Genomic DNA, 55518 nt, shown 5'->3' with positions numbered 1-55518 from the left:
AGCTGCGGCCGCGGAACTGCATGGGCTGGAAGACGCCGGGCACGGCGGCCGACGCGCGCACGGCCATGCCGGTGTCGCCGGTGCGGAAAACGACGCGCTCGCCGCTGTTGAGATCGGTGGCGACCGTGGCGAAGGGCTTGTTCAGCTTTTCCAGCGGGCGCTTGCCGAGATTCTGGTTGATGAAGTCCTGCAGGGCCTCCCCCTTGAGCAGGCCGCGGCCGCCCAGCGTCCAGTCGGCGAAGATCTTTTCGTCGAGCTGGACGGCAATCTTCTGCATGGCGAAGGCGTCGAGGCCGCTGGCGTAGAGCGAACCGACGACGGCGCCGGCGCTGGTGCCAACGACGTAGTCGGGAACGATGCCTTGCGCTTCGAGCATCTTGATCACGCCGATGTGGGCGAAGCCGCGCGCCGCGCCGCCGCCGAGGGCGAGGCCGATCTTCGGCTTGCGTAGCGCGACTGGCGCCGGCGCAGCCGGTGTCGCGGCAGGCGGGGCGGCAGGTTTCGCCGAACCGAGCGAGGGGAGCGAACCGCAGCCGGCGAGCAGGGCGATGCCGAGGACCAGCAGGCCGGCGCGGAGCACGGGCAGACGGGGCATGGTCGGGGAGTGGACGTTCACAAGATGTGCAAAGGGCCGAAGCTTAGCGACTTGCGCTTACCGGCGCTGTGACGGTCGGTAACTCTGAGGACCGAATGGGCAGGCGCTCAGACATCCGCCTCGACCAGCCCGCCGTCCTTTTCCATCCAGGCGCGGCGGCCGGCGGCTTCGCCCTTGCCCATGAGCAGCGTGAAGGTGCCGGCCATTTCGGCGATGACATCGCGGCTGGCCTGGAAGGGCACGAGGCGGCGGGTGTCCGGGCAGAGCGTGGTTTCCCAGAGCTGGTCCGGGTTCATTTCGCCGAGGCCCTTGAAGCGGGAGACGCTGATCTTGCTCTCCGCAACGCCCTCGTCGGCCAGCTTCTGCAGCGTCTGTTGCTTCTCGGCCTCGTCCAGACAATAGATCTTGCGCGTGTGGCCGCGCGCCTCGACATCGACGCGGAACAGCGGCGGCTGGGCGACGTAAATGTGGCCGCGCTCGACCAGGGCCGGGAAATGGCGGAGGAAGAGGGTGAACAGCAGCACCTGGATGTGCGAGCCATCGACGTCGGCATCGGACATGACGATGATCCGCCCGTAGCGCAGCCCGGACACGTCGACCGTGTCGATCTGCTCCAGGCCGTGCGGGTCGACGCCGATGGCCACCGAGATGTCGTGCACCTCGTTGTTCTTGAACAGCTGATCGCGCTCGACTTCCCATGTGTTGAGCACCTTGCCGCGCAGCGGCAGCACAGCCTGCGTCTCCTTGTCGCGGCCCTGCTTGGCGGAGCCACCGGCCGAGTCGCCCTCGACCAGGAAGACCTCGTTGCGGCTGGTGTCGTCCGATTCGCAGTCGGTCAGCTTGCCGGGCAGGGTGGCGATGCCGGACGATTTCTTTTTCTCGACCTTCTGGGTCGATTTCATGCGGTTCTGCGCCGCCTTGACGGCCAGTTCGGCGATCTTCTTGCCGAAATCGGCGTGGCTGTTGAGCCACAGCTCGAAGGGGTCGCGCACCATCTGCGAGACGAGCTTGTAGGCGTCGCGCGAGGTCAGCTTTTCCTTGGTCTGGCCCTGGAATTGCGGGTCGAGCACCTTGGCCGAGAGCAGCCAGGTCATGCGGCCGCAGACGTCTTCCTGCGCCAGCTTGACCTTGGCCGGCAGGATGGCGTGATGGTCGGCGAAGGTCTTGACCGCCTCGAAGACGCCGGCCTTCAGCCCGGCCTCGTGGGTGCCGCCGTCGAGCGTCGGGATCAGGTTCACGTAGGATTCCGGCTTGCCGCCGCCTTCCTCGAACCAGGCCAGCGCCCAGGTCGCACCTTCGCCGACGGCGAAGCCGTTCTCGGCCTCGACGTACTTCTCGCCGACGAAGATCGGCGCAACCGGCTGGCCGACCATCATTTCGGCGAGGTAGTCGGCCATGCCGTTGCGGTAGCACCAGCTTTTTGGCGCCTCGCCCTCGATTTCCAGCTCGACGGTGACGTTGGGCATCAGTACGGCCTTGGAACGTAGCAGGTGTTCCAGTTGCGCCAGATTGACCTTCGGCGAGTCGAAATATTTCGGGTCTGGCACGATGCGCACCGTGGTCCCGGTGTTGCGCTGGCCGCAGTCGCCGATGCGCGCCAGCGGCTCGGTGACGAAGCCGGCGCCGAAGGCGATGCGGTGCACGCCGCCACCGCGCCTGATCTCGACTTCCAGCCGCGTCGACAGCGCATTGGTCACCGAGACGCCGACGCCGTGCAGGCCACCCGAGAAGCGGTAGGCGTTGCCGGCCTCCTTCTTGTTGAACTTGCCGCCGGCGTGCAGCTTGCAGAACACCAGCTCGACCGCCGGCCGGCCTTCCTCCGGATGGATCTCGACCGGGATGCCGCGGCCGTTGTCGGACACCTCGATCAGCCCGTCGGCCTGGATGCGCACCGCGATCTTCTTCGCGAAGCCGGCCAGCGCCTCGTCGGCGGCGTTGTCGATGACTTCCTGGACGATGTGGGTCGGGCAGGTCGTCCGGGTGTACATGCCCGGGCGTTCCTTGACGGGTTCGAGGTCCTTGAGGACGCGGATGGAAGAGGCGGAATAGTCAGTCATGCGCTGTGAAAATGAGGCAATAAAGGCGGTCGACCGCAGCGATCAGCGGTTGCCGGCGGATTGTACCGGCTGTGGCGGCATTCCCAACGCGCCGATCATCGCGCGCACGGCGCGCAGCTGGGCGCCGTCGCGGGTAGGGTAGTCGGCGCCGGTGTAGCCCCACCAGTCCCAGCAGCCCTTCGGATTGAGCAGCCAGCGGAACGAGCCCCAGGCCAGGCCGTAGCGCCGCACCGTCTGCGGGTAAAGCACGACGATACGGTTGCTCGCTGCCCAGCCGTTGTAGCCGGCGCCGTCGACGAAGCGGCGGCCGATTTCGCCGGCGTTCTGCAGGCAGCCGTGAAAGGCAACGTGGATCCGGCAGCCGCCGCTGCGGCAGGCGGTGGGAACGAAGGCATAGCCCTCGTCGGCCAGGCTGGCGTCGACGGCGCGCCCGCGCACGAAGGGGCGCTGGTCGAAGACGACCATCTCGCCGGCCGGCGGCGCGGCGGGCGGCTGCAGCGGGCCGAGCAGGTGCGCCAGCAACTGGCCGGCGGCGTCGACGTCCTGGCAACGGTTGATGAACGGTGTTTCGCTGGTCGGGCAGGCGTTGGCCTGCGGGTCGGCGACCGAAAGCATGGCGTGGCCAGCCTCCGGCACCTTGACGAAGCGGATGGCGTCAGCGGGCAGGGCGGCGCGGTAGAAGGCGTCCAGCGCGTCCATCACCGGCGCCAGGACGACCTGGTCGTTGCCGCCGGCCAAGAGCCAGACGCGGTCGTCGCGCAACCTGGCGGCGGGGTCGATGCGGCCTGCCGCGGCGAACTGATTCACCACCCGCAGGGTCTCCTCGGCGGTCGGCGGCTGCGCGTCGCCGGTCGGCGCCATGCAGTTGCCCAGCGCCCGGCGCACCGAACCACGGGCACAGTCATACGGCCCGCCGGCGACGATCCCGGCGCCCCGCACGATGGACGAATAGGCGACCTGGAACTGCACCGCCATGTAGCCGCCGGAAGAGATGCCGGACACCGTCACGTCGTCGGTACTCGCGCCCAGCGCCGGCAGCGGTTGAGCAGCACTGGCACCGGCCGCAGCAAGCAGGAGAAGGATCGGGACGGCGCGGCGCAGGGAGAGGAGGTTCATGACGGCAGGTTGTGCAGGGTTGGCGGATGGCGTCGTGAAAAACGGGCAAAAATGCGGGTCGACCGCAACAGGCGGCGCCGGCGGCATTCTACCGGTTCCGGCAGCCGGGAACGGAATTGAAAAGGGCCGGCGAGGCCGGCCCTGGGGCATACTCCGCCGGAACGGGGAGCGCTACTTGCTCTTGATCGCCTTGCCGGCCGGCGTCGATCCGCCCTGGACGCCGAGCTGGCCGCCGGTGCCGAGGCCGCCTTGCACCTCCTGCGCCTTGTAGTTGCGCACCGCGCGCACCAGGTTGTTGTAGGAATCGGTGAAGGCGGCGACGATGACCTTTCCTTCGGCGGTATTCGAGTAGCCGCCGCCGATGCCGCCGGCCGCCGAGCCAAGCAGGCCGCCGATGGCGCCGAAATCCATGTTGCGTGCACTGCCCTCGGCCGCCGCCAGCTGGACGCTGGAACGGTTGTCGATCAGGGTCAGCAGGGTGCTGGCTTCCTTGACGTTCATGCTGCCGCCGAGCAGCGCGCCGACCGAGCCCAGGCGGCCGCCGATCGCCGCACCGGCGCCGCCGGCATTCTGGTTGCTGAAAGTGATCGACGGGCTCATCGAGTAGTCGGCGGCAACCATCTGGCCCTTGCCGAAATTGGAGCCCTTGCGCATCTCGCCCGACTGTTCCAGCGCGCGCTCGCCCATGATGTTGCCCATGGCGCGGCCGCGCTCGACGACGACGAAGCAGTTCGATTGCTGGACCAGCAGCTTGAGCACCGGCACCGTCGACCCGAGCCGCCATTGGCCGGTGAGGATGCCGTACCACGAGGCATGGGTGTCCTCGACGATCGCCACCGTCCCCATCGTCGCCGCGCACTTTTCGAGCTGCGAGTTGGCGCCCTGGACATTGCTGCCGGCCGCGGAGCCGGTTGCCGTCGTCTTCGCCTCGGGGGAACCCATCTGCATGTTGGAACAAGCGGCCAGCGTCGCGCACAGCATCCCGCCCAGCAGGACGCGACATTTGGAAAGTTGGGGTGCTTTCATGATGACCTCCTAGATTGTTCGTGACTGTTCTTGATCGTTCTGCGGCATGTCGGCGCAGGCCTTCCACTATACCGAAACTGCATGCGAACGTTTGACCGCGGCAGACGAAAATGGCTCACTGAAATCGCGCTTTTTTCAGTGCTGCCCGGAAATTACGCCATTTGCGCTATGCTTCGCCGGTCGCCCGCAGGCAATCCACATCGCGTAGCGGACGGCGTTTGTCATATCACACGGAACGGAAGACCACGATGGCCGGAGCCAGCCTGCTCGCATTGCTCGACGATATCGCGACGATTCTCGACGACGTCGGCGTCATGACCAAGGTCGCCGCCAAGAAGACCGCCGGCGTCCTCGGCGACGATCTGGCCCTGAACGCGCAACAGGTTTCCGGCGTGCGCGCCGAGCGCGAGCTGCCGGTGGTCTGGGCGGTGGCGGTCGGTTCGCTGAAGAACAAGGTGATCCTGGTGCCGGCGGCGCTGGCGATCAGCGCCTTCATCCCTGGCGCGGTGACGCCGTTGCTGATGCTGGGCGGCTTCTACCTGTGCCTCGAAGGCGTCGAGAAGCTGGCGCACAAGTGGCTGCATACCGCGGAAGAGGACGCCGCGCATCACGCCGAGGAACTCGCCGCGGTAGCCGATGCGAGCGTCGATCTGGCGGCGTATGAGCAGGAGAAGATCAAGGGTGCCATCCGCACCGATTTCGTGCTTTCAGCCGAGATCATCGTCATCGCGCTCGGCACCGTCGCCGGCCAGCCGTTCGCCACCCAGGTCGCGGTGCTCGCCGGCATCGGCCTGCTGATGACGGTCGGCGTGTACGGCATCGTCGCCGGCATCGTCAAGATGGACGACCTCGGACTCTACCTGCTGGAGCGCGGCAACGCGCCGGCGCAGCTCATCGGCAAATGGTTGCTGGCGGCGGCGCCGAAGTTGATGAAGGCGCTGACGGTGATCGGCACCGCCGCGATGTTCCTGGTCGGTGGCGGCATCCTGGTGCATGGCATTGCGCCGGTACATCATGCCATCGAAGCCGTCGCGGCCAACGTCGGGGTGCTCGGGGGCGTCGTTGCGCTGCTGCTCAACGTGGCGGTCGGCATCGTCGGCGGCGCGCTGGCCATGCTGGTGGTCGGCCTGGCGGGCCGGGCGGTGAAAATGTTCAAGGGGGACAAGTCATGAGCAAGGCGCTGCGCCTTTCGGAAAAGTGGTTCCGCTTCGGCCTGTGGGTCGTCGCCTTCGTCTTCGCCAGCTTCCTGATCGGGCTGGGCGGCACCGTCGTCCGCAACCTGCCCAAGGTCGAGCACAACTACACGCTGGAAGACTTCATCGACCAGCCGGCGGCATCGCAGGCCCGCGGCACCATCAAGACGACCCAGAAGACCCGCCAGGACGCGCAGGAGCGGCTGGAGCAGGCGCGCCTGAAGCACAGCACGGCGCGCGCCAATTCCGTCGCGGCGCGCGAAACCTTCAACAACTGGCTGGCCACCCGCCAGGCCACGCGGCGCGCCGACCAGGACCCGGAACTGATCGCCCGCACCCAGGAACTGGATGACCTCAAGAGTGCCGAACGCAAGGCGCTGGGCGACGTCGAGGCGCAGCAGCAGACGCTGCTCGACGCCCAGCAGGCCGAGGCGCGGGCGCAGGGTCAACTGCGCGAACTGGAACAGACCGCCGCGGAAAAGCTGGCGACCGAACTGCGCAGCCAGGAGCTGCGGGTCTTCCTCTACCGCCTGACGCTGACCCTACCACTGCTCGGCATCGCCGGCTGGCTGTTTGCCAAAAAGCGCCAGAGCACCTGGTGGCCGTTCGTCTGGGGCTTCATCTATTTTGCGCTGTTCGCCTTCTTCGTCGAGCTCGCGCCCTACCTGCCGAGCTACGGCGGCTACGTGCGCTACGTGGTCGGCATCGTCATCACCGTGCTGGTCGGGCGCTATGCCATCGTCGCGCTGAACCGCTATCTGGAACGGCAGAAACAGGCCGAGGCGCTGCCCGACGTAGAGCGGCGCAAGGAGCTGGGCTACGACACGGCGCTGGCGCGTCTGGCCAAGAAGGTCTGCCCGGGCTGCGAACGGCCGGTCGACCTGACCAACACGGCGATCGACTATTGCCCGCATTGCGGCATCTGCCTGTTCGACCACTGCGGGAAGTGCAACGAAAGGAAGAGCGCCTTTGCGCGCTTCTGTCATGCCTGCGGCGCCGCGGCGCGGGAATCGGCAGCGGGCTGAGGTCAGCCGAGCAGGGTGACGACGATTTCGCGCTGGTGCCTCTGGGTACGGTGCTCGAAAAGATAGATGCCCTGCCAGGTGCCGAGCAGCAGGTGGCCGCCGGCGAACGGCACGCTCAGCGAAACGCCGGTCAGCAGCGAGCGGGCGTGGGCAGCCATGTCGTCTTCGCCTTCGAGGTCGTGGCGATAGCCCGGATCACCGTCCGGCGCCCAGCGTCGCATGAGCGTTTCGAGATCGCCGCGCACCGAGGGATCGGCGTTTTCGGTGATCGCCAGCCCGCAACTGGTATGGCGCACGAAAATGTGGGCTATTCCGGTGTCGACCGCGGCAGATGCCACGATGGCGGCGACTTCCCGGGAAATTTCGGTGGCGCCGCGGCCGCGCGTCGCAATGGTCAGACGATGCTGTTCGGTTGCCACGGGCGTCGCCGGAAAATCAGGATTTGTCCTTGAGCAGCCCCTGCAGGGCCGCGAACGGATTGTGGGTGGCGCCGCCGCGGCGCGCCGTACCGTCTTCAGTATACCCCCGGTCGGCCTCGATCTGCTTCTGGTGTTCGTTGTCGTGGCAATACACGCAGAGCAGTTCCCAGTTGCTTCCGTCGGGCGGATTGTTGTCGTGGTTGTGGTCGCGGTGGTGAACGGTCAATTCGCGCACGTTGGCCAGCGTGAATTCCCGCGCGCAACGGCCGCAGATCCACGGATAGATCTTCAGGGCCCGTTCGCGATAGCCCGCAGCGCGCGCCTCGGCGCTCTTGCGGGCGGCGAGAACCACATTGTCGAGGCGGTCGTGATCGATGGCTTTCATGATTTACCCAGGCTGTTCATCTGTTGTGACGTCAATCATACGCGAGGCGTTCCCACCCGGGACAGGGACGACGGCAGCCGGTAGACTGACGCTTCCTCTGTCCGTCGGCTGCAACCATATGGAACCCTGTCCCTGGTGCCTGGGCTTTGAGCTCTACCGCGAATATCACGATACGGAGTGGGGCGTACCGTTGCGCGACGACCGGGCGCTCTTCGAACTGCTGATTCTGGAAGGAGCGCAGGCCGGGCTATCGTGGTCGACGATCCTGAAGAAGAGGGAAAACTACCGGCGCCTTTTCGACGGCTTCGACCCGACCCTGATCGCCCGCTATGACGACACGAAAGTTGCCGCGCTGCTGGCCGACCCGGGTATCGTGCGCAATCGCGCCAAGGTGGCGGCGACCATCGGCAATGCCCAAGCCTACCTGGCGATGGCGAAAAGCGGCCAGTCTTTCGGCGATTTCCTGTGGCAATTCGTCGATCAGGTGCCGATCCAGAACAATTGGCATTCGCTCGCCGAAGTACCAGCGAAGACGGCGCATTCGGACGCGATGGGCAAGGCCTTGAGCCGGGCGGGATTCAAGTTCGTCGGCTCGACGATCTGCTACGCCTTCATGCAGGCCGCCGGCATGGTCAACGATCATTTGGTGAGCTGCCCGCGCCATGCCGAGCTCAGGGATCAATTCGGCGGATGATGCCGCCCGCCATCCGGGCGTTCAGGCTTGGCGGTCGTAGCTCAGTGACCGGGGCTCCGGCGCAGAAGGGCGCAGACGCAATCCGGAATCGAGCGGGGTGACTTCGGGGCATTCGCGGCATCCGTCGCTGCTGATTCGGGCCTGTCCGCCGACGTTTCCCCGGTAGGGGCGCCGGGCCGTTCGTCGATCGCCTTCCGAAGGATTGCGCCAACCCCTTTCCATTGGTCGTTGCCCACCGCTGCCTTGGCGCGAAACGCTTCCATGACGATGCTGTTCATGATCGATGCGCCTTTTTGGGTAGACATTGCCAATCCTCCTTTTTGCGTAGCCTATCGCCGGACAGGCCGCCCCGACTGTGGCGCATTTCACGGTCGCAAAAAAATGGCGGCTTGCGCAGGGCCCGCGCCGGAGGATTTCTTGCTTGAAGGATTGCTCGCCATGATCCGCATGTTCGCGGCGTGGTGCGTGATGCCAGGGCGTGTTCACAGTGTCGGCGGCCATTCATGGTCCGCGCTGTTCGCTAACTACGACCTGCGCGCGGGTCGCCTGTGGGTTCTGGAAGTGGCCTCGACCGCGGTCGGGCCTTATTTGTTGTGGCGTATCCGGGCAGTTTAGGGGCACCGAAAGGACGAATCACCGGCAGCCATCGGAAAATTCTGCTGGCATCCGCACCGCGTCCGGCATGACCGAGTGATGCATACTGTACGTGGCGGCCACCAGCGGTTGCCTGTCGCCGAATTACTTGGACCGGAGAAAACCATGGCGGGATTCGAAAATTACCGTGCCGATACCGATGAAATCGAGCGGGAAATTGAACGCAAGGGCGTCGTGCTCGGTATTGACTGGTCGGATGAGCCCCAAGTCAGGGCCTTGGCCAGGGAAGCGCTCGATCACCTGCAGGAGGATGTCAGGATCGCTGCTTCCGGTCCGGTGGACCATAGACTTCTGGCCAAGGTCGATCTTTTCGGCCTGGCCGGGATCATGCTGAGAACGATGGAGGAAAGCGCCTCGGTCGGCGTCAAGAGCCATGGCGGAAGCACCTGGAAAGTGTTTGCCAAGGCACTCTGGGAGGAAAAGGAACTCCGCACCTGAACTGCCCCAATTACTTTACAGCAAGCCGAACTTTACTAAGATGGAATGGAAACCACTGGATGGTTCCGGATTCCCGGAGCCTGGAGTCAATAAGCAATTTCAAGAGGTCGTATGATGGCCACAAAACACGTCGAACTTCGTAAGCTCTGTGACAGACGTGTGAATGACGTCGGGCCGCCCGAAGGATGGAAGGAGCGCCGGCGCAGCGTTGAACGTAGAATGCCCACGGTCAATGAAGATGAGTTCACGCGCTCGGACTGGTTCGGACAAATGGCTGCTTTCGTGGACGAGAGGGCGGCCGAAGAAGAAGCCATCCGGAAAGCCTTCGAAGCAGCCGAGTCGGACAAACGATAGCGCCGGGTAATCGTCCCTACGATCTAAATTTCGGCTGTTCTTCGCAGCTTGTTGGGGCCGACTCATCGGTCATGACGGCATTGCCGAGTGCCAGGCTGTCGCGCACCGCCACGGCAGCCAGCACCGCCAAGCTCGCGGCGACGACCAGATGCAGGGCAAGCATGCCCCATTTCCACGGCTCGAAGTTCGAACCTTCGGTCTGGCGCTCGACGAGCACACCGTTTTCGTATTTCTCGCAGATGATCCTGGGCATGATGATGGCCTTTCTGTGTCGAGCACCGGATTCGAGTTTCGGCGATCCTGAAAAGCAAAAAGCCCAGTCTTTTGAACTGGGCTAAGTGCTTGAAGCTTTTGGCTCCCCGACCTGGGCTCGAACCAGGGACCTACGGATTAACAGTCCGGCGCTCTACCGACTGAGCTATCGAGGAACAGAGGCGCGCATAATAGTCAGTAAAAGCCGTCCGGTCAAGCGAATGCGGGATATACTGGCAAAAAAATTTTATTTTCCCAATGGATCCAAAACTGATATTCGCCAAAACCCCGATCGGGGATGAGGCCGTTCGTCAAAGCACCCGTGTCGTTCAACGCAGTTTGCGCATGGTGCTCGTGCAGGTGGATGGCAAGCTGACCGTTGCCGAGTTGAGCGCCAAGATCGGTGATCCGCGTCTCGTCGAAGGTGCATTGCGCGAACTGGAAGAGGGGGGCTATATCGCGCCGACCCTGGAGGCCGTGTCGGTCTGGCAGGAGAGCAAATTGCGGGTCGAGCGCCTGAAGGCTGCCGCGGTGTCGAGCGTTGCGTTCGGCACGCGTTCGGCGCCCGGTGATTCGCGCCAGGATGCCAGCATGGCAAGCAGTTTTTCCACGTTTGGAAGATCCAGGCCACCGGCTGGCGGCCCTGATGCAAACGGCAACGAGCCGGCAACGGAAAGGAATGAGCGCGGCGCCCGGCGTTCTCCGCTGACGATCGTCGCAATCGCCCTGGTGTCGGTGCTGCTGATTGCCGTGGCGATTCTGCTGTTTTTCCCTTACGAGCGCTTCAAGCCCGGCATCGAAAGCGAACTCGTGCGGACCTGGCAAACGCCTGTTCGCGTTGGCAACGTCCAGCTGAAACTGCTACCCAAGCCGGGCTTGCTGCTTTCCGACATACGCATCGGGGAACGTGGCGATTCGGTGATCGAGCAGGTGCGCATCTATTCCCTTTTTTCGATGCTCGGTTCCGGTGCGCACATTCTCGAGCGCGTCGAAATCGCGGGCGGTAGGGTTCTCGCCGATCACCTTGCCGGGTTGTCGATCCTCGCCCCCGAAGCGGGCCGTGCGCCGGCACAAGCGCTGATCAGGCATGCCACCATCGAGCGCATGACGGTCGTTGCCGGCCCGCTGGCGCTTGGCGAACTGAATGGCGACATCAAATTCCACGGCAACGGCCAGGTTGAAAAAGCGGCCCTGCAGACCGTCGACCGCACCTTGCGCATGGAAGTCGAGCCAGGCGGCCAGGGACCGCTAATGAAGGTCGAGGGATTGGGCTGGCGCCCGACCGACGAGTTTCCGCTGACTTTCGATTCCCTGCAGGCGCAAGCCGTCCTGCAGAAAGGCAAACTGACGGTTCAAAGCTTCGATTCACGAACGCTGGGCGGCGTGCTGCGAGGCAGCTGGCTGCTGGACTGGAGCAGGGGCCTGACGATGGCAGGCGACGCTAAGCTGGAACGGCTCGACTGCCGCAAGGTAACCGCCCTTTTTGCCCCGTCGCTTGCGCTGGAAGGGGATTTGATGGGCAGCCTTCGCCTGCGCGGCGCCGGCAGCAACTGGCAGGCGATGTGGGGGAGCGCCGAGGCGGTGCTGGATGCGGTCGTCGTGCGCGGCGTACTGAACGGCGTCGATCTGGGCGAGGCGGCGCGGCGCGGCAATGGCTCGCTGGTGCGGGCCGGCAGCACCAAGTTTGATCGCCTGGCGGTACGGGTGAGCATCGACCCGCGCCAGGTGATCGGACGAGACCTGACGTTGAACGCCGGCATGTTTACCGCGGCCGGCCAATTTGTCGCCAACCGCGAGCGCCAGGTGGACAGCAATCTGCTGGTCACCATGCAGACCTCGGTGTCCTCGCTCACCCTGCCGATCCGGGTCAGCGGGACGCTGCCCAACCTGCAGGCGGCCAGCACCCGCTGATCGGCCGGACAAAAAAATGGCGAGGCCGCAGCCTCGCCATCCGTTTTCGTCGAAAGGAACTCAGCCCTTGGTCACGGTGGCAATCGCCTTCGCAACATAATCGACGTTCTTCGTATTCAGCGCCGCCAGGCAGATGCGGCCGGTCGACACGGCGTAGATGCCGAATTCTTCCTTCATGCGTTCGACCTGCGCGGCGGTCAGGCCGGTGTAGGAGAACATCCCGCGCTGCTGGGCGACGAAGGAGAAGTCCTGGGCGCAACCGGTCGCCTTGATGGCGTCGACCAGCCCGGTGCGCATGGCGCGGATGCGGTCGCGCATGCCGGCCAGTTCGGCTTCCCACTGGGCGCGCAGTTCGGCCGAGGCGAGGACGCCGGCGACTAGGGCGCCGCCGTGGGTCGGCGGATTGGAATAGTTGGTGCGGATGACGCGCTTGACTTGCGACATCACACGGGCAGCCTCTTCCTTGCCGGCGGTGACGATGGACAGCGCGCCGACACGCTCGCCGTACAGCGAGAAGTTCTTGGAGAACGAGCTGGAAGCGAAGAACTGCAGGCCGGACTTCGAAAAGGCGCGCACGGCCACGGCGTCGGCATCGATACCGTCGGCAAAGCCCTGGTAGGCCATGTCTAGGAAGGGCACCAGACCGCGCTCCTGGCAAACGGCGACCACTTCGGCCCACTGGGCGTCGGAGAGATCGGCGCCGGTCGGGTTGTGGCAGCAGGCATGCAGGACGATGACGGAGCCGGCGGGCAGGCCCTGCAGGCAGGCTTTCATGCCGGCGAAGTTCACGCCGCGGGTGGCGGCGTCGTAGTAGGGGTAGTTCTCGACCACGAAGCCGGCGGACTCGAACAGCGCGCGGTGGTTTTCCCACGATGGGTCGCTGATATAGACCTTGGCGTCCGGGTTCAGGCGCTTCAGGTAATCGGCGCCGACCTTCAGGGCGCCGGTGCCGCCAAGCGCCTGGGCGGTGATGACCTGGCCGTTGGCCAGCAGCTCGGAATCCTTGCCGAACAAGAGGTTCTGAACGGCGGTGTTGTAGGCCGGGTTGCCTTCGATCGGCTGGTAGCCGCGCGGCAGGGCGGCCTTGACCCGGGCGTCCTCGGCGGCCTTGACGGCGGCGAGCAGCGGAATCTTGCCGTTGTCGTCGAAATAGACGCCGACACCGAGGTTGACCTTGGTGCTGCGGGCATCCGCGTTGAATGCTTCGTTCAGGCCGAGGATGGGGTCGCGCGGGGCCATTTCCACCGCAGCGAAGATCGAAGAGGACATAAAGACTCCGTGGAATAATACGAACAATGCGCGCAGCACCCTTGCCACACGCGAAAAACCGAAGAATTTTAACATGAGCGAAACCAAGACCAGCATCCCGGTTGTCTGCTTCGAGGGCAGCCCGTATCGGCTGCATCAGCCCTTTCCGCCGGCCGGCGACCAGCCCGAGGCGATTCGCCAGCTGGTCGAAGGCCTGGAGGACGGTCTTTCCTTCCAGACCCTGCTCGGCGTGACCGGTTCCGGCAAGACCTACACGATGGCCAACGTCATCGCGCGCACCGGACGCCCGGCGCTGGTGCTGGCACCGAACAAGACGCTGGCGGCGCAGCTCTACGCCGAATTCAAGGAATTCCTTCCGGAGAACGCCGTCGAGTATTTCGTTTCCTACTACGATTACTACCAGCCCGAGGCCTATGTGCCGTCGCGCGACCTGTTCATCGAAAAGGACAGCTCGATCAACGATCATATCGAACAGATGCGCCTGTCGGCGACCAAGAGCCTGATCGAGCGGCGCGATGTCGTCATCGTCGCCACCGTTTCCTGCATCTACGGCATCGGTGACCGCGACGAATATCACAACATGATCCTGACCATGCGGGTCGGCGACAAGCTCGACCAGCGCGCCATGATCAAGCGCCTGAGCGACATGCAGTACGAGCGCAACGAGATGGATTTTCACCGCGGCATCTTCCGGGTGCGCGGCGACATCATCGACATCTTTCCGGCCGAACACGCCGAGCATGCCATCCGCGTCTCGCTGTTCGACGACGAAATCGAAAGCCTGCAGTTCTTCGACCCGCTGACCGGCCATCTGCTGCACAAGACGCTGCGTTTCACCGTTTTCCCCGCGTCGCACTACGTCACCCCGCGCAGCACCGTGCTGCGCGCGATCGAAGCGATCAAGGACGAGTTGCGCGAGCGGATCGACTTCTTCACCCGCAGCAACAAGCTGGTCGAAGCCCAGCGCATCGAACAGCGAACCCGTTTCGACCTTGAACTGCTCGACCAGATCGGCTTCTGCAAGGGCATCGAGAACTATTCGCGGCACCTTTCCGGGCGCCGGGCCGGCGAGGCACCGCCGACGCTGATCGACTACCTGGCGCCGGATGCCCTGATCTTCATCGACGAGTCGCACGTCACCATCGGCCAGGTCGGCGGCATGTTCAAGGGCGACCGTTCGCGCAAGGAAAACCTGGTCGACTACGGTTTTCGGCTGCCTTCGGCGCTCGACAACCGGCCGTTGCAGTTCAACGAGTTCGAGGCCCACCTGCGGCAGACGATCTTCGTCTCGGCAACCCCCGCGGAGTACGAAAACCAGCACGCCGGACAGGTCGTCGAGCAGGTCGTCCGGCCGACCGGCCTGATCGACCCGAAGGTCTGCGTGCGCCCGGCGTCGACCCAGGTCGACGACTTGCTCGGCGAGATCCGGACGCGCGTCGATGCCGGCGAGCGCGTACTGGTCACCACGCTGACCAAGCGCATGGCCGAGGACCTGACCGACTTTCTTGCCGAGAACGGCATCAAGGTGCGCTACCTGCACTCGGACATCGATACCGTCGAGCGCGTCGACATCATCCGCGACCTGCGCCTTGGCGAATTCGACGTGCTGGTCGGCATCAACCTGCTGCGCGAAGGGCTGGACATCCCCGAGGTGTCGCTGGTCGCCATCCTCGATGCCGACAAGGAAGGCTTCCTGCGCTCCGAGCGTTCGCTGATCCAGACCATCGGCCGCGCAGCGCGCCATATCAATGGCACAGCCATCCTCTATGCTGATACGATTACGCAATCCATGCAGCGGGCGATCGCCGAAACGGAGCGGCGGCGCGAAAAGCAGATCGGCTTCAACACCGAACGCGGCATCACACCGCGCGGGGTGTCCAAGAAAATCAAGGACATCATCGACGGGGTCTACGATGTCGAGTCGGCCAGGGGCGAGCTCAAGGCAGCGCAGCAACAGGCGGCTTACGAGGCCATGGATGAGAAGACGGTGGCAAGGGAAATCAAGCGCCTCGAAAAGCAGATGCTCGAGTGCGCAAGAAACCTGGAATTCGAAAAAGCGGCAGCCGCCCGCGACGATTTGTTCCGCCTGCGGGAGCGGGTGTTCGGCGCGGCGCAGCATGACCGGGATGGAGACGAGACAAGATGAGCTATCGCGTGCTGCTGGTCTGCATGGGGAATATCTGTCGTTCCCCGACGGCCGAAGTCGTGTTAAGACAACTTATAAAAAACAATAACCTGGGAAGCATTGTTGAAGTTGACTCTGCGGGAACCCATGGTTATCACGTCGGCGAGGCGCCGGACTCGCGGACCCAGCGGGCAGCGGCGGCGCGTGGCTACAACCTGTCGCAACTGCGCGCGCGCAAGGTCGCCCGCCAGGATATCGACTACTTCGACCTGATCCTGGCCATGGACAAGACCAATCTCGACAACCTGCGCCGCATGGCGCCGCCCGAGGCGCACGAGCGCATCAAGCTGTTTATGGATTACGCCAGGAATTTCGACGACGACGAGGTACCCGATCCCTACTACGGGCTCGGGCACGGCTTCGACCTGGTGCTCGACATGGTCGAGGATGCCGCGCGCGGGCTGGTCGACGATATCAAGAAGAAAATAGCCGCTGAATGAACCGGCTGTCCGGACAGGCAATGAAAAAGGGCACCCGCGGGTGCCCTTTCTGTTGATCGCCTGAGCTTATTTCTGCGTTTCGACGATCACCAGCGGCTCGTCGCTGCCCGCCTCGACGACCTTCGGCTTGCGCGCACGGCCGAGCTTGGGCGGCGCTTCCGGCTGGGCGACCACGGCCGGCGCGGTCGTCTGCACCAGCACCAGGCCACTTTCGGCCAGCGTCTTGTCGAGGTCGACCGCCACCGGCGCTGCGATGACGACCGGCGGAACCACGATTTCCGGGCTTTCCTGGACGTCGACCGCAACAGCCGGCGGAATCACCGCCTCGACGACCGGCGCGGCCACGACTTCGGGAATCGCCGGTGCGACAGCCTCGACGACCGGCTGGACTACCGGTTGCGCCACTACTTCGGGCGCCGGCGCCTCCGGCTGAACTGCCGCGGCGACGGAAACCTCGGCAACAGGGGCGGGAACGACCACTGTTTCTTCGGAAATAACTGCAGGCGCGGCTTCCGTGGCGACTGCGACTGCAGCGGCGACGGGCGTCGCTGCGCCGACATCGCCTTCGTTGCGACGCTCGCCGCGTCCGCGGCCGCCACGACGACCACGGCGACGGTTGCCCTGATCCTCGGCACCGACGCCCTCGGGCGCGTTCTCACCGCTGCCGATGGCGGCCGAAACCTCGGCCGCGAGCAGTTCCGGCGCCTGCTTGTTCTCCACCGCTTCCGGCTGCTGGCGCTCGCGCCGCTCCTTGCGTTCGCCGCGCGGCTTGCGTTCCTGACGCTCGCCGCTTGCTGCGGTCGACTCCTCGCGCGGGGCCTTTTCCACGTTGCGCTCGCCGCGTTCGCTGCGCTCGTTGCGGTTTCCGCGATCCTGGCGCTCGCTCCGCTCGCCGCGCTCTTCGTCCCGGCGCCCGCCGTTGCGGCCGCCGCGACGGTTGTCGTTGCGCTCGCGCCGGCCGTCACCACGGCCTTCGCGCGGCTTCCTGGCCGGCTCTGGTGCCGGAGTTGCCTCGACCGGCTTCGGCGAACTGCGGAACCACGACATGATCTTCGTGAACAGGCCGGTTTCGGGCGGTGCAGCCACCGGCGCCGGGGCCGGGGCGACCGTCTTTTCCGGCAGGTTGGGCGCCGGCTGCTCGGGGGAGATGCTCTTGATGACGGCCTCCTGGCGCGGCTTCGCCGCTTCGTCCTTGCTGCCGCCGGGGCGAGCGGTTTCCTCGACCGGCGTATCGACCATCTTGTAGGAGGGCGCGCGCACGTCGTCGTTGTTCAGATCGTCGTGGCGCAGACGGGTGATCGTGTGCGCCGGCGTCTCGAGATGAACGTTCGGAATCAGCAGGATGGTGACCTTGTGGCGCAGTTCGATGGCCTGGATGTCCGGACGCTTCTCGTTGAGCAGGAAGGTAGCGACATCGACCGGCACCTGGACATGCACGGCGCCGGTGTTTTCCTTCATCGCTTCCTCTTCGAGGATGCGCAGAATGTGCAGCGCGGCGGATTCGGCCGAGCGGATGTGGCCGGTGCCGGTGCAGCGCGGGCAGGGGATGTAGCTGGTTTCGGCGAGGGCCGGGCGCAGGCGCTGGCGCGACAGTTCCATCAGGCCGAAGCGGCTGATCTTGCCCATCTGGACGCGGGCGCGGTCGAAGCGTAGCGCGTCGCGCAGGCGGTTCTCGACTTCGCGCTGGTTGCGCTGGTTTTCCATGTCGATGAAGTCGATGACGATCAGGCCGCCGAGGTCGCGCAGGCGTAGCTGGCGTGCCAGTTCTTCGGCCGCTTCGATGTTGGTCTTGAACGCCGTTTCCTCGATGTCGGCGCCCTTGGTGGCGCGCCCGGAGTTCACGTCGACCGCCACCAGCGCCTCGGTATGGTCGATGACGATGGCGCCGCCGGAGGGCAGGTTGACCTGGCGGGCGAAGGCGGTTTCGATCTGGTGCTCGATCTGGAAGCGAGAGAACAGCGGCACGTCGTCGTGATAGCGCTTGACGCGGTTGACGTTGCCCGGCATGACCGTGCCCATGAATGCCTTCGCCTGCTCGTAGACCTCGTCGGTGTCGATCAGGATTTCGCCGATGTCCGGCTGGAAGTAGTCGCGGATGGCGCGGATGACCAGGCTGCCTTCGAGGTAGATCAGGAAGGCGCCCGATTGCTGCTGGGCGGCGCCTTCGATGGCGCTCCACAGCTGCAGCAGGTAGTTCAGGTCCCACTGCAGTTCCTCGGCCTGACGGCCGATGGCGGCAGTGCGGGCGATCAGGCTCATGCCGTTGGGCACTTCGAGCTGATCCATGATTTCGCGCAGTTCGGCACGCTCGTCGCCGTCGACACGGCGCGATACGCCGCCGCCGCGCGGGTTGTTCGGCATCAGCACAAGATAGCGGCCGGCCAGCGACACGTAGGTGGTCAGGGCGGCGCCCTTGTTGCCGCGCTCGTCCTTGTCGACCTGGACGATCAGTTCCTGGCCTTCCTTGAGTGCTTCATTGATCTTGGCGCGGCCGACTTCGACGCCGGGCTGGAAATACGATCGGGAGATTTCCTTGAACGGCAGAAAACCGTGCCGCTCGGCGCCATAATCGACGAAGCAGGCTTCGAGGCTGGGCTCGATGCGGGTGATGACACCCTTGTAGATGTTGCTCTTGCGTTGCTCTTTGGCGGCCGATTCAATGTCGAGATCGATCAGTTTCTGACCATCGACAATGGCGACACGTAGTTCTTCGGCCTGTGTCGCATTGAAAAGCATGCGTTTCATTGTTTTTGGGCTCCGGCGCGCTTGGGCACGCGGCAACGAAACGCCCGTTCAGGCAGCGACAGTTTCTTTATCGGGTTGCGTCATTGTGGATGAGGGCAAGAGCGACGATGAATGTGCTGATCAACAAACGGTTGCGTGTTTTTTATTGAAATGCGCAACCTGAAATTCCTGCAACGGGCGATCCGTGCGTGCTTACGGCGGGCTAATCCATTAACATCACTACTTTTGGTGAGTGAACTTAACCAGTCGTTTTGCGTTGGTCTGGCTTGCGCAGGTCGCGCAAGTGAGACTTCGAGCCTGCCGCGTGACGGTCGCGCCTTGAGCGCGGGGCAAACGGTCTGACGGTTCGGCATCTCTTGCAAACCGAGACGCAAAACGTGGGCAGTATATTAGAAAATGAACAGCGCTGGTAACAATTCGGTCACCCACCTGGTGATCGGCGACGAAGAGCAGGGCCAGCGCCTCGACAACTTCCTGATCCGCGTCTGCAAGGGCGTGCCCAAAAGCCACCTCTACCGCATTCTGCGCAGCGGCGAGGTGCGAGTGAACAGCGGGCGGGTCGATGCGACGTATCGCCTGCGCGCCGGCGACAAGTTGCGCATTCCCCCGATCAGGGTCGCCGAGCGGGCGCAGGACGAGGTCGACGAAGCGGCCAAGCAGCGCGTGGAGCTGCCCGTCCTCTATGAAGACGAGGCGCTGCTGGTCGTCGACAAGCCGGAAGGCATCGCCGTGCATGGCGGCAGCGGCGTCAGCTTCGGGGTCATCGAGGCCCTGCGCCGGCAGCGGCCGCAGGCGAAATTTCTCGAACTGGCGCATCGGCTTGACCGCGAAACCTCCGGCATCCTGCTGGTCGGCAAGAAGCGGCTGGCCCTGACGGCGTTGCACGACATGTTCCGCGAACACGGCGCCGGGGCCGACAAGCGCTACCTGGTGCTGGTCAAGGGACGATGGATGAACGCCACCCAGCACGTCCGGTTGCCGTTGCACAAATATCTGACCGACGGCGGCGAGCGGCGGGTGGCGGTCGATGCGCAGGGCAAGGCGTCGCATACGGTCTTCCGCCTGCTGGCACGCTGGCCGGGAATGAGCCTGCTCGAGGCGCAGCTGAAGACCGGGCGGACGCACCAGATTCGCGTCCATCTGGCGCATCTCGGCTTTCCGATTCTCGGCGACGAGAAATACGGCGATTTCGCCGTCAACAAGGAACTCCGCCGCCACGGACTCAAGCGCATGGCGCTGCACGCCTGGCGCATGGCCTTCCGGCATCCGCTGACGGCGGCGCCACTGGAGTTCATCGCGCCGCTGCCGGACGGTATCGGCAGCCACATCGCTGCGGTCGACGCCCAAAATACGCGGGAATTCACGGCCGACAATCTGGAACAATTTCTCGGGAAAATCCTCTGAAGCGCATGAAATACGAACTGATCGTCTTCGACTGGGATGGCACCCTGCTCGATTCCGCGGGTGCCATCGTGCGCGCCATCCAGGCGGCCTGCCGCGATCTCGAACTACCGGAACCCGACGACGCCCAGGCGCGCCACGTGATCGGCCTCGGCCTGGTGGATGCCATGCGCCAGGCGGTGCCTGACCTGAAGCCGGAACGCTACCAGGCGATGTCCGAACGCTACCGCTTCCATTACCTGTCCGGCGACCATGAACTGACGCTGTTCGAGGGCATTCCCGAACTGCTCGCCGACTTGCAGGCCGCCGGCCATCTGCTGGCCATCGCCACCGGCAAGAGCCGCGTCGGCCTCGACCGTGCGTTGGACCATTCCGGCCTGCGTCCGCTGTTCCATGCCTCGCGTTGCGCCGACGAATGCCATTCCAAGCCGCACCCGCAGATGCTCGACGAACTGATGGCCGAATTCGGCGTTTCCGCCGCGTCGACCGTGATGATCGGCGACACCTCGCACGACCTGCTGATGGCCCGGAACGCCGGCGTCGACGGTCTGGCCGTCACCTATGGCGCCCATCCGCACGACCATCTGGCCGAGCAGGGGCCGCTAGCCTGCCTCCATACCGTCGCGGAACTCGAATCTTGGCTGAAATCCAACGCCTGATCTGCGCCAGCGCCGAGCTTGCCGATGCCGGCAAGGGCGTCTGCTTTACCGTCAACTGGCGGCAGCGGGAAGCGGCGGCCTTCGTCATCCGCTTTCGGGGGCAGGTCCGTGGCTATCTCAACGAATGCGGCCATGTTCCGGCGCAACTCGACTGGCAACCGGGAGAGTTCTTCGACGATTCCAAGCTATACTTGATCTGCTCGGTCCATGGCGCGCTTTATGCTCCGGATTCGGGCCAGTGTCTGGGCGGCCGCTGCCATGGCAGGGGGCTGGTCGCGTTGCCGGTCGCTGAAGCGAATGGTCAGGTCTTTCTAACAGAAGAAGTTGCACATGGATAATCCCCAACCCCCCAACAATTCCTCGGACTGGGAACGGCGCACGCTCGAAAAACTGGTCTTTTCGGCGCTTCAGGAACAGAAGGCCGGCCGGCGCTGGGGCATCTTCTTCAAGATGCTGGGCTTCGTCTACCTGACACTGGTGCTCGCTGCACTGGTCGACTGGGGCACCGAAACGTCGCATCAGGAGCGCCACACGGCGCTGATCGACATTGCCGGCACCATCGAGTCGAAAGGCGCGGCCAATGCCGAAAAGATGCTCGAGTCGCTGCAGAGCGCCTTCAAGGAAAAGAACGTCGCCGGCGTCGTCCTGCGCATCAACAGCCCCGGCGGCAGCCCGGTCCAGGCCGGCATCATCAATGACGAAATCCGCCGCCTGCGCGCCGCACATCCGCAGACGCCGCTCTACGTCGTGGTCGAAGACATCTGCGCCTCGGGCGGCTACTACGTCGCCGCGGCCGCCGACCGGATCTACGTCAACAAGGCGAGCATCGTCGGTTCGATCGGGGTCTTGATGGACGGCTTCGGGTTTACCGGAACGATGGAAAAACTCGGCGTCGACCGGCGCCTGCTGACCTCGGGAGCCAACAAGGGCTTCCTCGATCCCTTCTCGCCGCCGAACCCCGGCCAGGAGGCGCACGCCCGCGCCATGATCGACGAAATTCACCGGCAGTTCATCGAGGTGGTCAAGGCCGGCCGCGGCGAGCGCCTGAAGGAAACGCCTGACATGTTCTCGGGGCTGATGTGGACCGGCGAGCAGAGCATCAAGCTGGGGCTCGCCGATGATTACGGCACCGTCGATTCGGTCGCCCGCGACGTGATCAAGGCAGAAAAGGTGCTCGACTACACCGTCAAGGAGAATATCGCCGAGCGTTTTGCCAAGCGTCTCGGGGCAGGTGCGGTCAACAGCTTCTGGAACGGCATTTTCGAGAGCGCCGCTGCGGTCCGCCTGCGCTGATATCGCTCAGGCGAGGAGCAGAAACACCGTCGGACGCCGCTCGATTTCGGGCGGCGTCTGTTTTTTCCACTGCTGAACCGTTCGCGTCAGCACCGATTCGCCGGGCAGGCTGAGATCGGTTGCCAGCGTCAGCCGGGTGCCCGGCTGGCACGCCTTAAGGATACCGTCGAGCAGTTGCCGGTTGCGGTAGGGCGTTTCGATGAAAATCTGCGTCTGGCGGCGCTTGCGCGATTCGCTTTCCAGTTCGCGCAGGGTTTTGTCCCGCTCCGCCTCCTTGGCCGGCAGGTAGCCGTGAAACGCGAAGCGCTGGCCGTTGAGGCCGGAAGCCATCAAAGCCAGCAGCAGCGACGACGGGCCGATCAGTGGCACGATGCGGATCGCCTCGCGCTGCGCCAGCGCCACCAGGTCGGCGCCCGGGTCGGCGACCGCCGGGCAGCCGGCTTCGGAAATCAGGCCGACATCGTGTCCGGCGCGCAGCGGAGCGAGCAGGCGATCCAGCGCCTCGGGCCGGGTATGTTCGTTGAGTTCTTCAAGTTGCAGCGCTTGCAACGGCGCATCGGTTCCTACGGCCTTGAGAAAGGCACGCGCCGACTTGGCGTTCTCGACAACGAACTGCGTCAGCGGCCGTACCTGCTCAAGGACCGTCGCCGGCAGACACAGTTCGGGCGCAACGGCGCCAAGCGGCACGGGAATCAGATAAAGCGTGCCGCTCGTCACAGTACGGTCATTCCATGCTTGCGCAGCAAGTCGCAGAGCGTGATCAGCGGCAGCCCGACCAACGCATTCGGATCGTCGCCCTGAATGCGGCTCAGCAGCGCGATCCCCAGACCCTCGGATTTGGCCGACCCGGCGCAGTTGTAGGCCGGTTCGCGGCGCAGGTAGTTCTCGATTTCCGCGTCGCTCAGCTCGCGAAAGCCGACCAGCGTGGGGACGCCACGCACCTCGGCTTCCCCGGTCTGCGCATCGAGGACGCAAAGACCGGTGAAGAAATTGACGGTCCTGCCCGAAAGCTCCCGCAGTTGCGCAACCGCCCGTGCGTGCGTCCCCGGCTTACCGAACACGCGGCCATCCATTTCGGCGACCTGGTCGCTGCCGATGATCAATGCCTTGGGAAACTGCTGCGCCACGGCACGCGCCTTGGCCTCGGACAGACGCAGCGCCGTCGTGATCGGTGATTCGCCGGGCAGCGGGGTTTCATCGGTTTCCGGGCTGGCGACCGCGAAGGGCAGGCCGAGTTTGGCAAGGAGTTCGCGCCGGTAGGGCGAGGTGGACGCAAGTACGAGTTGTTTCGGGGACATAAATGTGTTGTTGCGACAAGTGCTTGCAAAAGACTCTTGAGGCAGCACTTAGTTTTGACTTGGAATGCTAAAAATACTATTATCTCGCGTTTAAGTCGGAACCGCTCAGGATTGAAGAAGATTTCGGATAGTTTCGCATTTGCCCGTGATGGTCGTGTTCTGGAAGGAGCGCTGGCCGTCACCAGCCTGGAGCGCCTGCACGATCTGCTGGCGGAGGTTTCCGGAGAGGTCACTTTCCGGCTTCAGGGGTACAAGGGAGAGCGCGGACAATCCATGCTGCGTCTGCAGGTGAACGGGGTGCTCCCGTTGGCTTGCCAGCGTTGCCTGGAGGCTATCCATTTCGAACTCGATGTCGACAGCCAGCTGGAATTGATTTCCGAAGATAGCGAACTGTCGCAGGATGAGCTGGAAGACGACACCCGGGATTTCCTGCCGGTGGCGGGCGAACTGGATGTGGCCGAGTTGGTGGAGGATGAAATCCTTCTGGCCCTTCCGGTCGCGCCGCGGCACGAAAGATGTGGTTTGCCCGGCGCCGCCGATGTCGGCGAACGGATCAATCCGTTCGCGGCACTGGCGGAGCTGAAAGGTAAGCCGAACTGATTTTTTTGGAGTAACAACATGGCCGTTCAACAGAACAAAAAATCCCCGTCCAAGCGTGGCATGCATCGCGCCCACGACTTCCTGACCAACCCGCCGCTGGCCGTCGAGCCGACCACCGGCGAAACGCATCTGCGCCACCATATTTCGCCCAACGGTTTCTACCGCGGCAAGAAGGTTCTCAAGGCCAAGGGCGAGTAATCGTTAATTGAAGGGCAGGCGGTCCGTCGCGGGCCGCCTGCCTTTTCTTTTGCCATGACAGCCCGCATTGCCATCGATTGCATGGGGGGAGACCACGGACCGTCGGTGACGGTGCCGGCGGCGCTCCGCTTCCTGGAAGATCACCCCGGCGCCAGTCTGATCCTTGTCGGGCGCGAGGAAATCGTGCGGCCCCTGCTGGCCGGCCAGGATGCGAACCCGCGCCTGCGCGTGGTGCACGCCTCCGAAGTCGTCGGCATGGATGAATCGCCCGCGCTTGCACTGCGCGGCAAAAAGGATTCGTCGATGCGGGTGGCGATCAACCTCGTCAAGAACGGCGAGGCGGATGCCTGCGTTTCGGCCGGCAACACCGGCGCCCTGATGGCGATCTCGCGTTTCGTCCTCAAGATGCTGCCGGGCATCGAGCGCCCGGCCATCTGCGCGCCGCTGCCGACCTCCAGTGGGCACACCCACATGCTCGATCTTGGCGCCAACGTCGACTGCGGGCCGGAACACCTGCTGCAGTTCGGCATCATGGGTGCCATGCTGGTCTCGGCGATGGAGCACAAGGAACGTCCGACCGTCGGCATCCTCAACATCGGCGAGGAAGAAATCAAGGGCAACGAGGCGGTCAAGGCGGCCGCCGAACTGCTACGCAACTCGGGCCTCAATTTCATCGGCAACGTCGAGGGCGATGGCATCTACAAGGGCGACGCCGACGTCGTCGTCTGCGACGGCTTCGTCGGCAACGTGGCGCTGAAGACTTCGGAAGGCCTGGCCCAGATGCTGGGCTCCGCGCTGCGTGCCGAGTTCAAGCGCAACTGGCTGACCAAACTGGCGGCGATGATCGCCATTTCGGTCCTCAACAATTTCAAGCAACGCTTCGACCATCGCCGCTACAACGGCGCGATCCTGCTCGGACTGCGCGGGATTTCGGTCAAGAGCCACGGCTCGGCCGATGCCTTTTCCTTCGGTTTCGCCATCGGTCGCGCCTACGATGCCGCGGAGAATCGCGTGCTCGAGCGCATCGCCACGCGCATTACCGAAATGGCCGAACCGGAAGCAATCAGCGCGGAGGAGAGCACCTGAATGTTTGCACGCCTGATCGGCACCGGCAGTTGTCTGCCCGGCCTTCCCGTCACCAATGACGATCTGGCGGCGCGGGGCATCGACACCAACGACGAATGGATCGTCACCCGCACCGGCATCCGTAGCCGCTACCTGGCCGAACCCGGCACGACGTCGAGCGAACTCGGCCTGATCGCCGCCCAGCGTGCAATTGAAATGGCCGGCGTGACGCCTGGCGAGATCGACCTGATCATCGTTGCCACCTCGACGCCTGATTTCATCTTCCCGAGCACTGCCTGCCTGATCCAGGGCAAGCTGGGCAACAAAGGGGCCGCGGCCTTCGACGTACAGGCGGTGTGCAGCGGCTTCGCCTATGCACTGGGCATCGCCGAGAAATTCATCCGCTCCGGCAGCCACAAGAGGGCGTTGGTCATCGGCGCCGAGGTGTTTTCGCGCATTCTCGACTGGAACGATCGCGGTACCTGCGTGCTGTTCGGCGACGGGGCCGGTGCCGTCGTCCTTGAAGCGTCGGACAAGCCCGGCATCCTGGCCACCGCGATGCATGCCGACGGCAGCCAGAACGGCATCCTGAACGTACCTGGCCAGATCTGCGGCGGCCAGGTTACCGGCGACCCGTTCCTGCGCATGGACGGCCAGGCGGTCTTCAAGTTCGCCGTGCGCGTCCTCGCCGACATCGCCGAGGAAGTCTGCCAGGCTGCAGGAATGCAGACGAACGAGGTCGACTGGCTGATTCCGCACCAGGCCAACATCCGCATCATCGAGGCGACTGGCAAGAAGCTCGGCGTCGACCGCAGCAAGGTCATCGTGACCGTCGATCGCCATGGCAATACCTCGGCGGCTTCGGTGCCGCTGGCGCTCGACGAGGCGGTCCGCGACGGACGCATCCGGCGCGGCCAGAAAGTGCTGCTGGAAGGCGTCGGCGGCGGCTTTACGTGGGGCGCGGCCCTGCTCGAATTCTGATCCAGGAGACTCCGGACATGTCTTTTGCATTCGTTTTTCCCGGCCAGGGCTCGCAGAGCGTTGGCATGATGGCCGCCTACGGCGACGCCGCCGTGGTTCGCACCACCTTCGACGAGGCGTCCGCCGCGCTCGGTGACGACCTGTGGGCCATGGTCGCCGAAGGCCCCGCCGAAACCCTGACCCAAACGGTCAACACGCAGCCGGTCATGCTGACCGCCGGCATCGCGGCCTGGCGCCTGTGGTGCGAAAAGGGCGGCCGGAAGCCGGCCGTCGTCGCCGGCCACAGCCTCGGCGAATATTCCGCGCTGGTCGCCGCCGGCGTCATCGATTTCAAGGATGCCGTGCCGCTGGTTCGCCTGCGCGCCGCCGCCATGCAGGAAGCCGTGCCGCTCGGCACCGGCGCCATGGCCGCCGTACTCGGCCTCGACAATGCCGGCATCGTCGCCGCCTGCACCGAGGCGGCGCAGGGTGAAGTCGTCGAACCGGTCAATTTCAACGCCAACGGCCAGACCGTGATCGCCGGCCACAAGGCCGCCGTCGAACGCGCGATGGAAGCCTGCAAGGCGCGCGGGGCCAAGATGGCCAAGGCATTGCCGGTTTCCGCGCCGTTCCATTCGTCGCTGATCCGTCCGGCGGCCGACAAACTGGGCGCCCGCCTGGCCGAACTGACGCTGAAGGCGCCGGCCATCCCGGTAATCAACAACGTCGATGTCGCCATCGAAAACGACCCGGCCCGCATCAAGGATGCGCTGGTCCGCCAGGCCTACAATCCGGTGCGCTGGGTCGAGACCGTCCAGAAAATGGCTGCCATGGGCGTGTCGACCGTGGCAGAGTGCGGCCCCGGCAAGGTGCTGGCCGGTCTCACCAAACGCTGCGCCGACGGCATCGCCGGCGTCGCGCTGGCCGATGCCGCGGCCATCGACGCCAACATTGGCCTGGAGTAAGCGATGCTGAACGACAAGATCGCCCTGGTGACCGGCGCCACCCGCGGCATTGGCCGCGCCATCGCGCTCGAACTGGGCCGGCAGGGCGCCACCGTGATCGGCACTGCGACCAGCGAAGAGGGTGCCGGGACAATTTCCGCCTACCTGGCCGAAGCCGGCATCAAGGGCCGCGGCATCGCGCTTAACGTCACGGACGCCGCCCGGACCGACGCCGTGCTGGCCGACCTGGCCAAGGAATTCGGCGCCATCACCGTGCTCGTCAATAACGCCGGCATCACGCGCGACAACCTGACCATGCGCATGGGCGACGACGAGTGGGATGCCGTCATCGACACCAACCTGAAGGCGGTCTTCCGCCTCTCGCGCGGCGTCATGCGCGGCATGATGAAGGCGCGCTTCGGCCGCATCGTTAATATCACTTCGGTCGTCGGCTATTCGGGCAACCCCGGGCAGGCCAACTACTGCGCCGCCAAGGCCGGTGTTGCCGGCATGAGCCGCTCGCTGGCCCGTGAACTCGGCAGCCGCAACATCACGGTCAACTGTGTCGCCCCGGGCTTCATCGCCACCGACATGACGCATGCCTTGACCGATGAGCAGAAGGCGGCCATGCTGGCATCCATTCCGCTGGCCCGTGCCGGTACGCCGGAAGATATCGCCGGTGCCGTCGGATTCCTGGTTTCACCTGCCGCCGCGTATGTCACGGGCACGACTGTGCACGTGAATGGCGGCATGTTCATGGATTGATTTCCCCAAGCCCCGGCTTTTGGTAGAATCACAACGTTTTTTTCGTACCCCTGAGGGGAAGGAGTTTTTCGAATGGATAACATCGTAGAGCGCGTCAAGAAAATCGTCGCCGAACAACTGGGTGTGAACGAAGCGGACATCAAGAACGAGTCCTCTTTTGTGGACGATCTGGGCGCGGATTCCCTGGACACCGTCGAACTGGTCATGGCACTGGAAGAAGAATTCGAGTGCGAGATCCCCGACGAACAAGCTGAGAAGATCACCACGGTCCAGCAGGCGGTCGATTTCATCCTCGCCAACAAGAAGTAATCCATTTCGGTTGATCCTGGCAAGGCCGGCCCGCATGGCCGGCCTTGCTACATTTGCTTGCGGAGCTCACCTTGGCACGTCGTAGAGTCGTAGTTACTGGTCTCGGCCTCATTTCCCCGGTCGGCAATAGTGTCGAAGAAGGTTGGCAGAACATCATTGCCGGCCGTTCCGGCATTGCGCCCGTCACCCGATTCGATACCTCCGCCTTCCCGGTACAGTTCGCCGGCGAGGTCAGGAATTTCGATGTCACGCAGTACATTTCGGCCAAGGACGCCCGCCGCATGGACAAGTTCATCCATTTCGGCCTGGCGGCGGGCATCCAGGCCGTGCGCGACGCCGGTCTGGACAAGGAAGGTGCGGCTGACCCCGAGCGCGTCGGCGTCTCCATCGGGTCCGGCATCGGCGGCCTGCCGCTGATCGAGGAAACCAAGGACGAATACAATGCTGCCGGCGTGCGCAAGGTTTCCCCGTTCTTCGTTCCCGGTTCGATCATTAACATGATCTCCGGCAACCTGTCGATCGAGTTCGGCTTCAAGGGCCCGAACCTCTCCATCGTCACGGCCTGCACAACGGGTACGCACTCCATCGGGGAAGCCGCCCGCATCATCGAATACGGCGACGCCGACGTGATGATCGCCGGTGGCGCCGAATCGACGGTCTCGCCGCTCGGCCTCGGCGGCTTCTGTGCCGCCCGCGCCCTGTCCACCCGCAACGACGACCCGGCGACCGCCAGCCGTCCGTGGGACAAGGACCGCGACGGCTTCGTGCTGGGCGAAGGCGCCGGCGTCCTGGTGCTCGAGGAATACGAGCACGCCAAGGCGCGCGGCGCCAGGATCTACGCCGAAGTGGCCGGCTACGGCATGAGCGCCGACGCTTACCACATCACCGCGCCGAACATGGACGGCCCGCGCCGCTCAATGGTCAATGCGCTGAAGAACGCCGGCGTGACGCCGTCCGACGTGCAGTACGTCAATGCCCACGGCACCTCGACGCCGCTCGGCGACAAGAACGAGTCGGATGCGATCAAGGCCGCCTTCGGCGATGCAGCGTACAAGATCGTTGTCAATTCGACCAAGTCGATGACCGGCCACCTGCTGGGCGGCGCCGGTGGCGTCGAGTCGCTGTTCACCGTGCTGGCCCTCCATCACCAGATTTCGCCGCCGACCATCAACATCTTCAACCAGGATCCGGAATGCGACCTGGACTACTGCGCCAACGCGGCGCGGCCGATGAAGATCGAGTTCGCGCTGAAGAACAACTTCGGCTTTGGCGGGACCAACGGCTCGCTGGTCTTCAAGCGCGTCTAGACCACCGCGTTTCCGCCAGGAATTGAACGGTGCAGTTGCCGATCGAGATCGGACTGCACCGTTCGCGCTTTCTGGGTGTTGCGCTCGTTTCGATCGCCTTGCTGGCCGGCCTGGTGATACTTTTTTTGCCCTGGCCGGCGCTTACCCGCAGCGGCGCTCTGTTCTTCATCGCAGTCGCCGCCGGTCTTGCCTGGCGGCGTCTTGAGCCGGCGCTGCAGGCGCTCAGGCTGGAGCAGACGGGACATATTCTCGTTGCGCCGGCCGGCCATGCCGAGTTCATCGAGGCCGCGCCACTGCCGGGCGCAACGGTCCATCCCTGGCTGACGGTGGTTCGCCTAAAAACGCAGGATGGGCGAACGCATCCGCTGATCGTTGCGGTCGACTCGATGAAACCTGAAGATTTCCGGCGCCTGCGTGTCTTCCTGCGCTGGCGGGCGGATTTCAGCGTACCGGCCGGCGACGCCTGAGGACGGTGTTGCGCGGCTTGTCCGCCATCTCCGGGAAATCGCGGGAAAAATGAAGGCCGCGACTTTCCTTGCGTTGCATGGCGCAGCGGACGATGAGATCGGCCGTGACAACCAGGTTACGCAGTTCGATCAGGTCGTGACTGACGCGGAAGTTGGCGTAAAACTCCTCAATTTCCCGCATCAACAGGCGAATCCGATGCTGTGCCCGCTTGAGCCGTTTGGTGGTGCGGACGATGCCGACGTAGTCCCACATGAAGCGCCGCAGTTCATCCCAGTTATGGGAAATGACGACTTCCTCGTCGGCATCGGTGACGCGGCTTTCGTCCCATTGCGGCAGGCGGGGCAGGGGAGCGGATTTGCCGCCGAGAATGTCGTTGACCGCAGCTTCCGCGAAAACCAGGCATTCGAGGAGCGAGTTGGAAGCCAGGCGGTTGGCGCCGTGCAGGCCGGTGCACGAGGCCTCGCCGGCGACGTAGAGACCGGGCACGTCGGTGCGGCCATGCAGGTCGCTGACGATGCCGCCGCAGGTGTAGTGGGCGGCCGGCACCACCGGAATCGGTTCGCTGGCGATGTCGATGCCCAGTTCCAGGCAGCGGGCATGGATGTTCGGGAAATGCTGCCGGATGAAGGCCTCGCCCTTGTGCGAGATGTCCAGGAACACGCAGTCGAGGCCGCGTTTCTTCATTTCGAAGTCGATGGCGCGGGCGACGATGTCGCGCGGCGCCAGTTCCGCCCGTTCGTCATGCTCGGGCATGAATCGCGTGCCGTCGGGCAGGCGGAGCAGGCCGCCTTCGCCGCGCACCGCTTCCGAAATCAGGAACGACTTGGCCTGCGGGTGATACAGGCAGGTCGGGTGGAACTGGATGAATTCCATGTTGGCGACCCGGCAACCAGCCCGCCAGGCCATGGCGATTCCGTCGCCGGTGGAGGTGTCGGGATTCGTCGTGTACAGATAGACCTTGCCGGCGCCGCCGGTCGCGATCAGCGTGTTGGCGGCGCCGATGGTGACGACCTCGCCGTTGCGGCTATCGAGCACGTAGGCGCCGAAACAGCGGTTCTCGCCAGTGCCCAGTTTGGCGCCGGTAATCAGGTCGATGGCGATATGGCTTTCGAATACCGCGATGTTGGGCGTCGCCCGCACCTTTTGCGTCAGGGTTTCCTGAACCGAGGCACCGGTCGCGTCGGCGACGTGGATCACGCGGCGGGCGCTGTGCCCGCCTTCGCGGGTCAGGTGGTAACCCGATTCATCCTTGGTGAAGGGAACCCCCTGCTCGATCAGCCATTCGATGGCGCGACGGCCGTTTTCGACGACGAAGCGCGTCGCCTTCTCGTCGTTGAGCCAGGCGCCGGCGACCTGCGTGTCGCGGATATGCGCCTCGATCGAATCGCGGCTGTCGAGTACGGCGGCAATGCCGCCCTGCGCCCAGCCCGAGGCGGAGTCCTCGAGGGCGCGCTTGCTGACCAGCGCCACGCGGCAGTGACGGGCGAGCCGCAGGGCAGCCGACTGGCCGGCGAGGCCGCTGCCGATGATAAGGACGTCGAAATTCTGCACGGCTGTTCTCGATCAGGGTGTTTTTTGGCGGAAATATAGCACGCGAGCGGCGTTGCGGACCGTCACACATGGTCACAATTAAGGGCAATTACGCACTACCCGGGCAAATCGGCTAGGCTATACTCCGTCTGACAACGAGACTAACGAGAGTCCCCAAGGGAGAATTCAGAGGCCATGAGCGAGCGCGAAATCGACCAGGCACTGGTCGAACGGGCGCAAGGCGGCGATCAACACGCCTTCGACCAGTTGGTGAGCAAATACCAGCGCAAACTGGGACGCCTGCTGTCGCGCTTCATCCGCGATCCGGCCGAGGTCGAGGACGTTTCGCAGGAGGCCTTCATCAAGGCCTACCGGGCATTGCCGTCATTTCGCGGCGACAGCGCGTTCTACACCTGGCTGTACCGGATCGGCATCAATACGGCCAAGAACTACCTGGTGGCGCAGGGCCGGCGGGCGCCGACATCCACCGAATTCGACAGCGAGGAGGCGGAAACCTTCGAATCCGCCGATCAGTTGCGCGACATCAACACCCCGGAAAGCCTGCTGCTGTCCAAGCAGATCGGCGAAACCGTGAATGCGGCGATGGATGCCTTGCCCGAGGAGCTGCGGACGGCGATCGTCCTGCGCGAAATCGAGGGGCTGTCCTACGAAGAAATCGCCAGCATGATGGACTGCCCGATCGGCACGGTCCGTTCCCGGATTTTTCGCGCCCGCGAGGCTGTCGCGCTGAAATTGCGCCCCTTGCTCGACATTGCGCCCGATCGCCGGTGGTGATCATGAATACTGAGCAACAAAGCACGGTTCGCGCGATCGTCCGCGAACTCGACGGCGACAGCGCGCTGGTCGAAGTCGAGCAGGGCGGTTGCGGGCGTTGCCACGAGAAGGGCGGTTGCGGCGGCCAGCAGCTCACCCAGATGTTCTGCAGCGGCCCACGGCACTATCGCGTAGCCAACGACGTCGGGGCCCGGGTCGGCGACCAGGTGACAGTCGCCGTGGCCGCGGGCAGCCTCCGGAAGAGCGCCAATCTGGCCTATATTCTGCCGTTGACCGCAACCATCGCCGGCGCCGTGCTCGGGATGCCGTTGGGCGGCGACCCGGGTGCGATGATAGGCGCCGTCGCCGGCCTCGTTATGGCGTTCCTGTACGTTCGTCGCCAGGCCGCCCGCCGGGTTGATGATCCGGCCTTCCACCCCCATATCGTGTCTCATTCGTCTTAAGCAATTCAGGAGGTAGATGCCGATGAAACGCTTTTTGGCTCTCTTTTCGTTCCTTTTTCTTTCTTCGCTGGCCGCCGCCCAGTCGCGCGGCCTGCCGGACTTCACCGAACTCGCGGAAAAGCAGGGACCGGCCGTGGTCAATATCAGCACCACCCAGGTGACCCGCAGCAATCCGGGAATGCCTTTCCCGTTCGACGAGAACGACCCGGCCTTCGAGTTCTTCAAGCGTTTCATCCCGCGTCCGCCGGGCGGCGCGGCACCCCGCGAGTTCGAGAACAAGTCGCTCGGTTCCGGTTTCATCATCAGCGGCGACGGTTACATCCTGACCAACGCCCACGTCGTGGACGGCGCCGACGAAGTCACCGTCCGCCTGACGGACAAGCGTGAATTCAAGGCAAAAATCATCGGCGCTGACAAGCGTACCGATGTGGCGCTGATCCGGATCGAGGCGACCGGGCTGCCTGTCGTCAAGCTGGGCGAACCGGCACAGCTGAAGGTCGGCGAGTGGGTGGTCGCCATCGGCTCGCCGTTCGGCTTCGACAATTCGGTCACCGCCGGCATCGTTTCCGCCAAGGGGCGCTCGCTGCCGCAGGAAAACTACGTCCCGTTCATCCAGACCGACGTCGCGATCAACCCCGGCAACTCGGGCGGGCCGCTGTTCAACATGCGCGGCGAGGTGGTCGGCATCAATTCCCAGATCTACAGCCGCAGCGGCGGCTACATGGGGGTTTCCTTCGCCATCCCGATCGACGTCGCAATGGACATCCAGAATCAGCTGCGCGCTTCCGGCAAGGTCAGTCGCGGCCGCCTCGGTGTCGTCATCCAGGAAGTCAGCAAGGAACTGGCCGAGTCGCTGGGTCTGAGCAAGCCAATGGGCGCCGTCGTCAATGCCGTGGAGAAGGGTGGTCCGGCAGAGAAAGCCGGCCTGGAACCCGGTGATGTCATCCTCAAATTCGAAGGCAAGGCGATCAACACTTCCGCCGATCTGCCGCGTCTGGTCGCCGCGACCAAGCCGGGCACCCGGTCGACGGTCCAGGTCTGGCGCAAGGGCGCGACGCGCGATATTGCCGTGACGGTGGGCGAAATGCCGGACGAGAAGACAGCGGCCAGTCGCCCCGGTCGCGGCGCCAAGCCGGCCGAGCAGCAGGCCAATCGGCTCGGGCTGGTGGTCAGCGAACTGACCGCCGAGCAGAAGAACACGCTCAAAATGTCGTCCGGGCTGCTGATCGAGGATGTCCGTGGCACCGGCGCACGCGCCGACCTGCGTCCCGGCGACATCATCATCGCCCTGATCAGCAAAGGAGCAACGACCGAAATCAGGACCGTCGATCAGTTCAACAAGCTGTTGGGCCAGTTTGAGAAGGGCAGCAATGTCACCCTGCTGATCCGGCGTGGCGAAATCCAGACCTTCGTGACCATCAAGGGGCTCAATGGCGGCAATTGAATTGACCCTGCTCAGCCGTAGCTACTGCCACCTCTGTCACGACATGGAGGTGGCGGCAGCGCCGCTGGCGGCGGAATTCGGGGTCGCGCTGCGCGTCGTCGATGTCGACGCCGACCCGGAGCTCGAGGCGAAGTACGACGAACTCGTGCCCGTACTCCTGCACGACGACATGGAACTCTGTCATTACTTCCTCGACGCGCCTAAAGTCCGTGAATATTTGGCTGGAATCCGCTAAAATTCAGGGTCTTTTGAACAGTTAAGGGCGCCGGAACAGCGCCCTTTTTTACTAGCAGCAATGGATCACATCCGTAATTTTTCGATCATCGCCCACATCGACCACGGCAAATCGACGCTGGCCGATCGCATCATCCACCTCTGTGGCGGACTCTCAGACCGCGAGATGGAAGCCCAGGTTCTCGATTCCATGGATATCGAGCGCGAGCGCGGCATCACCATCAAGGCGCAGACGGCAGCGCTGCAATACAAGGCGCGCGATGGCAGGACTTACAACCTGAACCTGATCGATACGCCGGGACACGTCGACTTTTCGTACGAGGTTTCGCGCTCGCTGTCCGCCTGCGAAGGCGCACTGCTGGTGGTCGATGCCTCGCAGGGCGTCGAGGCGCAGACGGTGGCCAACTGCTACACCGCACTCGACCTCGATGTCGAAGTGGTGCCGGTGCTCAACAAGATCGACCTGCCGTCGGCCGACCCGGACAACGCGCGCCAGGAAATCGAGGACGTGATCGGCATCGATGCCACCGACGCCGTTCTCGCTTCGGCCAAGACCGGTCTCGGCGTCGAAGACATCCTGGAAGCCGTGGTTGCCCGCATTCCGTCGCCCAAGGGCGACCCAGAGGCGCCACTGAAGGCGCTGATCATCGACTCGTGGTTCGACAACTATGTCGGTGTGGTCATGCTGGTGCGCGTCGTCGACGGTGTGATGCGCCCGAAGGACAAGCTCTTCTTCATGGCCACCGGCGCCGTGCAGTTGTGCGAGCAGGTCGGCGTGTTCACCCCGAAGTCGATCCAGCGCGAGGCGCTGCGGGCCGGCGAAGTCGGTTTCGTCATCTCCGGCATCAAGGAACTCAAGGCTGCCAAGGTCGGCGACACGATCACCACCGCCGACCGCAAGGCGGCGGAGCCACTGCCCGGCTTCAAGGAAATCAAGCCGCAGGTATTCGCCGGCCTCTATCCGGTGGAGTCGAACCAGTACGACTCGCTGCGCGAATCGCTGGAGAAGCTCAAGCTCAACGACGCCTCGCTGCAGTACGAGCCGGAAGTCTCGCAGGCCCTGGGCTTCGGCTTCCGCTGCGGTTTCCTCGGCCTGCTGCACATGGAAATCGTTCAGGAGCGCCTAGAGCGCGAGTTCGACCAGGACCTGATCACTACCGCGCCGACCGTCGTTTATGAAGTCGTCCAGCGCGACGGCAGCGTCATCCAGGTTGAAAACCCGGCCAAGCTGCCGGAAATTTCCAAAATTGAGGAAGTCCGCGAGCCGATCATCACTGCCACGATCTTCGTGCCGCAGGACTACCTCGGCAACGTCATCACCCTGTGCAACCAGAAGCGCGGCAACCAGGTCGACATGCACTACCATGGCCGCCAGGTGAAGTTGGTCTATGAAATGCCGATGGCCGAAGTGGTCATGGATTTCTTCGACAAGCTGAAGTCGTGTTCGAAGGGCTACGCGTCGCTGGACTACGACTTCAAGGAATATCGCGCCGCCGACGTCGTCAAGCTGGACATCCTGATCAACAGCGAGAAGGTCGATGCCCTGTCGCTGATCGTGCATCGCTCGAACTCGCAGTATCGGGGCCGCGAACTGGCCTCCAAGATGCGCGAACTGATTCCGCGCCAGATGTACGACGTCGCCATCCAGGCGGCGATCGGCTCGCACATCATCGCCCGCGAGAACGTCAAGGCGATGCGCAAGGATGTGCTGGCCAAGTGCTACGGCGGCGACATCACCCGCAAGAAGAAGCTGCTGGAAAAGCAGAAGGCCGGCAAGAAGCGGATGAAGCAGGTGGGCAGTGTGGAAATCCCGCAGGAAGCTTTCCTCGCCGTGCTGCGCGTCGACAACTGAGGGTCCGACAATGAATTTTGCCCTGATCCTGCTGGTGCTGACGGTGGTGACCGGCGTGCTTTACGCGGTCGACGTGCTGAAATTCCGGAAATTGCGCGAGCGCAAGTATGCGTCGTTCTACGGCCTGACCAGCAAACCCTTCCAGCTTAGCCCGGATCCGAAGTTCTATTTCCCCAGCGAGCAGCATCAGCGCGCCGCGGCGTATCTCGAGTACGGCATGCAGCAGAACGAAGGGTTCGTCATCATCACCGGCGAATTCGGCGTCGGCAAGACGACGATCGTCCGCCGGATGCTCGACAGCCTGGACCCCGAAAACGTGATCGTCGGTCATCTGGTGAGCGATCGCAGCGACGCCTACGACATCCTGCATCAGGTCGGTGCCGCTTTCGGCATCCGCGCCAAGAGCGAAGCGAAATCCGACGTCCAGCTGGCGATCGAAGCCTTCCTGATCGGCATGACCAGCAAAGGCAAGCGCTGCGTGCTGATTGTCGATGAAGCGCAGAATCTGACTTCCAAGGCCTTGGAGGAATTGCGCGTTCTGTCGAATTCGCTGTTCGGCAACCAGGCGCTGTTGCGGATATTCCTTGTCGGCCAGCCAGAATTCAGGGATACGCTGAAAAGCATGAAGATGGCGCAATTCCGGCAACGGATCGTCGCAACATGCCACATCGACCCCATGGACGAGGACGAGACGCACGGCTATATCGAGCACCGGCTCAAATGCGCCGGCGCCAGCGGCTCGCCCACATTTACCGCGGACTGCTTCCGGGCGATATACAAGGCAGCCGGCGGCATTTCCTGGCGCATCAATCTGCTCTGCGATCGCCTGCTGATGTCAGGCTTCATCAACGGCAAGAAGGAATTCAACGCCAGGGATGTGGAGGAAGTGGCCCGCAAGGGATTCGAAGAAATCCGCAATCCGTCATCCGCCTGGGCCAAGTTTGCCCAAGGCGACTCCTCGGGGTCCGGCGCAAATGCGGCGACCGCCAGTTCGGATGCACAACTGCCCGCGGAAGTCGAGAATGCCAAGGAGCCGCTGTGGGTGGAGTGGGGCGCCAGCTTCTTCCCGGTCATCCTGATCGTCTTCGTTCTGCGGTCGTTCCTGTTCGAACCGTTCAAAATTCCGTCAGGTTCCATGCTTCCGACCCTGGAAGTGGGCGATTTCATCCTGGTCAACAAGTTTACCTACGGCATTCGCCTGCCGGTGATCAACAAGAAGATCATCAGCATCAATTCTCCTCAGCGCGGCGACGTCATGGTTTTCCGTTACCCGGAAGACCCGTCGTTCGACTACATCAAGCGCGTCGTCGGCCTGCCGGGTGACACGATTGCCTACCAGAACAAGCAGCTCAGCATCAACGGCCAGCCTGTCGAGGCGACGCGGATTTTCGATTACCACCATCCGGAGCGCCTGTACTATTCGGAACAATATGTCGGCAGGATGGGCAAGGTCGAGCACCGCTTCCTGAACGATGGCGATGCGCCAGCCTTCATTCCCGACGCGACGCGATTTCCCTACCGCGAAAATTGCACCTACAATGCTGCCGGTGTCATATGCACGGTTCCGCCGGGACATTATTTCCTGATGGGCGACAATCGCGACAACAGCCGCGACAGTCGCTTCTGGGGGTTCGTGCCCGATGAAAATATCGTCGGAAAAGCGGTTTTCATCTGGTTCCACATGTATTCCCTCATTCCCCCCAAAGGTCTCGATCTATCTCGGATAGGTTCCTTCAATTAAGGAGAAACAAATGAAGTATCAGCGTGGCGTGGCCCTGTCCGGGCTTATTTTCTGGGGCGTCATCATCACCCTGGTCGCCGTTCTGGGCATGAAGGTGGCGCCGACGACAATCGAGTACTACAAGATTCTCAAGGATGCCAAGGCCACGGTCAACAAGGTCGGGCCGGAAGCCACGGTCGCCGACGTGCGCAGGACCTTCGACAATTTCGCCAATATCGACAGCCTCGACTTCAAGGGCGAGCAACTCGACATCTCCAAGGAAGGCGGCAAGATCGTCGCGTCGTTCGACTACGACAAGCGCATTCCGCTGTTCGCCAACGTCAGTCTGATCATCAACTACAAGGGCTCCACCGCCGAACACTGAGGGATGAACTTGTCGACGCTGACGGCGGCGCTCGGGTACTCCTTTTCCGACCGCACCCTGCTGCAGACTGCCCTCACGCACCGCAGTTTCGGCGTTCCCCACAACGAGCGTCTGGAATTCATCGGCGACGGCGTGCTCAACTGCGTGATCGCGGTGGCGTTGTACAAGCGTTTTCCGGCGCTTGCCGAAGGCGATCTTTCGCGCCTGCGGGCGAATCTCGTCCGCCAGGATGCGCTGCACCGCCTGGCGGCCGCGCTGAACCTCGGCAACTTCCTGCATTTGGGCGAGGGTGAATTGAAAAGTGGCGGCAGCCAGCGGCCTTCGATCCTTGCCGACGGCGTGGAAGCGCTGATCGGAGCGGTCTATCTTGATGGTGGCTTCGAAGCAGCGCAGGCGGTGATCGCACGCCTGTATCTGCCGCTGTTCGACGAACTGGCGCCGGGGCGTGTCGAAAAGGATGCCAAGACGCGCTTGCAGGAATGGCTTCAGGGGCGGAAGAAGCCGCTGCCACGCTACCAGCTGGTCGACGCGAGCGGCGCCGCCCACGACCAGCGCTTTTCGGTCGCCTGCGAACTCGACAACCCGCCTCTGCGCACCATCGGGCAGGGTACCAGCCGTCGTCTGGCCGAGCAGGCCGCTGCCGATAGCGCACTGAAGGCACTCAAGGCATGAAGAAGATCCGTTCGGGCTACATCGCCATCGTCGGCCGCCCCAATGTCGGCAAGTCGACTCTGCTCAACCGGCTGGTCGGCGAGAAGATCAGCATCGTCTCGCGCAAGGCGCAGACCACCCGCCACCGGATTACCGGCATCGTCACCAACGATGACGCACAGTATGTTTTCGTCGACACCCCGGGCTTCCAGACCAAATTCTCCAACGCCCTCAACCGGGCGATGAACCGCGGCGTCACGCAGACCCTGAGCGATGTCGACCTGGTGCTCTTCGTGATCGAGGCCGGGCGCTTCGATGCCAAGGACCAGGCGGTGGTCAGGTTGCTGCCGAAGGATCGGCCGGTCATCCTGGTCGTCAACAAGACCGACCAGATCAAAGAACGCAACGACCTGCTGCCTTTCCTCGCCAAGGTTTCGGCCGACCGCGACTACGCGGCCATCGTCCCGATCAGCGCGACCAAGGGGCGGCAGACCGACGAACTGCTGGCCGAGGCACGCAAGCATCTGCCCAACGACGGCCTGATGTTCCCCGAGGACGACCTGACCGACAAGAGCGAGCGTTTTCTTGCTGCCGAATACATCCGCGAGAAGGTCTTTCGCCTGCTCGGCGACGAGTTGCCCTACGCGACGACCGTCGAGATCGAACGCTTCGAGGTCGAGGGCAGCCTGCGCCGAATTTTCGCCGCCATCGTCGTCGACCGCGACAGCCACAAGGCCATCGTCATCGGCAAGGGCGGCGAGTCGCTCAAGCGCATCGCCACCGAGGCGCGCCAGGACATGGAGCGGCTGTTCGACGGCAAGGTCTATCTCGAAGTCTGGGTCAAGGTAAAATCCGGCTGGAACGACGACGAGCGCCTGCTTAAGAGCCTCGGCTACGAATGAACCTGCGCAGCAAAGTCGATGGCCAGCCGGCCTACGTTTTGCACACCTACCCGTTTCGGGAAACCAGCCTGATCGTCGAAGTCCTTTCCCGCGATTTCGGGCGCATGGCCCTGCTGGCGCGGGGCGCACGGCGGCCGCGAGCAGCGATCCGCGGCCTGTTGATGGCATTCCAGCCGCTGGAAGTCGCCTGGGCCGGCAAGGGCGAAGTGCTGACGCTGATGAAAGCAGAATGGCAGGGCGGCCAGCCGCTGCTGAGCGGCGAGGCACTATTTTGCGGCTTTTACCTCAACGAACTGCTGATGCATCTGCTGCCACGCGAGGATGCGCATGAGCGGCTGTTTGCCCGCTACGCCGACATGCTGGTCCGGCTGGCGGCAGATCCTGGCGGCAAGGTCCGCGAAGCCGATCTGCGCAGTTTCGAAAAATCGCTGTTGCAGGAGCTTGGCTACGGCCTGACGTTGAGCCATGACAGCGAAGGCAGGGCCATCGAGCCGGAGGGGCATTACGCCTACCGCATGGAGCAGGGACCGGTCCGTCTCGAACATGCCGATGCGGCGCCCCAGGTGGTCAGCGGTCGGACCTTGCTCGACCTTGAGGCCGAAGATTTTGCCGATCCGCGTTCGCGCAGCGAAGCCAAGCAACTGATGCGCACGCTGATGGCCTATTATCTGGCTGGCAAGGAACTCGAAACACGCAAGATATTCAAGGAGTTGCAGGAGCTATGACTTATAGTCTATTTGCGTAAATTCCCGCCCAAATTTGAACGCAAAAAAGCACTGTCAAGTACTTGATACATATCGATATTTAGTTAAATCCGTCTTTTGCCGTACAGCCCGATCTCTGCTATAGTGAGTCACCAGGTGAGTAGCTAGCGTGAGTAGCTAGGTGAGTAGCTGGAAATATCATAGATCAGAGGCAAAAATGGGCACTCTCAGCGATGTTCAGATCCGGCACTGGATCAAATCCGGTATGCCGATCGCCAAGTCCGACGGCGACGGCCTGACATTCACGCTCTCTGCCGGGGGCACAGCGGCCTGGGTGCTCCGCTACCGTTTCGGGGGCAAACAGCGCGAGAAGAGCCTCGGAAAATTCCCCGACATCTCGCTCAAGAAGGCCCGCGAATTGGCCTCTGTCGACCGGGCTCGGGTTCAGCAGGGTATCGACGTCGGCCGCGAAAAGCAGGTCGAGAAATACGAGCACCTGGCATCACTGACCGTCAAGCAGCTGGCAGCCGATTACGATGAAAAGATTCTCCCCGGCCTGGCCACGGCTACCCGGGTCTCCCATCGCCAGAAAATCCGTACTTACATCCTCCCCGCCATCGGGCACCTTGCAGCCCGTGCCGTCACGGGGGCGGACATCGTCGGCATGCTTGAACGTGTCCGAGCCAAGTACCCAAAACAGGTCAAGGAAGTTCGCTCGGTCGCAAAAGTGATCTTCGACCACGGCCAGGGGAAGCACATCGTAATCAGCAACCCGGTGATAGGGATCTCCGCAAAGGCCATCGCCGGCGCGGCCGGGATGTCAGACGCAATCCGGATCAAGCTGTCGGATGCTGAGCTCAGGGAGCTGTTCCCGGCCCTGCTCAATGCGAACCGCGTCGTCCAGTACGCGACGCGCATCCTGCTCTCGACTGCCGTTCGTATTCAGGCCCTGATGCTTGCCGAGTGGGACCATGTCGACCTCGACAGGAAGGAGTGGGTGATCCCCCCTGGCGATGGTCGCAAGTCACCACGGCCGTTCGTCGTGCCATTGACCGACCAGGTTGTCGGCTACTTCGCTGAGCTGAAGAAGATCGCCGGCAAATCCCGCTACGTTGTTCCGGTACTCAAGAAGCGCCGGGAAGATGACTACCCGATGCAGCCTGCCTCGATCAATCACGCCCTGGAGCGTGTCTGTGCCAAGCTCGGCGACAAGGTACGGGCCTTCACGCCCCACGATCTTCGCTCGACCGCGCGTAGCCATCTGGGCGCCCTGGGCGTTGACGTCGCCATTGCCGAGCGCTGCCTGAACCACTCGCTGGGCGGCTTGATCGCGGTCTATGACCAGCACGACTACCTTGATGAGCGGCGCCGCGCCCTGGAGCTGTGGAGCGCCAAGCTGGCCATTCTGGAGGCGAACAGCGACAACGTAGTCCTGCTGCAGGGGGCGGCGTGATGACTGCCGACCAGGCGTGGGACCAACTGCGTTACCTGGCCAGGCTGCTCCGCGCCCGCCAGCCGATACCAGATGAGCTTGCTGACTTCATCGCGGATGCCATTGAAGCGACAGAAGGGAAAAATATCGAGGCGACGAAGAAGGGCAAGGCCTTCACCGATGAGCTCGAACTGACCGCGCGCAATCGCCGGAAGATCGAGATACCCCTACGCGACCTGGGGGTCGAACACGACTTCGGGGATGACCCAAGCGAGAACGCCTTTGCGTCCCGGATGGCAAACAGTTACCAGGTAGGAGAGACGACTATACGCAACCGGCTTGACGAACTGGATGAAGAGCGGCGCAAAGAAGCTGCCGAGCTAAGTAAGTACGACTAGGCGTGCAAAAAGGGGCTGTTCTTTTTGCACAGCTTCATGCCACATCATCTTCAGACGTTAAATGTTACCGTCCTGATAGGTGTAAGCATGACTAACAATTTCCTCCCCGAAACAGGCTTCGTCCGCGAGGCACAAATCATCGGCCGGCGTGGCGTCACCGAAGAAGAGGCTGCTCACAACCGCGAACAGATTGCCAAGGCCGTCGCCGCGGGCGACAAGAAAGCCATCAGTCGCGCCCGCAACAAGCCGACACGCGCCCGGCCGCCGTTGCCTGGCGTCGTCCCGTTCAGCCGCTGCACCTGGTGGAACGGCGTCAGGTCCGGCAAGTACCCGCAACCCGTGAAGCTCGGCCCGAACATCACCGCTTGGCGAGTGGAAGACATCCGTGCGCTGATTGACAGCATCGCCTGACCCGAGGGCGACGCCATGACGACCAATAAAAAATCCGCCCCGGCTAGTGCGGCTCAAGATACTGCTGCTGCCTCGTATTGAACCAAAGTTACCGTCGAAAGGTCTGCGAGACCCTTGCTCCAGTATGCCGTGCCGACGGGAATGTTATTTCCCAGGATGAATCGCTGGTCCCCAGTGACGAAGAGGTAAGGTACCAGCTTCGTCCGTCTATAAAAATGATTGCTCAGTTCTCCGTGGAGACTCCGCCCAAAACGAAAACGACAAGCCATCAATTTTATTTGGTCTTAGATTCATGAGTTATTGATTTCTTTAGCCACTCATAATATTCAGGATTCAAATATTTATCCACTTTGGAGTCGAGGGCGTTTTGCAATTCCAATTCTGGTATGAGCTCTCGGGCAATCTTTGCTCCGTAACGTACCCCTTCTCGATAACCAGCCTCCCGTGCGCTAGATTGGACCTTGTAGATGGCAAAGGCTACACGAAAGAAAAATAGTGTTTGAATCGTCAATCGCAGATCACCGGGTTCGCAGTACATTGTCACCCTCCTTTCAATTGAACATTTCTAGCGCGCCGCTGTTCAAGCTCACTGCTTCAGCTCGCAAATACCTAACGCGGCCATCAAGTTCTCCATCGCCGCATCCGGGTCAGTCGACCAGTAATTCCGGCCACAGGTGCTCATGCCCGGTGCGCCGCCATCAAACTCCCAGTAAGCCGTTTCAACACCTGGCAGGGATTCGAGCGTCTCGTAGATCACATTGATCAGCGCCCATTCGATGTCGTCCCGCAGCGCACTGATCGACTCCCCTGCAGACTGGGCGCGGCGCACCGCCGCAATCGCGTCATCGACCGTCTTGCCGAGCCCGGAATACTGACGAGCCGCACTGGCGGACTGTTCGATCAACGACCAGAGGCCATCGAGCAGCGGGGCCTGACAACGCTGCATTTCCCCCGCAAAGATGCCGCCATTGAAATAGTCCAGGGCGGCGACGAGGTGGCCGCAGCCAAACTCCGTGTCACCACAGATCGGACAAGCTTCGCTGCGCCTTCCATGTGCCTCATCAAATTCATCGTCGTCGCCGCACCAGTCATCTCCTTCGTCACTGCAGTTTATCTGGTCATGCTCGATGGGCGGCTCGGGCAGCCGGGCGGCAACTGCCGCCATCGGCGCCGGCAGCGGGTGCAGTACTAGCCAGCGGGTCGTATAGCGACTGGCCAATGTCTTTGCCAGCTCACGCAGAACCGGTGAGGGTGACGAATTGGCGAAGCCGCGCACGTCCAGCACCTTCCAGTTCCTTCCCTCACGGATCAGGCCGACCGTAGCAGTCTGCCGGCCTGACGGGCTGATGACCGCAAAGAGACGCACGGTATCGGCAAGGCAGTCGGCCAGATACGTGTTTGTGCAGTTGCGCCGGACCAGCGCCTCGCGCTGCAGCTGCCAGCCATCGCTCAGCGGACGCACGACAAAGCCATCTTCCACGTGCGATTCGATCAGCGAGCGCCATGTCTGATGCTGCGTCCGCTCGCGCAGCGCCGCCTCGTGCTTCCACGCGCGGGCACGCCGTAGCAGGTAGCGCCAGCCGGCCTGCTGCTGGCGCCCATCGAGTTGCGTTGCACTACCGGCCAGCCACGCCAGTACGTCCGGCAGATCGTCCTCGCTGAAGGCACGCAGCGTCCCCCGCGCCAGCTGTGCTTCGGCTTCGGCAATGAGAGCGCGCAAGCTGGCGAGCGGCAATGTCACACCGCGGAAGACGATCGAGTTTCCGTCCGCTGCCATCCGGTAGGCATCGTGCAGGAACAGCCGTTGCACCGGAAGTCCGATGGGATCCCGGCGTCCGAGTGCGACGAGAACGCGCAACCATTCGCGCAGCTCGAGCCAACGCCCGTTCGGCAGTGCGTTCGGTCCCAGCCAGTCGAGGACGACACGGAAATCGCGGCGCCGGCCATTGGCGAGGTAACGCCAGGCGGCCGCGGGCAGCGAGAAATCGCCAAGGATCTTCGCCCGCAGCGCTGCCAGGCGCTCTCCCGTACGCGGCAGACAGACATGCTCGGTGTGGGCGAGGGCATAGAGCCACAGGAGGTTCGGATTGTCTGCGGCGATCTGCCGGTAGTGCGCCAGCCGCTCGAGCACATGGTTGTAGTGCAGGTCAGTGACTTCCGGTGTGTGGCTGTTGACCCGCGAGCGACGGGCGAGGTCGAGGACTTCCGGATCTAGGGCCAGTGCTTTACGTACGGCATAGCGTAGTCGTTTCCAGTAGATGGTCTGCAGTGCCGCCTGGCGGAGCCGGTTTGCCAGGCCGTTCAGCAGCGGGACGACGTCGGCCGTGGCGTTGGCAAGGTCGGCGATTGCCGGTGTCCACTCGCCAAGCAATTCCTCGAAGAGACCCAGGCTGGGCCGGAAAGGCAGATCGGCAGCAAAGGCAAAGTTCGCCCGCCGCCAGACGGAGCGTCCTGATGGCGCCGTGGCGACGCGCTCGAGCGTGAGCCGGCCGTGGGGCTGACCGATGACATAGCGTACAAAGCCAAGCACGGTGACCGTGCGGCGCTTGGTTGTCACCTTGAGCGTCAGTGGTGCCGCGAAGCGGCCCTTGAGTTCGCCCCAGATGTCGGCGGTAAGCCTGACGAACTCGTCTTCACGATCAGGACAGACATGGTGCAGCAATCCGCCGAAGCGCGGCTTGACCGCGTGGTCGCGGATCAGGCCGGGAACGGCGTAGGTGAGATGGAAGCGCACCGCTGACTCCGGGCTGTAGCGACGATCCCGGGTTGGGAGGATATCGGACAGCGCTGAAGGGGTGTCAGGGAGCCCGTTCGTCTGGTGTGTGGTCATGCATTTCTCCTCTTTAGCGGCCGTGCCGGGATGGCGGGGCCGCAAGCTGGAATCAAATTCCCCCGGTCGTTGCACAGCAGGACGACCGTGCCAGGATGAAATCTGTTGTTCGTCGGACGGACAGGGCTGTTCACACCCCCTGCCAGGCAAAGCGGATCGGCAGATCCAGGTCAATGGCGGTCTGGTTGGCTTCCTCGATGCTCGAGCACAGTTCGGCGCCGAAGTAGGAACTGCCCGGGCAGTCACCGTCGACCAAGCGGATGTCGAACTCGGCGGTCTCCTCCCAGTGGTAGAAGAAGGTCATCGCTCGCCCCTGGCCGGTGGCGCAGTCCATTGGGCTGTTCCCGGCGCCATCCTCACCCCAGGTTGCGATCATTTCCGCGACCTCAGCGTTGTCGCTGGGTGTGGTGGTCAGCGTGTAGGGATATTCATCACGGACATAGAAGACCCGTGGTTCACTGGCCAGTCGTTGCCAGGCGCGCTCAATGGTCCGCTCAGAGGCTGTGGCGATCGACCTGGCCGAGAGGCCGGCTACACCGATCCTTGCCAGCGCTTTCAGGAAGTCACGCCGGTCCATTGGCATTCTCCGAGATTACTTGGGCGAGACGCAGCAGGGCCGCGCGTGGCAGGTTGAACTGAGCCACCCGGCGCCGGTAGGGCTTGGCCATCGTTGGCCAGGTCTGGTAAAGGTCCAGCGTGTGGATGTCGCGCTTCTCGTCGTGCGTGAAGTCGGCCTCGAGGATGTAGGTCGAGGTTTTGTGGAGGCACTGCATGGTCAGGCCTCCAGCAGATGGTTGAGACGGCACCAGCTGCTGACGTAGGCGGCGGTGCTTGGTGGTTCCACTAGCGTGGCGCACCACGCGGCGATCACCGGATCGGGCTGGCGGTAGAAGAGGGCGCCGCTATGAACGGGATCGCCCGGCCAGACCTTGGGGCGGTCGAGTGTCTGGCGGTAACGCAGGCGGCGATTGAAGTTGCGGATCTGCCGGACGGCATCCGGCGGTAATGCAGCGTTGAAGCTACGCATGGTCTGCTCCTGTTTAGCGGTTTCGTCGGCATGACGGGGTCGCAAGTCGGTGTAAATTGCCCCGGTCCGTGGGGTGGACCAGCCCAATACCAGTGTTTCGAATCAACTATGCGTTGAGGATGCGACGTGCAGCAGTGATTGCCTGTGCCCGGTTGCGGGCGGCCTGCACGTCGATGCGGAGCCAGTCGATGGCGGGTGGCGCCGGTTGCCTTCTGCTCGATGTGGGCGCGACCTCAAAGCGGCCGCTGGCTTCGCGGGACCGGTAAGCCGAGTCGATGTCGGTGATGACCATGATGCTTCTCCTTACCCCTGTGTCTCCGGCGTTGCCGGCTTCCAGGGGGAGAAGCGAGCGACGCTTTAGCGGTATTTGTTAGTCGCCCCGCAAGTTGTGCGTTAAATCGGCGACGGTGCGCGCAGCACCAAAAGCAAAAGCCCATTCAGCGTTGATAGCTAGAACGGGCTTGGCCTCGCTTTAGCTGAATTTATTACGCGCCCGCAAGCTGAACTCAAATCGGCGCCATCGGAAAAATTCTAACTATATGTTGCAACAGTTGCAAGAGGGATTGCATGGCCGTTACATCTAGCAATATCACACGCAGTCTGGCCCTTTACGTTTTTTTCAAGTTCATCAGCGCCATAGCTTAAAAGTAATCGATATATATCAGCATGACCATTAGCGGCGGCATACATCAATGCGGTATTTCCACTTTTCGTTCGTGCGTTCACTTCAGTGCCGTAATTGAGCAAGTCAGTTACACGACGAGCATTCCCTCCTGCCGCAACAATCATTAGTTGACTGACCCCATCCCTCTTACCTTTACTTAGTGCCTGTTGTTGTTCTGCAGTAAGCGCCTCATCCCCCTTCTCTCGGCGAAGAAAATAAATAACGAGGTATACAAGGAATGCAATCACTGTAACGCTAACCCAGATAATTGGCTCGCCAGCTTTCATCGCGACAACAGCCACTTGTGTTAACAACCAACATATAACTACAGCAAGAACAATACCGACAACGCGTCCCCCCCTAATAAAACCAGCCAGCATGCCAGTGTTAATCATCACAGGAAACTCCGGGAGCGGCGGCACGTGCAACCCCCTCTGCCGCATTTCTGCTTCAATACGAGCATGAGTTTCACCATTGTGTTTGCCGCCCAAACCACGTTGAGCAAGCAACCAAGCTGCCGATTTGTTCCTTAACTCATCAACTGAATACGCCGATGACATAACTCGTGCTCCAATGTTGTACCGATTGCGCAATTTTGCCATTAGCATGGTCAATTGCCGCGTTCCATGATGGATATGGTATAGCTGCGATTTGTACCCATTCATCTGCACGATTCCGAATCAAAGCTTCTCGAGTGAGCAGGCTACGGAAATTTTAACCGTTAGATAAGGTCTTATATTGCTCAACTATTGATCACTCAGTGACCGAGTACTACATGAACTGGCTCAGCAAGTCGATGTCTATTCAACGCAGATGACCGACTAGAAGGCGCAGATGCTGCAACGCATTGGAGTCTTCTTTGGAAAGATGGCACCTTTGAAACATTCGCTTGGCACCTGCGTAATATTTTTAATAATTTGGCGGGGAGCGATCAATCAGGCAGTAGGGCTATGTTCGTGCCTATCGGCGAATCGAGGTGACTCGCGGTTTGCGCCGTAGGTAAGCTGGTGTCTCAAGTTCACCAAAGCGGCGGTCTGCATCTATAAAGATGGAATGTGCGCGTGCCAGGCGCTCTGCTTCGAAATTGGCGAAACCGGCAAGACGATTGAAGATGGATTGGATACGCTGCATCATGATCGGGCTCCTGGCTTGTTCTCGATGGGGGCATGATGCGCGTCGCCGGGCTCATTAAATGAGCCTAAAATCCACTTTTATTGGCGATACCGAGCCAGCCCAGCCTCAAACTCGACGGCAACCCGTGCCTTGAGCACTTCCGGCTCAATGACCTGGCAGTCGCTACCGTATTTCATGATATCCATGATCAGTTCGCGGTCGTCGGCGTAGGGGACGTGAAGCTCGTAGCTGCCATCTTCGAGAAACCTACCCTTCTGATTGCGATGCCAGCGCTCGGAGGCTACCCAGCGCGCCCTCTCCGGCGTGAAGCGCAATACGGCCCAGGTGATCTGGTCGCCCGAGAAGACGCCATAGCCGGATCCCAGCACCTCATCGAGTCTCTTGTCGGCGACATCCTTCGCCTTCTTGTCGAGGATTTCGGCGTGTTCGATGGCGTCGACCGAGAAGGCTCGTAGGCCGTCGCGCAGATGGCACCAGGCATCGAGATACCAGTTGTCCCGATAGTGGTTGAGGCGCTGCGGCGAAACTTCACGTTCTGTTACTTCATCAGTGCCGCGTGCGTGGTAGCGGATGACGAGGCGCTTGCGGCGGAGCAGGGCAGAGCCGACCGCCTGGAAATGGTCAAGATGAAACTCACGGGCGCCGACGGTCTGGATGCGGATGCGGCGCTGCACTTCTTCGACCGGATTGTCGGCGGTGCCGAGCAGGCCGGTAAGGCGGGCGAGCAGGGGCTGGATCTGCGGACCGAGCAGGCCACCAGTATCGAGATTCGAGAGGAGGTGCTGCATGGTCAGCAGGGCATGGATTTCCTCGGCGGTGAACCACAGGCCGGGCAATTCATATTGCGGACCAATTCGCTTTCCGGTTGTCTCGAAGCGGTAGCCACCCAGGTTGCGGTCGAAGATGAGCGGTGCGTTCAGACGATCCCGCATGTAGGCGAGATCGCGCTTGAGCGTCGCCCAGGAGACGCCGAGGCGTTCCTGTAACTCCTTGCGGGTGACCGAGTGGCGGGCGCCGAGAATTTGATCGATCTGGTAGATGCGTTCCATGCCGCTCATTTGTGCAGTTCCTATGCGATCAATTAGCAGGCGGGCTCGAATCGTGAGCCACCCATGCAGTATGATGACATGCAACTGATTACCATGGGAGCATCTAAGTTGGCATTTTCGGGAAGTCGAAGGGCTTCGACCAAGGTGCTGAATATTCGAATATGAGGATGGTGGTATTGGTAAGTGCTGATGCATGAATTAAAGTCTGTAATTCCTATGCAGATCACTTCCTGAAGGAGTTGCAAAGGGAGCGGAACCGCACCACGAAAATAATCAACAAAAAAGGCGAGCATGGACGTTTTCGAGTTCAGGGAAAAACTGGTTGGTGAATACAGCCAGTTCACGCGCAGCTTCACCAAAATAAAGACGAGTGATATCACATCGTTCGTTGCTGCTGCCTATGAATCGCAACGTTATTGGCCGGCGCCGCTGGTTCAGGTCAATCCGAATTTTCGGGCCGGGCGCACTGTCGAGGAGTTGGTTACAGCCGGGGCCTTGCACCAAAAGTGCGCGCGTATTTTTCGGGCGGGTAAGAGTCCTGCCTCGGCGGGCCTCTCGCTGAAGCTCTTCAAGCACCAGGAGGAGGCGATCAGCTTCGCTCAGACAGGTGCCAGCTACGTGTTGACTACGGGTACGGGTTCGGGAAAGTCGCTCGCGTACTTCATCCCGATGGTCGACGCCATTCTCAAGGCCAAGGCGGACGATCCGGTGCCACGGACTCGAGCCATCGTCATCTACCCGATGAATGCCCTGGCCAACAGTCAGCTCGAGGAACTTGGGAAATTCTTGGGTGACTACGGCGATCAGCCTCCAGTGACCTTCGGCCGCTACACCGGGCAAGAAGATGAAGAGGAGAGACAGCGCCTGGCAGCGAATCCGCCAGATATCCTGCTCACCAACTTCATGATGCTCGAGCTCCTGATGACCCGTCAGGACGACATGGACAAGGCGGTCATCCGTAACGCCAAGGGGCTACGTTTCCTCGTTCTGGACGAACTGCACACCTACCGTGGGCGCCAAGGGGCTGATGTTGCACTACTGGTCCGCAGGGTTCGCGAAGCGCTGGCCGATCGACTTCAGTGTATCGGCACCTCGGCCACGATGGCGACGGAGGGCACGGAGGCTGACCGCAATGCCCTCGTTGCCGAGGTCGCAACCCGGCTATTCGGGACGAGCATTCCGCCGGCCAATGTCATCACCGAAACCCTGCAGCGCGTGACGCCGGAAGAGCTGGTGGTCGAGCACATCAGAGAGGCCCTGGCGGCAGCAGTCCGTGCCGGCATGCCGGAGAATCCCGCATTCGCTGAATTGGCCAAGCACCCGTTGGCGGTCTGGACCGAACTTACACTTGGTCTGACCCGGGAAGAGGGCAAATGGCGACGTGCCAGGCCGATGACTCTTGAGGTTGCTGGCACACGCCTCGCCGCAGATGCCGGGGTTCCTGAAGAACAGGCGCGGACGATCCTAGCCGATTTCCTGCTCCTGGCATACCGCACCACCGATAAACCGCCCGAGGATGGCGGCCGCAGCCTGTTTGCTTTCAAGCTGCACCAGTTCATCTCCGGGGGAGGCAAGGTGTTTTCGACGCTTGAAGCACCCGGCAAGCGTTTTTTGACCCTCGACGGCAGCCAGTTCGTTCCCGGAGACCGTGCCCGCAAGCTTTATTCGGTCCATTTTTGCCGTGATTGCGGCCAGGAATACATCCCGGTCTGGGACGAGAATACGGCTAGCGGCCGCCAGTTCACGCCGCGCAATATTGAGGAGCGGTCCCACGAGGACGAGGAGGTCCGAAACGGTTTTTTCATGCCCGATTCGTTGGGCATCTGGGAGGACACGCTCGACCGCTACCCGGAATCCTGGCTTGAACGCACCGGAGATGACTATCGCCTCAAGTCCACCTACCGTCGTCGACAGCCCGCCCATGTCCGGCTTAACGGCGAGGGGGCGCTGGACAATGCCGGGGCCCCGGGCTGGTACATCCCGGGCAGCTTCGGCTTCTGCCTCGGTTGTGGGGTCACCCATCACACAGCAGGCCGCGATTCGCTGCGTCTGACGGCGTTGTCAGGCGAAGGCCGCAGTTCAGCAACCACCATGCTGACACTCACCTCGCTGCGCTACCTTTACGAGCAGGATGATCAGCTGAGTGCCGAGGCCAAGAAGGTACTTGGCTTCTCCGACAACCGGCAGGATGCCGCATTGCAGGTTGGTCATTTCAACGATTTCCTGCAGATCCTCCTGCAGCGGGCTGCACTGCTTGCGGCGGTGCAGGGCACCCCGAATGGGGAGGTCGACGAGAACGGCATCGCCGGCGCTGTTTTCTCGGCGTTGGGCTTCGACCGCGACGATCCCGGTGTTCGCGCTGAGTACATGCAGGATCCGGAGGTGCGCGGCAACGCCCGCCGCCAGGTCCAGGACACGATGCGCAGCATCCTCGGCTACCGTGTCTATTACGACCTGCGCCGAGGCTGGCGGTTCAACAATCCGAACCTCGAGCAGCTTGGCTTGGTCCGGATCGCCTATCGCGACCTCGAGGAGCTGTCGGCTGCAGCCGACATGTGGCAGCAGGCGCCGCTCATCCTGCAGGCAGCCTCGCCGGCAGTTCGCCAGCGGGTGCTCGAGATGGTCTTCGAGTCGATGCGCCAGGGGCTGTGTCTGGCGTCGCGCTATCTCGACAGGTCAGAGCTCGATCGCCTGAAAACCGCCAGCTATGCCAACCTGCGAGAGCCTTGGGGCTTCACCGAAGACGAAAACCCGGTCGCCGCCAGTTGGTTCATCACAGTTGCCCGGCCGCGCGATGAAGATCGCCGCAACGTCGAATATCTCGTCTCCGGCAGTGCGCGCTCCAAGCTCGGCCGTCTGCTCAAGCAGCCGGCCACCTGGCGTGAAAAGAACGAAGCGGACAACCCGCACGCCGTGCGCATCAAGGACGAGCATTATCAGGAAATCATCGGTGCGCTACTCAGGGCTGCCAAGACCTACGGCCTGGTCGTCGCCGAAGAAACCGAATTCGGCATGACCGGCTACCAGCTCAACGGCAGCGGCATCGTCTGGCGCCTGAGCGACGGCGAGAGTGCGCGCGGCGCGAGCGACAATCCCTTTTTCCGGGGCTTATACGCCAATGTCGCCGGGCTCCTTGCCAATCCCGCCCATCGCCTCTTCGACTTCGAGGCCAGGGAGCACACGGCACAGGTCGAGCAGGATGATCGCCTCGAACGCGAGGCCCGCTTCCGCTTCACCCGCAAGGATCGCGACGAGTGGCTAACGAAGACCGGCAAGCAACTCGAATGGCTTCCCGTGCTGTTCTGTTCGCCGACCATGGAACTCGGTGTCGACATCTCTTCGCTTAATACAGTCTATCTACGTAACGTGCCGCCGACGCCGGCAAACTATGCCCAGCGCAGCGGCCGGGCCGGGCGCGCCGGCCAGCCGGCCCTGGTCATTACCTACTGCGCCGCACAATCGCCGCACGACCAGTATTTCTTCCGCGACCCGGTGCGCATGGTGCATGGCCAGGTCAATCCACCGACGCTCGATCTGGCGAACCGCGAACTGATCCAGAGTCACCTGCAAGCAGTCTGGCTGGCGGAAACTGGTGTCAAGCTGGACAAGAGCATTCGCGGCCTGCTCGACATGAACGCCGAACAGGCGCCCCTGGCCGAGCATTTGCGCCAGGCGCTCGATACCGATGCGCCGCAACGCCGGGCCCACGCCCGCGGCCTGACTATCCTCAATATGCTGGCCAGCGAGCTCACGGCCCAAAAGGCGCCCTGGTACGACGAACACTTCGCCGAGCGCGTCTTTGCGCGCGCTTTTGCTTCATTCGACGGGGCGCTCAATCGCTGGCGTGACCTGTTTGCGGCGACCAAGCGGCAGATGGAGATCAACCAGCGGGTGATGAACAACCCCGCCGCCAGCGAGCGAGAACGGAAGGATGCCAAGCAGCGGCACGACGAGGCCTTCCGCCAGCAGTCATTGCTCCTGCAGGAGTCGGGTAGTGCCAACTCCGATTTCTATACTTACCGCTACCTAGCCAGTCAGGGCTTTCTCCCGGGCTACAACTTCCCGCGTCTGCCGCTGATGGCCTACATCCCGGCGCGCAAAGGCAAGATCGGGCGCGAGAACTTCCTGAGCCGGCCGCGTTTTCTCGCCCTCAGCGAATTCGGTCCCTACAGCCTGATCTACCACGAAGGCAGCCAATACCGCGTCATCCGGGCGATGCTCTCGGTTTCCGGTGACGATCAGGTTGCCCTGGGTGCCCGGCTCACCACCGAGGTTGCACGGATCTGCCCGGTCTGTGGCTATGGCCATTTCCGTGGCCAGCGCGACGCCGACCGCTGCGTTTCGTGCAATGCGCCGCTGGCCGACGCCAAGGAGGTGCAGAACCTTTACCGGATTGAAAACGTCTCGACCCGTCGCGCCGAGCGCATCACCGCCAATGAGGAAGAGCGGGTGCGCCAGGGCTACGAGATGCAGACCACCATCCAGTTTGGCGAGCAGGAAGGCCGGCTGCAGCGTCTCGACAGCCAGCTTGCCGACGATGCCGGCATCGTCCTCACCCTGCAATACGGCCCGGCCGCCACGGTGTGGCGCATGAATTTCGGCTGGCGCCGGCGGAAGGAAAAGAGCGTCCTCGGCTTCATGATCAACCCGGTTACCGGCCACTGGGTCGGCGGTGCCGAGGAAAGCGGCGAACCCGATCCGGATGCGCCGCCCGACCGCACGCCGCCGCAGCGCATCGTTCCCTATGTGGAAGACCGCCGCAACGTGCTGATCGTCCGGCCGCCTGAAACCTTCGAAATGGCCACCATGGCCACGCTCCAGTACGCCCTCAAGCGCGGCATCGAGGCGGTCTATCAGCTCGAGGAAAGCGAACTGATGGCCGAGCCGCTGCCAAGCCGCGACAACCGCCAGGCGATCCTGCTTTACGAATCGGCGGAGGGCGGGGCCGGGGTGCTGACCCGTCTCGCCACCGAGCCTGAAGCGCTGGTCAGGGTAGCTGACGAAGCGCTGCGCATCATGCACTACCAGCGTCCGGCCGACGGTGTCTGGAACCCCGAATCGCTTACCCAGGACGTCGACGAGGCAGGGAACCCGATCTGTGAAGCCGGCTGCTACAAATGCCTGCTGTCTTACTACAACCAGCCTGACCACAACGTCATCGACCGCCAGGATGCCGAGAACGACGGCAAGGTGCTCGACATACTCTGCCGGCTCACGCGGGCGCAGGGCAGGACGGGTACCTTCGGCCGTTCGCCGGAGCAGCAGGCAGGCGAACTCGCCCGCATCTCGGGCAGCAGCGTGGAACAGGCCTGGCTTGCCTACGTCGACCAGCACGGCCACCGCCGACCCGATCGCGGACAGGAAAGCATTCCCGAGTGCAACACCTGCGCTGATTTCTTCTACGAGGACTGGAAGGCCGCCATCTATGTCGATGGTCCGCACCACGACGAGCCGGTGCAGCGCGAGCAGGACGAGGCCATCACCCGGGCGCTCGAAGCCTCCGGCCACTATGTCGTGCGCTTTCCAAAGGAGCAGGGGCGCTGGCCGGAAATCTTTGCTGCCCATGCGGGTCTTTTCGGCCCCGGAACCGATCACCGAGATTAACCAATGAGTGCCCAAGTCAGTTTTCAACCCGGCAGCCTCGTGTCCGCCCGCGGACGCGAATGGATCGTCATGCCGCAATCGGACAACGAAACCCTGCATCTGCGCCCGCTCGGCGCCGCCGAAGACGATGCGACCCTGATCTACCTGCCCATCGAGCGGCAGCCGGTGACGCCGGCCAGCTTTCCGTGGCCGACCGTCGCCGAGGCGTCCAATCATGCCGCCGGGCAACTCCTGCGCGATGCGCTCCAGCTCAAGCTGCGCACTGGCGCCGGGCCGTTTCGCAG

General features: G+C 62.9%; 57 protein-coding genes, 1 tRNA gene and 2 pseudogenes (2 of these 60 running past the window's edge). 37 read left to right on the top strand and 23 right to left on the bottom strand.

Translation table 11 applies throughout. The features are described from left to right. The 4 genes from GH660_RS09920 to GH660_RS09905 all read right to left on the bottom strand — a co-directional run. On the bottom strand, positions 1 to 595 hold the 5' portion of the coding sequence (locus tag GH660_RS09920) for a patatin-like phospholipase family protein (RefSeq protein ID WP_153146500.1). Its footprint begins 320 nt before the window's first position; the window shows 595 of its 915 coding nt (coding positions 1-595); the start codon lies at positions 593 to 595; its stop codon lies off the left edge, out of view. Between the two features lie 107 nt (positions 596 to 702). Beyond that, on the bottom strand, positions 703 to 2652 hold the full coding sequence (parE, locus tag GH660_RS09915; protein WP_153146499.1) for a DNA topoisomerase IV subunit B: 1950 nt from the start codon (positions 2650 to 2652) through the stop codon (positions 703 to 705). A gap of 42 nt (positions 2653 to 2694) precedes the next feature. Continuing rightward, entirely contained in the window at positions 2695 to 3768 is a 1074-nt protein-coding gene (locus tag GH660_RS09910; protein WP_153146498.1) for a poly(3-hydroxybutyrate) depolymerase, read from the bottom strand. Positions 3769 to 3939: 171 nt separating this feature from the next. After that, positions 3940 to 4794 (bottom strand): CsgG/HfaB family protein, encoded by an 855-nt coding sequence (locus tag GH660_RS09905; protein WP_153146497.1) that lies wholly within the window; start codon positions 4792 to 4794, stop codon positions 3940 to 3942. 248 nt (positions 4795 to 5042) lie between these two features. On the opposite strand from GH660_RS09905, the gene GH660_RS09900 reads away from it, so the two are divergent. Then, positions 5043 to 5966, top strand: a complete 924-nt coding sequence (locus tag GH660_RS09900) for a DUF808 domain-containing protein (protein ID WP_153146496.1) — start codon at positions 5043 to 5045, stop codon at positions 5964 to 5966. Beyond that, a complete protein-coding gene (locus GH660_RS09895; RefSeq protein WP_153146495.1) occupies positions 5963 to 7012 on the top strand; it encodes a serine endopeptidase in 1050 nt (349 codons plus the stop codon). Before GH660_RS09900 ends, GH660_RS09895 begins: the two co-directional genes overlap by 4 nt. 2 nt (positions 7013 to 7014) lie before the next feature. Here the strand turns inward: GH660_RS09895 and GH660_RS09890 are convergent, their stop codons facing one another. Beyond that, entirely contained in the window at positions 7015 to 7431 is a 417-nt protein-coding gene (locus tag GH660_RS09890) for a secondary thiamine-phosphate synthase enzyme YjbQ (RefSeq protein ID WP_153146494.1), read from the bottom strand. A 16-nt stretch (positions 7432 to 7447) separates the two neighbouring features. Beyond that, positions 7448 to 7816: a YajD family HNH nuclease gene (locus GH660_RS09885; RefSeq protein ID WP_153146493.1), complete on the bottom strand. Its 369-nt coding sequence runs from the start codon at positions 7814 to 7816 to the stop codon at positions 7448 to 7450. Between the two features lie 118 nt (positions 7817 to 7934). On the opposite strand from GH660_RS09885, the gene GH660_RS09880 reads away from it, so the two are divergent. Continuing rightward, positions 7935 to 8510, top strand: coding sequence for a DNA-3-methyladenine glycosylase I (locus GH660_RS09880; protein ID WP_153146492.1), 576 nt, complete (start codon positions 7935 to 7937; stop codon positions 8508 to 8510). 41 nt (positions 8511 to 8551) lie between these two features. On the opposite strand, the gene GH660_RS09875 is transcribed toward GH660_RS09880, so the two are convergent. Beyond that, entirely contained in the window at positions 8552 to 8788 is a 237-nt protein-coding gene (locus GH660_RS09875) for a hypothetical protein (RefSeq protein ID WP_153146491.1), read from the bottom strand. On the opposite strand from GH660_RS09875, the gene GH660_RS09870 reads away from it, so the two are divergent. Next, positions 8772 to 9125: a hypothetical protein gene (locus tag GH660_RS09870; protein ID WP_153146490.1), complete on the top strand. Its 354-nt coding sequence runs from the start codon at positions 8772 to 8774 to the stop codon at positions 9123 to 9125. The genes GH660_RS09875 and GH660_RS09870 overlap by 17 nt on opposite strands. 144 nt (positions 9126 to 9269) lie before the next feature. Then, positions 9270 to 9602, top strand: a complete 333-nt coding sequence (locus GH660_RS09865; protein ID WP_153146489.1) for a hypothetical protein — start codon at positions 9270 to 9272, stop codon at positions 9600 to 9602. Between the two features lie 370 nt (positions 9603 to 9972). Here the strand turns inward: GH660_RS09865 and GH660_RS09855 are convergent, their stop codons facing one another. After that, positions 9973 to 10209, bottom strand: a complete 237-nt coding sequence (locus GH660_RS09855; protein WP_153146487.1) for a hypothetical protein — start codon at positions 10207 to 10209, stop codon at positions 9973 to 9975. A gap of 99 nt (positions 10210 to 10308) precedes the next feature. After that, a tRNA-Asn gene (locus GH660_RS09850) sits at positions 10309 to 10384 on the bottom strand. Positions 10385 to 10466: 82 nt separating this feature from the next. On the opposite strand from GH660_RS09850, the gene GH660_RS09845 reads away from it, so the two are divergent. Further along, on the top strand, positions 10467 to 12119 hold the full coding sequence (locus tag GH660_RS09845; protein WP_153146486.1) for an AsmA-like C-terminal region-containing protein: 1653 nt from the start codon (positions 10467 to 10469) through the stop codon (positions 12117 to 12119). Between the two features lie 60 nt (positions 12120 to 12179). Here GH660_RS09845 and GH660_RS09840 read toward each other — a convergent pair whose 3' ends face one another. Then, complete coding sequence (locus GH660_RS09840) at positions 12180 to 13388, bottom strand: amino acid aminotransferase (RefSeq protein WP_153146485.1); 1209 nt, start codon at positions 13386 to 13388, stop codon at positions 12180 to 12182. A 73-nt stretch (positions 13389 to 13461) separates the two neighbouring features. Here GH660_RS09840 and uvrB point away from each other — a divergent pair, with 73 nt between their 5' ends. Both uvrB and GH660_RS09830 read left to right on the top strand, forming a co-directional pair. Then, on the top strand, positions 13462 to 15534 hold the full coding sequence (gene uvrB, locus GH660_RS09835; protein WP_153146484.1) for an excinuclease ABC subunit UvrB: 2073 nt from the start codon (positions 13462 to 13464) through the stop codon (positions 15532 to 15534). Next, on the top strand, positions 15531 to 16013 hold the full coding sequence (locus GH660_RS09830; protein WP_153146483.1) for a low molecular weight protein-tyrosine-phosphatase: 483 nt from the start codon (positions 15531 to 15533) through the stop codon (positions 16011 to 16013). The genes uvrB and GH660_RS09830 overlap by 4 nt, the downstream gene beginning before the upstream one ends. 66 nt (positions 16014 to 16079) lie before the next feature. Here GH660_RS09830 and GH660_RS09825 read toward each other — a convergent pair whose 3' ends face one another. Next, complete coding sequence (locus tag GH660_RS09825) at positions 16080 to 18758, bottom strand: Rne/Rng family ribonuclease (protein ID WP_153146482.1); 2679 nt, start codon at positions 18756 to 18758, stop codon at positions 16080 to 16082. A 396-nt stretch (positions 18759 to 19154) separates the two neighbouring features. Between GH660_RS09825 and GH660_RS09820 the strand changes: the two genes are divergently transcribed. The 4 genes from GH660_RS09820 to GH660_RS09805 are packed head-to-tail and all read left to right on the top strand — an operon-like array spanning position 19155 to position 22111. Next, positions 19155 to 20162 (top strand): RluA family pseudouridine synthase, encoded by a 1008-nt coding sequence (locus tag GH660_RS09820; protein ID WP_153146481.1) that lies wholly within the window; start codon positions 19155 to 19157, stop codon positions 20160 to 20162. Positions 20163 to 20167: 5 nt separating this feature from the next. Continuing rightward, complete coding sequence (locus GH660_RS09815; protein WP_153146480.1) at positions 20168 to 20818, top strand: HAD family hydrolase; 651 nt, start codon at positions 20168 to 20170, stop codon at positions 20816 to 20818. After that, positions 20797 to 21156, top strand: coding sequence for a Rieske 2Fe-2S domain-containing protein (locus GH660_RS09810; RefSeq protein WP_153146479.1), 360 nt, complete (start codon positions 20797 to 20799; stop codon positions 21154 to 21156). The genes GH660_RS09815 and GH660_RS09810 overlap by 22 nt, the downstream gene beginning before the upstream one ends. Beyond that, a complete protein-coding gene (locus tag GH660_RS09805) occupies positions 21149 to 22111 on the top strand; it encodes a S49 family peptidase (RefSeq protein ID WP_153146478.1) in 963 nt (320 codons plus the stop codon). The genes GH660_RS09810 and GH660_RS09805 overlap by 8 nt, the downstream gene beginning before the upstream one ends. Positions 22112 to 22117: 6 nt before the next feature. Here the strand turns inward: GH660_RS09805 and GH660_RS09800 are convergent, their stop codons facing one another. Beyond that, positions 22118 to 22828: an SAM-dependent methyltransferase gene (locus GH660_RS09800; RefSeq protein ID WP_153146477.1), complete on the bottom strand. Its 711-nt coding sequence runs from the start codon at positions 22826 to 22828 to the stop codon at positions 22118 to 22120. Further along, positions 22825 to 23409 carry a nucleoside triphosphate pyrophosphatase gene (locus tag GH660_RS09795; protein WP_153146476.1) on the bottom strand — a complete coding sequence of 195 codons (585 nt, stop codon included), beginning with the start codon at positions 23407 to 23409 and terminating at the stop codon, positions 22825 to 22827. The genes GH660_RS09800 and GH660_RS09795 overlap by 4 nt, the downstream gene beginning before the upstream one ends. 111 nt (positions 23410 to 23520) lie before the next feature. Between GH660_RS09795 and GH660_RS09790 the strand changes: the two genes are divergently transcribed. The 9 genes from GH660_RS09790 (at position 23521) to GH660_RS09750 (ending at position 30024) form a co-directional block, all read left to right on the top strand. Continuing rightward, positions 23521 to 24009 carry a DUF177 domain-containing protein gene (locus tag GH660_RS09790; protein ID WP_228276443.1) on the top strand — a complete coding sequence of 163 codons (489 nt, stop codon included), beginning with the start codon at positions 23521 to 23523 and terminating at the stop codon, positions 24007 to 24009. An 18-nt stretch (positions 24010 to 24027) separates the two neighbouring features. After that, positions 24028 to 24207 (top strand): 50S ribosomal protein L32, encoded by a 180-nt coding sequence (gene rpmF, locus GH660_RS09785; protein ID WP_153146474.1) that lies wholly within the window; start codon positions 24028 to 24030, stop codon positions 24205 to 24207. Positions 24208 to 24261: 54 nt separating this feature from the next. Further along, positions 24262 to 25293: a phosphate acyltransferase PlsX gene (plsX, locus tag GH660_RS09780; RefSeq protein WP_153146473.1), complete on the top strand. Its 1032-nt coding sequence runs from the start codon at positions 24262 to 24264 to the stop codon at positions 25291 to 25293. Then, on the top strand, positions 25294 to 26253 hold the full coding sequence (locus tag GH660_RS09775) for a beta-ketoacyl-ACP synthase III (RefSeq protein ID WP_153146472.1): 960 nt from the start codon (positions 25294 to 25296) through the stop codon (positions 26251 to 26253). Between the two features lie 17 nt (positions 26254 to 26270). Beyond that, positions 26271 to 27197, top strand: a complete 927-nt coding sequence (fabD, locus tag GH660_RS09770) for an ACP S-malonyltransferase (protein WP_153146471.1) — start codon at positions 26271 to 26273, stop codon at positions 27195 to 27197. A 3-nt stretch (positions 27198 to 27200) separates the two neighbouring features. Beyond that, the gene (fabG, locus tag GH660_RS09765; protein WP_153146470.1) at positions 27201 to 27941 is read left to right on the top strand and encodes a 3-oxoacyl-ACP reductase FabG; all 741 of its coding nucleotides are present in this window, start codon (positions 27201 to 27203) and stop codon (positions 27939 to 27941) included. A 72-nt stretch (positions 27942 to 28013) separates the two neighbouring features. Next, positions 28014 to 28250 carry an acyl carrier protein gene (acpP, locus tag GH660_RS09760; RefSeq protein ID WP_153146469.1) on the top strand — a complete coding sequence of 79 codons (237 nt, stop codon included), beginning with the start codon at positions 28014 to 28016 and terminating at the stop codon, positions 28248 to 28250. A 71-nt stretch (positions 28251 to 28321) separates the two neighbouring features. After that, on the top strand, positions 28322 to 29557 hold the full coding sequence (gene fabF / locus GH660_RS09755; protein WP_153146468.1) for a beta-ketoacyl-ACP synthase II: 1236 nt from the start codon (positions 28322 to 28324) through the stop codon (positions 29555 to 29557). A gap of 29 nt (positions 29558 to 29586) precedes the next feature. Further along, positions 29587 to 30024 (top strand): protein YgfX, encoded by a 438-nt coding sequence (locus tag GH660_RS09750; RefSeq protein WP_153146467.1) that lies wholly within the window; start codon positions 29587 to 29589, stop codon positions 30022 to 30024. Here GH660_RS09750 and nadB read toward each other — a convergent pair. Next, positions 29999 to 31576, bottom strand: a complete 1578-nt coding sequence (gene nadB / locus GH660_RS09745; RefSeq protein ID WP_153146466.1) for an L-aspartate oxidase — start codon at positions 31574 to 31576, stop codon at positions 29999 to 30001. The genes GH660_RS09750 and nadB overlap by 26 nt on opposite strands. A gap of 174 nt (positions 31577 to 31750) precedes the next feature. Between nadB and rpoE the strand changes: the two genes are divergently transcribed. The 14 genes and pseudogenes from rpoE (at position 31751) to GH660_RS09675 (ending at position 42926) form a co-directional block, all read left to right on the top strand. Continuing rightward, complete coding sequence (gene rpoE, locus GH660_RS09740) at positions 31751 to 32350, top strand: RNA polymerase sigma factor RpoE (RefSeq protein WP_153146465.1); 600 nt, start codon at positions 31751 to 31753, stop codon at positions 32348 to 32350. A gap of 2 nt (positions 32351 to 32352) precedes the next feature. Next, complete coding sequence (locus tag GH660_RS09735) at positions 32353 to 32793, top strand: SoxR reducing system RseC family protein (RefSeq protein WP_153146464.1); 441 nt, start codon at positions 32353 to 32355, stop codon at positions 32791 to 32793. 22 nt (positions 32794 to 32815) lie between these two features. After that, the gene (locus GH660_RS09730; protein WP_153146463.1) at positions 32816 to 34237 is read left to right on the top strand and encodes a DegQ family serine endoprotease; all 1422 of its coding nucleotides are present in this window, start codon (positions 32816 to 32818) and stop codon (positions 34235 to 34237) included. Beyond that, positions 34224 to 34472: a glutaredoxin family protein gene (locus tag GH660_RS09725; protein ID WP_153146462.1), complete on the top strand. Its 249-nt coding sequence runs from the start codon at positions 34224 to 34226 to the stop codon at positions 34470 to 34472. The genes GH660_RS09730 and GH660_RS09725 overlap by 14 nt, the downstream gene beginning before the upstream one ends. A gap of 60 nt (positions 34473 to 34532) precedes the next feature. Beyond that, positions 34533 to 36323, top strand: a complete 1791-nt coding sequence (gene lepA, locus GH660_RS09720) for a translation elongation factor 4 (RefSeq protein WP_153146461.1) — start codon at positions 34533 to 34535, stop codon at positions 36321 to 36323. A gap of 10 nt (positions 36324 to 36333) precedes the next feature. Beyond that, positions 36334 to 37206, top strand: a pseudogene (locus GH660_RS09715) (XrtA/PEP-CTERM system-associated ATPase); the annotation flags it as partial. A gap of 156 nt (positions 37207 to 37362) precedes the next feature. Next, positions 37363 to 38064 (top strand): annotated as a pseudogene (lepB, locus tag GH660_RS09710) (signal peptidase I); the annotation flags it as partial. Positions 38065 to 38074: 10 nt separating this feature from the next. Next, complete coding sequence (locus GH660_RS09705; protein WP_153146460.1) at positions 38075 to 38428, top strand: DUF4845 domain-containing protein; 354 nt, start codon at positions 38075 to 38077, stop codon at positions 38426 to 38428. A 3-nt stretch (positions 38429 to 38431) separates the two neighbouring features. Further along, on the top strand, positions 38432 to 39100 hold the full coding sequence (rnc, locus tag GH660_RS09700) for a ribonuclease III (protein WP_153146459.1): 669 nt from the start codon (positions 38432 to 38434) through the stop codon (positions 39098 to 39100). Then, complete coding sequence (gene era / locus GH660_RS09695; RefSeq protein ID WP_153146458.1) at positions 39097 to 39981, top strand: GTPase Era; 885 nt, start codon at positions 39097 to 39099, stop codon at positions 39979 to 39981. Before rnc ends, era begins: the two co-directional genes overlap by 4 nt. Beyond that, entirely contained in the window at positions 39978 to 40706 is a 729-nt protein-coding gene (recO, locus tag GH660_RS09690; protein ID WP_153146457.1) for a DNA repair protein RecO, read from the top strand. The genes era and recO overlap by 4 nt, the downstream gene beginning before the upstream one ends. Before the next feature lie 196 nt (positions 40707 to 40902). Beyond that, positions 40903 to 42138, top strand: a complete 1236-nt coding sequence (locus tag GH660_RS09685) for a site-specific integrase (RefSeq protein ID WP_153146456.1) — start codon at positions 40903 to 40905, stop codon at positions 42136 to 42138. Next, the gene (locus GH660_RS09680) at positions 42138 to 42515 is read left to right on the top strand and encodes a hypothetical protein (protein ID WP_153146455.1); all 378 of its coding nucleotides are present in this window, start codon (positions 42138 to 42140) and stop codon (positions 42513 to 42515) included. Before GH660_RS09685 ends, GH660_RS09680 begins: the two co-directional genes overlap by 1 nt. An 87-nt stretch (positions 42516 to 42602) precedes the next feature. Then, positions 42603 to 42926 carry an AlpA family transcriptional regulator gene (locus tag GH660_RS09675; RefSeq protein WP_153146454.1) on the top strand — a complete coding sequence of 108 codons (324 nt, stop codon included), beginning with the start codon at positions 42603 to 42605 and terminating at the stop codon, positions 42924 to 42926. 274 nt (positions 42927 to 43200) lie between these two features. Here the strand turns inward: GH660_RS09675 and GH660_RS09670 are convergent, their stop codons facing one another. The 9 genes from GH660_RS09670 to GH660_RS09630 all read right to left on the bottom strand — a co-directional run bounded on the left by GH660_RS09670 (position 43201) and on the right by GH660_RS09630 (position 49639). After that, a complete protein-coding gene (locus GH660_RS09670; RefSeq protein WP_153146453.1) occupies positions 43201 to 43464 on the bottom strand; it encodes a hypothetical protein in 264 nt (87 codons plus the stop codon). Between the two features lie 48 nt (positions 43465 to 43512). Next, positions 43513 to 45756, bottom strand: a complete 2244-nt coding sequence (locus tag GH660_RS09665) for a hypothetical protein (RefSeq protein WP_153146452.1) — start codon at positions 45754 to 45756, stop codon at positions 43513 to 43515. A gap of 130 nt (positions 45757 to 45886) precedes the next feature. Then, the gene (locus GH660_RS09660) at positions 45887 to 46333 is read right to left on the bottom strand and encodes a hypothetical protein (protein WP_153146451.1); all 447 of its coding nucleotides are present in this window, start codon (positions 46331 to 46333) and stop codon (positions 45887 to 45889) included. Further along, positions 46320 to 46529 carry a hypothetical protein gene (locus GH660_RS09655; protein WP_153146450.1) on the bottom strand — a complete coding sequence of 70 codons (210 nt, stop codon included), beginning with the start codon at positions 46527 to 46529 and terminating at the stop codon, positions 46320 to 46322. The genes GH660_RS09660 and GH660_RS09655 overlap by 14 nt, the downstream gene beginning before the upstream one ends. A 2-nt stretch (positions 46530 to 46531) precedes the next feature. Then, positions 46532 to 46783, bottom strand: a complete 252-nt coding sequence (locus GH660_RS09650; protein ID WP_153146449.1) for a hypothetical protein — start codon at positions 46781 to 46783, stop codon at positions 46532 to 46534. A 106-nt stretch (positions 46784 to 46889) separates the two neighbouring features. Then, a complete protein-coding gene (locus GH660_RS09645) occupies positions 46890 to 47075 on the bottom strand; it encodes a hypothetical protein (protein ID WP_153146448.1) in 186 nt (61 codons plus the stop codon). Between the two features lie 239 nt (positions 47076 to 47314). After that, positions 47315 to 48055 carry an ankyrin repeat domain-containing protein gene (locus GH660_RS09640; protein WP_228276451.1) on the bottom strand — a complete coding sequence of 247 codons (741 nt, stop codon included), beginning with the start codon at positions 48053 to 48055 and terminating at the stop codon, positions 47315 to 47317. 352 nt (positions 48056 to 48407) lie between these two features. Beyond that, on the bottom strand, positions 48408 to 48581 hold the full coding sequence (locus GH660_RS09635) for a hypothetical protein (protein WP_153146446.1): 174 nt from the start codon (positions 48579 to 48581) through the stop codon (positions 48408 to 48410). Between the two features lie 77 nt (positions 48582 to 48658). Then, positions 48659 to 49639: a YafY family protein gene (locus GH660_RS09630; RefSeq protein WP_153146445.1), complete on the bottom strand. Its 981-nt coding sequence runs from the start codon at positions 49637 to 49639 to the stop codon at positions 48659 to 48661. A gap of 282 nt (positions 49640 to 49921) precedes the next feature. On the opposite strand from GH660_RS09630, the gene GH660_RS09625 reads away from it, so the two are divergent. Together GH660_RS09625 and GH660_RS09620 are read left to right on the top strand one after the other, a co-directional pair. Beyond that, positions 49922 to 55234 carry a DEAD/DEAH box helicase gene (locus tag GH660_RS09625; protein ID WP_153146444.1) on the top strand — a complete coding sequence of 1771 codons (5313 nt, stop codon included), beginning with the start codon at positions 49922 to 49924 and terminating at the stop codon, positions 55232 to 55234. Positions 55235 to 55237: 3 nt separating this feature from the next. Then, a protein-coding gene (locus tag GH660_RS09620) for a helicase-related protein (RefSeq protein WP_153146443.1) crosses the window boundary here: on the top strand, positions 55238 to 55518 show its start. It continues 2557 nt past the right edge of the window; the window shows 281 of its 2838 coding nt (coding positions 1-281); the start codon lies at positions 55238 to 55240; the stop codon falls past the right edge of the window.

This window comes from Dechloromonas sp. H13, assembly GCF_009469615.1.
Classification (GTDB): Bacteria; Pseudomonadota; Gammaproteobacteria; order Burkholderiales; family Rhodocyclaceae; genus Azonexus.
Note: the sequence above shows the minus strand (reverse complement) of the source record. Positions and strands in the feature narration are given on the sequence as shown.

Bases quoted from the DNA above. Each gene is read 5' to 3' on its own strand.
- parE (WP_153146499.1), bottom strand. From the start codon at position 2,652: ATGACTGACTATTCCGCCTCTTCCATCCGCGTCCTCAAGGACCTCGAA.
- GH660_RS09910 (WP_153146498.1), bottom strand. From the start codon at position 3,768: ATGAACCTCCTCTCCCTGCGCCGCGCCGTCCCGATCCTTCTCCTGCTT.
- GH660_RS09905 (WP_153146497.1), bottom strand. From the start codon at position 4,794: ATGAAAGCACCCCAACTTTCCAAATGTCGCGTCCTGCTGGGCGGGATG.
- GH660_RS09900 (WP_153146496.1), top strand. From the start codon at position 5,043: ATGGCCGGAGCCAGCCTGCTCGCATTGCTCGACGATATCGCGACGATT.
- GH660_RS09895 (WP_153146495.1), top strand. From the start codon at position 5,963: ATGAGCAAGGCGCTGCGCCTTTCGGAAAAGTGGTTCCGCTTCGGCCTG.
- GH660_RS09885 (WP_153146493.1), bottom strand. From the start codon at position 7,816: ATGAAAGCCATCGATCACGACCGCCTCGACAATGTGGTTCTCGCCGCC.
- GH660_RS09880 (WP_153146492.1), top strand. From the start codon at position 7,935: ATGGAACCCTGTCCCTGGTGCCTGGGCTTTGAGCTCTACCGCGAATAT.
- GH660_RS09870 (WP_153146490.1), top strand. From the start codon at position 8,772: ATGACGATGCTGTTCATGATCGATGCGCCTTTTTGGGTAGACATTGCC.
- GH660_RS09875 (WP_153146491.1), bottom strand. From the start codon at position 8,788: ATGAACAGCATCGTCATGGAAGCGTTTCGCGCCAAGGCAGCGGTGGGC.
- GH660_RS09865 (WP_153146489.1), top strand. From the start codon at position 9,270: ATGGCGGGATTCGAAAATTACCGTGCCGATACCGATGAAATCGAGCGG.
- GH660_RS09855 (WP_153146487.1), bottom strand. From the start codon at position 10,209: ATGCCCAGGATCATCTGCGAGAAATACGAAAACGGTGTGCTCGTCGAG.
- GH660_RS09845 (WP_153146486.1), top strand. From the start codon at position 10,467: ATGGATCCAAAACTGATATTCGCCAAAACCCCGATCGGGGATGAGGCC.
- GH660_RS09840 (WP_153146485.1), bottom strand. From the start codon at position 13,388: ATGTCCTCTTCGATCTTCGCTGCGGTGGAAATGGCCCCGCGCGACCCC.
- uvrB (WP_153146484.1), top strand. From the start codon at position 13,462: ATGAGCGAAACCAAGACCAGCATCCCGGTTGTCTGCTTCGAGGGCAGC.
- GH660_RS09830 (WP_153146483.1), top strand. From the start codon at position 15,531: ATGAGCTATCGCGTGCTGCTGGTCTGCATGGGGAATATCTGTCGTTCC.
- GH660_RS09825 (WP_153146482.1), bottom strand. From the start codon at position 18,758: ATGAAACGCATGCTTTTCAATGCGACACAGGCCGAAGAACTACGTGTC.
- GH660_RS09820 (WP_153146481.1), top strand. From the start codon at position 19,155: ATGAACAGCGCTGGTAACAATTCGGTCACCCACCTGGTGATCGGCGAC.
- GH660_RS09815 (WP_153146480.1), top strand. From the start codon at position 20,168: ATGAAATACGAACTGATCGTCTTCGACTGGGATGGCACCCTGCTCGAT.
- GH660_RS09805 (WP_153146478.1), top strand. From the start codon at position 21,149: ATGGATAATCCCCAACCCCCCAACAATTCCTCGGACTGGGAACGGCGC.
- GH660_RS09795 (WP_153146476.1), bottom strand. From the start codon at position 23,409: ATGTCCCCGAAACAACTCGTACTTGCGTCCACCTCGCCCTACCGGCGC.
- rpmF (WP_153146474.1), top strand. From the start codon at position 24,028: ATGGCCGTTCAACAGAACAAAAAATCCCCGTCCAAGCGTGGCATGCAT.
- plsX (WP_153146473.1), top strand. From the start codon at position 24,262: ATGACAGCCCGCATTGCCATCGATTGCATGGGGGGAGACCACGGACCG.
- GH660_RS09775 (WP_153146472.1), top strand. From the start codon at position 25,294: ATGTTTGCACGCCTGATCGGCACCGGCAGTTGTCTGCCCGGCCTTCCC.
- fabD (WP_153146471.1), top strand. From the start codon at position 26,271: ATGTCTTTTGCATTCGTTTTTCCCGGCCAGGGCTCGCAGAGCGTTGGC.
- fabG (WP_153146470.1), top strand. From the start codon at position 27,201: ATGCTGAACGACAAGATCGCCCTGGTGACCGGCGCCACCCGCGGCATT.
- acpP (WP_153146469.1), top strand. From the start codon at position 28,014: ATGGATAACATCGTAGAGCGCGTCAAGAAAATCGTCGCCGAACAACTG.
- rpoE (WP_153146465.1), top strand. From the start codon at position 31,751: ATGAGCGAGCGCGAAATCGACCAGGCACTGGTCGAACGGGCGCAAGGC.
- GH660_RS09735 (WP_153146464.1), top strand. From the start codon at position 32,353: ATGAATACTGAGCAACAAAGCACGGTTCGCGCGATCGTCCGCGAACTC.
- GH660_RS09730 (WP_153146463.1), top strand. From the start codon at position 32,816: ATGAAACGCTTTTTGGCTCTCTTTTCGTTCCTTTTTCTTTCTTCGCTG.
- GH660_RS09725 (WP_153146462.1), top strand. From the start codon at position 34,224: ATGGCGGCAATTGAATTGACCCTGCTCAGCCGTAGCTACTGCCACCTC.
- lepA (WP_153146461.1), top strand. From the start codon at position 34,533: ATGGATCACATCCGTAATTTTTCGATCATCGCCCACATCGACCACGGC.
- GH660_RS09705 (WP_153146460.1), top strand. From the start codon at position 38,075: ATGAAGTATCAGCGTGGCGTGGCCCTGTCCGGGCTTATTTTCTGGGGC.
- rnc (WP_153146459.1), top strand. From the start codon at position 38,432: ATGAACTTGTCGACGCTGACGGCGGCGCTCGGGTACTCCTTTTCCGAC.
- era (WP_153146458.1), top strand. From the start codon at position 39,097: ATGAAGAAGATCCGTTCGGGCTACATCGCCATCGTCGGCCGCCCCAAT.
- recO (WP_153146457.1), top strand. From the start codon at position 39,978: ATGAACCTGCGCAGCAAAGTCGATGGCCAGCCGGCCTACGTTTTGCAC.
- GH660_RS09685 (WP_153146456.1), top strand. From the start codon at position 40,903: ATGGGCACTCTCAGCGATGTTCAGATCCGGCACTGGATCAAATCCGGT.
- GH660_RS09680 (WP_153146455.1), top strand. From the start codon at position 42,138: ATGACTGCCGACCAGGCGTGGGACCAACTGCGTTACCTGGCCAGGCTG.
- GH660_RS09675 (WP_153146454.1), top strand. From the start codon at position 42,603: ATGACTAACAATTTCCTCCCCGAAACAGGCTTCGTCCGCGAGGCACAA.
- GH660_RS09670 (WP_153146453.1), bottom strand. From the start codon at position 43,464: ATGTACTGCGAACCCGGTGATCTGCGATTGACGATTCAAACACTATTT.
- GH660_RS09665 (WP_153146452.1), bottom strand. From the start codon at position 45,756: ATGACCACACACCAGACGAACGGGCTCCCTGACACCCCTTCAGCGCTG.
- GH660_RS09660 (WP_153146451.1), bottom strand. From the start codon at position 46,333: ATGGACCGGCGTGACTTCCTGAAAGCGCTGGCAAGGATCGGTGTAGCC.
- GH660_RS09655 (WP_153146450.1), bottom strand. From the start codon at position 46,529: ATGCAGTGCCTCCACAAAACCTCGACCTACATCCTCGAGGCCGACTTC.
- GH660_RS09650 (WP_153146449.1), bottom strand. From the start codon at position 46,783: ATGCGTAGCTTCAACGCTGCATTACCGCCGGATGCCGTCCGGCAGATC.
- GH660_RS09645 (WP_153146448.1), bottom strand. From the start codon at position 47,075: ATGGTCATCACCGACATCGACTCGGCTTACCGGTCCCGCGAAGCCAGC.
- GH660_RS09640 (WP_228276451.1), bottom strand. From the start codon at position 48,055: ATGCTAATGGCAAAATTGCGCAATCGGTACAACATTGGAGCACGAGTT.
- GH660_RS09635 (WP_153146446.1), bottom strand. From the start codon at position 48,581: ATGATGCAGCGTATCCAATCCATCTTCAATCGTCTTGCCGGTTTCGCC.
- GH660_RS09630 (WP_153146445.1), bottom strand. From the start codon at position 49,639: ATGAGCGGCATGGAACGCATCTACCAGATCGATCAAATTCTCGGCGCC.
- GH660_RS09625 (WP_153146444.1), top strand. From the start codon at position 49,922: ATGGACGTTTTCGAGTTCAGGGAAAAACTGGTTGGTGAATACAGCCAG.